58 protein-coding genes (1 of these 58 running past the window's edge) are annotated in these 54,744 nt (G+C 46.4%); 20 read left to right on the top strand and 38 right to left on the bottom strand.

What is annotated here, in order from left to right; all coding sequences use genetic code 11:
* Nucleotides 1-150: 150 nt before the first annotated feature.
* The 8 genes from FYJ53_RS10380 to FYJ53_RS10345 all read right to left on the bottom strand — a co-directional run bounded on the left by FYJ53_RS10380 (nt 151) and on the right by FYJ53_RS10345 (nt 3,902).
* On the bottom strand, nt 151-750 hold the full coding sequence (locus FYJ53_RS10380) for a DUF669 domain-containing protein (RefSeq protein WP_154557308.1): 600 nt from the start codon (nt 748-750) through the stop codon (nt 151-153).
* Entirely contained in the window at nt 751-1,392 is a 642-nt protein-coding gene (locus FYJ53_RS10375; protein ID WP_154557307.1) for an AAA family ATPase, read from the bottom strand.
* A gap of 8 nt (nt 1,393-1,400) precedes the next feature.
* Nucleotides 1,401-1,913 carry a siphovirus Gp157 family protein gene (locus tag FYJ53_RS10370; RefSeq protein ID WP_154557306.1) on the bottom strand — a complete coding sequence of 171 codons (513 nt, stop codon included), beginning with the start codon at nt 1,911-1,913 and terminating at the stop codon, nt 1,401-1,403.
* The gene (locus FYJ53_RS10365) at nt 1,910-2,053 is read right to left on the bottom strand and encodes a hypothetical protein (RefSeq protein ID WP_154557305.1); all 144 of its coding nucleotides are present in this window, start codon (nt 2,051-2,053) and stop codon (nt 1,910-1,912) included. The genes FYJ53_RS10370 and FYJ53_RS10365 overlap by 4 nt, the downstream gene beginning before the upstream one ends.
* The gene (locus FYJ53_RS10360) at nt 2,043-2,231 is read right to left on the bottom strand and encodes a hypothetical protein (RefSeq protein ID WP_154557304.1); all 189 of its coding nucleotides are present in this window, start codon (nt 2,229-2,231) and stop codon (nt 2,043-2,045) included. Before FYJ53_RS10360 ends, FYJ53_RS10365 begins: the two co-directional genes overlap by 11 nt.
* Entirely contained in the window at nt 2,215-2,430 is a 216-nt protein-coding gene (locus tag FYJ53_RS10355; RefSeq protein WP_154557303.1) for a hypothetical protein, read from the bottom strand. Before FYJ53_RS10355 ends, FYJ53_RS10360 begins: the two co-directional genes overlap by 17 nt.
* A 481-nt stretch (nt 2,431-2,911) precedes the next feature.
* Complete coding sequence (locus FYJ53_RS10350; RefSeq protein ID WP_154557302.1) at nt 2,912-3,685, bottom strand: BRO family protein; 774 nt, start codon at nt 3,683-3,685, stop codon at nt 2,912-2,914.
* Nucleotides 3,663-3,902, bottom strand: coding sequence for a hypothetical protein (locus tag FYJ53_RS10345; protein ID WP_154557130.1), 240 nt, complete (start codon nt 3,900-3,902; stop codon nt 3,663-3,665). The genes FYJ53_RS10350 and FYJ53_RS10345 overlap by 23 nt, the downstream gene beginning before the upstream one ends.
* Nucleotides 3,903-4,009: 107 nt before the next feature.
* Between FYJ53_RS10345 and FYJ53_RS21840 the strand changes: the two genes are divergently transcribed.
* The gene (locus tag FYJ53_RS21840; protein WP_154557301.1) at nt 4,010-4,243 is read left to right on the top strand and encodes a helix-turn-helix transcriptional regulator; all 234 of its coding nucleotides are present in this window, start codon (nt 4,010-4,012) and stop codon (nt 4,241-4,243) included.
* On the opposite strand, the gene FYJ53_RS10335 is transcribed toward FYJ53_RS21840, so the two are convergent.
* The 4 genes from FYJ53_RS10335 to FYJ53_RS10325 form a co-directional block, all read right to left on the bottom strand.
* Nucleotides 4,176-4,400, bottom strand: coding sequence for a helix-turn-helix transcriptional regulator (locus FYJ53_RS10335; protein WP_154557300.1), 225 nt, complete (start codon nt 4,398-4,400; stop codon nt 4,176-4,178). The two genes, FYJ53_RS21840 and FYJ53_RS10335, sit on opposite strands and share 68 nt — an antisense overlap.
* Nucleotides 4,401-4,657: 257 nt before the next feature.
* On the bottom strand, nt 4,658-4,783 hold the full coding sequence (locus tag FYJ53_RS21670; RefSeq protein WP_256369816.1) for a hypothetical protein: 126 nt from the start codon (nt 4,781-4,783) through the stop codon (nt 4,658-4,660).
* 85 nt (nt 4,784-4,868) lie between these two features.
* Nucleotides 4,869-5,087, bottom strand: coding sequence for a hypothetical protein (locus FYJ53_RS10330; RefSeq protein ID WP_073382699.1), 219 nt, complete (start codon nt 5,085-5,087; stop codon nt 4,869-4,871).
* A 158-nt stretch (nt 5,088-5,245) separates the two neighbouring features.
* Nucleotides 5,246-5,434: a helix-turn-helix transcriptional regulator gene (locus tag FYJ53_RS10325; protein WP_154557299.1), complete on the bottom strand. Its 189-nt coding sequence runs from the start codon at nt 5,432-5,434 to the stop codon at nt 5,246-5,248.
* 208 nt (nt 5,435-5,642) lie between these two features.
* Here FYJ53_RS10325 and FYJ53_RS10320 point away from each other — a divergent pair, with 208 nt between their 5' ends.
* The 5 genes from FYJ53_RS10320 (at nt 5,643) to FYJ53_RS10300 (ending at nt 9,278) form a co-directional block, all read left to right on the top strand.
* The gene (locus tag FYJ53_RS10320) at nt 5,643-6,017 is read left to right on the top strand and encodes a helix-turn-helix domain-containing protein (RefSeq protein ID WP_154557298.1); all 375 of its coding nucleotides are present in this window, start codon (nt 5,643-5,645) and stop codon (nt 6,015-6,017) included.
* Complete coding sequence (locus tag FYJ53_RS10315) at nt 6,010-6,720, top strand: ImmA/IrrE family metallo-endopeptidase (RefSeq protein WP_073382697.1); 711 nt, start codon at nt 6,010-6,012, stop codon at nt 6,718-6,720. Before FYJ53_RS10320 ends, FYJ53_RS10315 begins: the two co-directional genes overlap by 8 nt.
* A gap of 140 nt (nt 6,721-6,860) precedes the next feature.
* Nucleotides 6,861-7,484, top strand: a complete 624-nt coding sequence (locus FYJ53_RS21490) for an Ltp family lipoprotein (RefSeq protein ID WP_073382694.1) — start codon at nt 6,861-6,863, stop codon at nt 7,482-7,484.
* An 86-nt stretch (nt 7,485-7,570) separates the two neighbouring features.
* Entirely contained in the window at nt 7,571-8,002 is a 432-nt protein-coding gene (locus FYJ53_RS10305; protein WP_243143969.1) for a PH domain-containing protein, read from the top strand.
* Between the two features lie 229 nt (nt 8,003-8,231).
* On the top strand, nt 8,232-9,278 hold the full coding sequence (locus FYJ53_RS10300; protein ID WP_038350808.1) for a tyrosine-type recombinase/integrase: 1,047 nt from the start codon (nt 8,232-8,234) through the stop codon (nt 9,276-9,278).
* 152 nt (nt 9,279-9,430) lie between these two features.
* Here FYJ53_RS10300 and FYJ53_RS10295 read toward each other — a convergent pair whose 3' ends face one another.
* Nucleotides 9,431-10,030 (bottom strand): zinc dependent phospholipase C family protein, encoded by a 600-nt coding sequence (locus FYJ53_RS10295; RefSeq protein ID WP_148427623.1) that lies wholly within the window; start codon nt 10,028-10,030, stop codon nt 9,431-9,433.
* A 485-nt stretch (nt 10,031-10,515) separates the two neighbouring features.
* Entirely contained in the window at nt 10,516-11,172 is a 657-nt protein-coding gene (locus FYJ53_RS10290; RefSeq protein ID WP_148427625.1) for a hemolysin III family protein, read from the bottom strand.
* Between the two features lie 147 nt (nt 11,173-11,319).
* Here FYJ53_RS10290 and FYJ53_RS10285 point away from each other — a divergent pair, with 147 nt between their 5' ends.
* Nucleotides 11,320-11,892, top strand: a complete 573-nt coding sequence (locus FYJ53_RS10285) for a DUF1836 domain-containing protein (protein ID WP_090410799.1) — start codon at nt 11,320-11,322, stop codon at nt 11,890-11,892.
* Here FYJ53_RS10285 and FYJ53_RS10280 read toward each other — a convergent pair whose 3' ends face one another.
* The 3 genes from FYJ53_RS10280 to FYJ53_RS10270 all read right to left on the bottom strand — a co-directional run bounded on the left by FYJ53_RS10280 (nt 11,893) and on the right by FYJ53_RS10270 (nt 14,872).
* Entirely contained in the window at nt 11,893-13,026 is a 1,134-nt protein-coding gene (locus tag FYJ53_RS10280) for a murein hydrolase activator EnvC (RefSeq protein WP_013379076.1), read from the bottom strand.
* Nucleotides 13,027-13,075: 49 nt separating this feature from the next.
* Nucleotides 13,076-14,005 carry a permease-like cell division protein FtsX gene (gene ftsX, locus FYJ53_RS10275; protein WP_123876033.1) on the bottom strand — a complete coding sequence of 310 codons (930 nt, stop codon included), beginning with the start codon at nt 14,003-14,005 and terminating at the stop codon, nt 13,076-13,078.
* 186 nt (nt 14,006-14,191) lie between these two features.
* Nucleotides 14,192-14,872: a DUF1638 domain-containing protein gene (locus tag FYJ53_RS10270; protein WP_148427627.1), complete on the bottom strand. Its 681-nt coding sequence runs from the start codon at nt 14,870-14,872 to the stop codon at nt 14,192-14,194.
* 164 nt (nt 14,873-15,036) lie between these two features.
* Between FYJ53_RS10270 and FYJ53_RS10265 the strand changes: the two genes are divergently transcribed.
* A complete protein-coding gene (locus FYJ53_RS10265) occupies nt 15,037-15,600 on the top strand; it encodes a 5-formyltetrahydrofolate cyclo-ligase (protein ID WP_148427629.1) in 564 nt (187 codons plus the stop codon).
* A gap of 21 nt (nt 15,601-15,621) precedes the next feature.
* Entirely contained in the window at nt 15,622-16,938 is a 1,317-nt protein-coding gene (locus FYJ53_RS10260) for a folylpolyglutamate synthase/dihydrofolate synthase family protein (protein ID WP_148427631.1), read from the top strand.
* 46 nt (nt 16,939-16,984) lie between these two features.
* Here the strand turns inward: FYJ53_RS10260 and FYJ53_RS10255 are convergent, their stop codons facing one another.
* The 9 genes from FYJ53_RS10255 to cdaA all read right to left on the bottom strand — a co-directional run bounded on the left by FYJ53_RS10255 (nt 16,985) and on the right by cdaA (nt 28,206).
* Nucleotides 16,985-18,673: a hypothetical protein gene (locus FYJ53_RS10255; RefSeq protein ID WP_148427633.1), complete on the bottom strand. Its 1,689-nt coding sequence runs from the start codon at nt 18,671-18,673 to the stop codon at nt 16,985-16,987.
* Nucleotides 18,670-19,395, bottom strand: a complete 726-nt coding sequence (locus FYJ53_RS10250) for an ABC transporter ATP-binding protein (RefSeq protein WP_090410795.1) — start codon at nt 19,393-19,395, stop codon at nt 18,670-18,672. Before FYJ53_RS10250 ends, FYJ53_RS10255 begins: the two co-directional genes overlap by 4 nt.
* Nucleotides 19,396-19,528: 133 nt before the next feature.
* Nucleotides 19,529-20,902 carry a uracil-xanthine permease family protein gene (locus FYJ53_RS10245; RefSeq protein WP_013379069.1) on the bottom strand — a complete coding sequence of 458 codons (1,374 nt, stop codon included), beginning with the start codon at nt 20,900-20,902 and terminating at the stop codon, nt 19,529-19,531.
* Between the two features lie 143 nt (nt 20,903-21,045).
* Nucleotides 21,046-22,251 (bottom strand): dicarboxylate/amino acid:cation symporter, encoded by a 1,206-nt coding sequence (locus tag FYJ53_RS10240; protein WP_148427635.1) that lies wholly within the window; start codon nt 22,249-22,251, stop codon nt 21,046-21,048.
* A gap of 30 nt (nt 22,252-22,281) precedes the next feature.
* Nucleotides 22,282-23,523: a DUF1015 domain-containing protein gene (locus FYJ53_RS10235; RefSeq protein WP_013379067.1), complete on the bottom strand. Its 1,242-nt coding sequence runs from the start codon at nt 23,521-23,523 to the stop codon at nt 22,282-22,284.
* Nucleotides 23,524-23,541: 18 nt separating this feature from the next.
* On the bottom strand, nt 23,542-24,711 hold the full coding sequence (locus FYJ53_RS10230; RefSeq protein WP_013379066.1) for a phosphoglycerate dehydrogenase: 1,170 nt from the start codon (nt 24,709-24,711) through the stop codon (nt 23,542-23,544).
* Nucleotides 24,712-24,847: 136 nt separating this feature from the next.
* On the bottom strand, nt 24,848-25,936 hold the full coding sequence (gene serC, locus FYJ53_RS10225) for a 3-phosphoserine/phosphohydroxythreonine transaminase (RefSeq protein ID WP_148427637.1): 1,089 nt from the start codon (nt 25,934-25,936) through the stop codon (nt 24,848-24,850).
* Nucleotides 25,937-26,141: 205 nt separating this feature from the next.
* Entirely contained in the window at nt 26,142-27,365 is a 1,224-nt protein-coding gene (locus FYJ53_RS10220) for a YbbR-like domain-containing protein (RefSeq protein ID WP_243143968.1), read from the bottom strand.
* Nucleotides 27,325-28,206, bottom strand: a complete 882-nt coding sequence (cdaA, locus tag FYJ53_RS10215) for a diadenylate cyclase CdaA (RefSeq protein WP_013379062.1) — start codon at nt 28,204-28,206, stop codon at nt 27,325-27,327. The genes FYJ53_RS10220 and cdaA overlap by 41 nt, the downstream gene beginning before the upstream one ends.
* A 441-nt stretch (nt 28,207-28,647) precedes the next feature.
* Here cdaA and FYJ53_RS10210 point away from each other — a divergent pair, with 441 nt between their 5' ends.
* Nucleotides 28,648-29,076, top strand: coding sequence for a CBS domain-containing protein (locus tag FYJ53_RS10210; RefSeq protein ID WP_013379060.1), 429 nt, complete (start codon nt 28,648-28,650; stop codon nt 29,074-29,076).
* A 47-nt stretch (nt 29,077-29,123) separates the two neighbouring features.
* On the opposite strand, the gene FYJ53_RS10205 is transcribed toward FYJ53_RS10210, so the two are convergent.
* The 5 genes from FYJ53_RS10205 to aroB all read right to left on the bottom strand — a co-directional run bounded on the left by FYJ53_RS10205 (nt 29,124) and on the right by aroB (nt 36,461).
* On the bottom strand, nt 29,124-32,552 hold the full coding sequence (locus tag FYJ53_RS10205; RefSeq protein ID WP_148427639.1) for a pyruvate carboxylase: 3,429 nt from the start codon (nt 32,550-32,552) through the stop codon (nt 29,124-29,126).
* A 173-nt stretch (nt 32,553-32,725) separates the two neighbouring features.
* A complete protein-coding gene (locus FYJ53_RS10200) occupies nt 32,726-33,019 on the bottom strand; it encodes a chorismate mutase (RefSeq protein WP_013379057.1) in 294 nt (97 codons plus the stop codon).
* A gap of 10 nt (nt 33,020-33,029) precedes the next feature.
* Nucleotides 33,030-34,103: a chorismate synthase gene (aroC, locus tag FYJ53_RS10195; RefSeq protein WP_154557296.1), complete on the bottom strand. Its 1,074-nt coding sequence runs from the start codon at nt 34,101-34,103 to the stop codon at nt 33,030-33,032.
* On the bottom strand, nt 34,081-35,382 hold the full coding sequence (gene aroA, locus FYJ53_RS10190) for a 3-phosphoshikimate 1-carboxyvinyltransferase (protein WP_148427642.1): 1,302 nt from the start codon (nt 35,380-35,382) through the stop codon (nt 34,081-34,083). The genes aroC and aroA overlap by 23 nt, the downstream gene beginning before the upstream one ends.
* Before the next feature lie 11 nt (nt 35,383-35,393).
* A complete protein-coding gene (gene aroB, locus FYJ53_RS10185; protein WP_013379054.1) occupies nt 35,394-36,461 on the bottom strand; it encodes a 3-dehydroquinate synthase in 1,068 nt (355 codons plus the stop codon).
* A gap of 313 nt (nt 36,462-36,774) precedes the next feature.
* Between aroB and FYJ53_RS10180 the strand changes: the two genes are divergently transcribed.
* From FYJ53_RS10180 to FYJ53_RS10165, 4 genes are all read left to right on the top strand, one after another.
* On the top strand, nt 36,775-37,368 hold the full coding sequence (locus FYJ53_RS10180; RefSeq protein ID WP_013379053.1) for an HdeD family acid-resistance protein: 594 nt from the start codon (nt 36,775-36,777) through the stop codon (nt 37,366-37,368).
* A gap of 72 nt (nt 37,369-37,440) precedes the next feature.
* Nucleotides 37,441-38,040: a MarR family winged helix-turn-helix transcriptional regulator gene (locus FYJ53_RS10175; protein ID WP_154557295.1), complete on the top strand. Its 600-nt coding sequence runs from the start codon at nt 37,441-37,443 to the stop codon at nt 38,038-38,040.
* Between the two features lie 184 nt (nt 38,041-38,224).
* On the top strand, nt 38,225-38,758 hold the full coding sequence (locus FYJ53_RS10170; RefSeq protein ID WP_013379051.1) for a hypothetical protein: 534 nt from the start codon (nt 38,225-38,227) through the stop codon (nt 38,756-38,758).
* A gap of 101 nt (nt 38,759-38,859) precedes the next feature.
* Nucleotides 38,860-39,336, top strand: coding sequence for a hypothetical protein (locus tag FYJ53_RS10165; RefSeq protein ID WP_227929789.1), 477 nt, complete (start codon nt 38,860-38,862; stop codon nt 39,334-39,336).
* Nucleotides 39,337-39,376: 40 nt separating this feature from the next.
* Here the strand turns inward: FYJ53_RS10165 and FYJ53_RS10160 are convergent, their stop codons facing one another.
* Genes FYJ53_RS10160 through FYJ53_RS10150 form a run of 3 tightly spaced genes read right to left on the bottom strand, consistent with a single transcriptional unit; the run spans nt 39,377 to nt 43,458 of the window.
* The gene (locus FYJ53_RS10160) at nt 39,377-40,702 is read right to left on the bottom strand and encodes a uroporphyrinogen decarboxylase family protein (protein WP_154557294.1); all 1,326 of its coding nucleotides are present in this window, start codon (nt 40,700-40,702) and stop codon (nt 39,377-39,379) included.
* A gap of 19 nt (nt 40,703-40,721) precedes the next feature.
* A complete protein-coding gene (locus tag FYJ53_RS10155) occupies nt 40,722-42,098 on the bottom strand; it encodes an SLC13 family permease (protein WP_148427648.1) in 1,377 nt (458 codons plus the stop codon).
* Nucleotides 42,099-42,120: 22 nt separating this feature from the next.
* The gene (locus FYJ53_RS10150; RefSeq protein ID WP_148427650.1) at nt 42,121-43,458 is read right to left on the bottom strand and encodes a uroporphyrinogen decarboxylase; all 1,338 of its coding nucleotides are present in this window, start codon (nt 43,456-43,458) and stop codon (nt 42,121-42,123) included.
* 259 nt (nt 43,459-43,717) lie between these two features.
* On the opposite strand from FYJ53_RS10150, the gene FYJ53_RS10145 reads away from it, so the two are divergent.
* Complete coding sequence (locus FYJ53_RS10145; protein WP_013379045.1) at nt 43,718-45,154, top strand: hypothetical protein; 1,437 nt, start codon at nt 43,718-43,720, stop codon at nt 45,152-45,154.
* A gap of 102 nt (nt 45,155-45,256) precedes the next feature.
* Nucleotides 45,257-45,709, top strand: a complete 453-nt coding sequence (locus FYJ53_RS10140; protein ID WP_148427652.1) for a hypothetical protein — start codon at nt 45,257-45,259, stop codon at nt 45,707-45,709.
* A gap of 54 nt (nt 45,710-45,763) precedes the next feature.
* Here the strand turns inward: FYJ53_RS10140 and FYJ53_RS10135 are convergent, their stop codons facing one another.
* The 4 genes from FYJ53_RS10135 to FYJ53_RS10120 form a co-directional block, all read right to left on the bottom strand.
* Nucleotides 45,764-47,116 carry an HdeD family acid-resistance protein gene (locus FYJ53_RS10135; protein ID WP_148427654.1) on the bottom strand — a complete coding sequence of 451 codons (1,353 nt, stop codon included), beginning with the start codon at nt 47,114-47,116 and terminating at the stop codon, nt 45,764-45,766.
* Between the two features lie 111 nt (nt 47,117-47,227).
* A complete protein-coding gene (rbr, locus tag FYJ53_RS10130; protein WP_013379042.1) occupies nt 47,228-47,821 on the bottom strand; it encodes a rubrerythrin in 594 nt (197 codons plus the stop codon).
* Nucleotides 47,822-47,925: 104 nt separating this feature from the next.
* Nucleotides 47,926-49,695: a hypothetical protein gene (locus tag FYJ53_RS10125; protein ID WP_013379041.1), complete on the bottom strand. Its 1,770-nt coding sequence runs from the start codon at nt 49,693-49,695 to the stop codon at nt 47,926-47,928.
* Nucleotides 49,696-49,712: 17 nt separating this feature from the next.
* The gene (locus tag FYJ53_RS10120) at nt 49,713-50,375 is read right to left on the bottom strand and encodes an HAD family hydrolase (protein WP_090410780.1); all 663 of its coding nucleotides are present in this window, start codon (nt 50,373-50,375) and stop codon (nt 49,713-49,715) included.
* A gap of 257 nt (nt 50,376-50,632) precedes the next feature.
* Here FYJ53_RS10120 and FYJ53_RS10115 point away from each other — a divergent pair, with 257 nt between their 5' ends.
* The 4 genes from FYJ53_RS10115 to FYJ53_RS10100 form a co-directional block, all read left to right on the top strand.
* Nucleotides 50,633-51,535 carry a PLP-dependent cysteine synthase family protein gene (locus FYJ53_RS10115; protein ID WP_013379038.1) on the top strand — a complete coding sequence of 301 codons (903 nt, stop codon included), beginning with the start codon at nt 50,633-50,635 and terminating at the stop codon, nt 51,533-51,535.
* 72 nt (nt 51,536-51,607) lie between these two features.
* Nucleotides 51,608-52,162, top strand: a complete 555-nt coding sequence (locus FYJ53_RS10110) for a LemA family protein (RefSeq protein ID WP_013379037.1) — start codon at nt 51,608-51,610, stop codon at nt 52,160-52,162.
* A gap of 96 nt (nt 52,163-52,258) precedes the next feature.
* Nucleotides 52,259-54,163, top strand: coding sequence for a DUF2207 domain-containing protein (locus FYJ53_RS10105; protein WP_090410778.1), 1,905 nt, complete (start codon nt 52,259-52,261; stop codon nt 54,161-54,163).
* A gap of 183 nt (nt 54,164-54,346) precedes the next feature.
* Nucleotides 54,347-54,744: the 5' portion of a bifunctional UDP-sugar hydrolase/5'-nucleotidase gene (locus FYJ53_RS10100; RefSeq protein ID WP_148427656.1), read on the top strand. The gene runs 1,513 nt beyond the window's last position; only the first 398 of its 1,911 coding nucleotides appear in the window; its start codon is at nt 54,347-54,349; the stop codon falls past the right edge of the window.

Raw genomic sequence — 54,744 nt, 5'->3', positions numbered from 1 at the left:
ACATCTATTGAACAGCGCAACCATTTTGCGCCACAGCAACTCGGACAGTGCGGGCAAGTAATTTGTTTCGAGCCATCGGTCGAATGCATTTAACTCTGCAATGTAATTCAAGGGGCCACCTCCTTTCTGATTATCTTATTTTTCCCGTTTTTAGAAGGGCACTTCGTCATCATCGGCCATTAGTTTAAAGTCTTCATCAAAATCTAAAGGGATGCTGCTTGCTGCCGGTATGCTGTCTTCTTCTTTGAGCAGTCTTGGCTTTGGCACTTCGACGCCTTCGCGAATCTTGTCAGCGGAGCACATCCAGAAGGGTTTGGTGGCTTTTTTCTTTTCGTTTTTGTCATTCAGGTATTCCTCTTCCCCGAATACGACGCCTACCAGCTTGCCCGTCAGGGTGCGTTCGTTCTGCGGATCGTCCCAGTTGAAGCGAAAACCGGGATTGCTGTGTTCGATGGCGGTGATCATACCTTTTAGGCGTCCGACACCGTAGTCGCTGCTCACGCTTTGATACAGGCTGCCTCCCCATTTTGCGTTGGCGTTCATTTTGGTACTATTTTCGTACTTGCGTTTAAAGAACCCTGCCCGGTTTCCCTGGGCAATATCAAACTCGAAGACGAACATGGGGTTTCCGCCTCGGCTCATTCGCTCCTGTACGCGTAAAATCTTGCAAATGTAGCCGCCGGGCTGCAGGGTCTCGCCGCCGCCTTCAATGGCTGCGGTTTGTTCATAGTTCTGTGGTTTGGTTAACATTTAAAATTCCTCCAATACTTTAATTACTTCGACAATGTCGTTGTCAATTTCGAATGTTTCAAAGGCGCCCATCGGGCTGCGCGCTGTGCTGTTGCGCGCCTGTGTCTCGAAAAAATAGTGTCCATCAACACATTTTGCCAGCAATACGGTGTTAAACATCGATTCAACACTGATCTTTTCCAGCTTTCTCCCACTGGTCTTCATTCGTGTAAAAATCATTCCGCTATCGTCAGTTTCTGTCTGAGTATGTGCAACAAAAACAGCCGTTAAATCGTCCCTGAGTTGTTTTGCTTTAGAAATCAGCGCTTTTACAGAAAACGCTAAATCCTGCCATTTATCATATCCTTTTTCTTTCATACGCTTAAACTCTTCATCGATCATAATCCAGTTCAAAGTGTCGACGACAACCGTTTTAATTTCAGGCTTTTCTTTGTCGATGCTTTCGAGCGCATTATAGATCGCTCCGGCGTTGCTGGTGGCGAAGTAGTTTTCTTTTTCTTTGTTGTACTGCTTGCGCCAGCCCCGCCATGGCAGGCCTTTTTTATCGCAGTCAAAATAGACGGTGGTCTCGGGGTTCAGGTTTTGCATGGAAGTGGTTTTCCCCTGTCCGGGCTCTCCCATGATTAATATAACGGTACTCATTTTTTACCTCACTTAATCTGTAAATTCTGTTTTTCAACCAGATACGCACCGTTGATCTTCATCCCTTTTTTAAGCTCTGCCTTGATGGCATTTTTGTCTGGGGTGACAATAGTCTTAACGGTTGTCAGCTCAGGATGCATGGCTTTCAGCTCCAGTTCATCGTCAATAAAGACGCTTACGGACGGGATAAATGAGAGCTTGTTTCGGGGTGTTTCTAGCTTCTTTTCACCATTTTGCAGCAGCGTCTCTGCCAAACAGGATTCCAGCCATTCGGCGCGCTTCTCCGTGGTCTTTCGCCGTTTTTGAAGGGCTTGTTCTTCATTTTTTATAGCGCTTGCTCTGGCTTTCATGTTTTTGATCAGGCAAGCCACAGCGTCTACCTTGCTTTCGAATTCATCCTCAATGATGGCAAGCGCCTCGGCCATGGCATCAGCGGTGCATTCCTCATTTTCAATGGCTGCAATGACGCCTCTGTAGGTTTCGGATATTTCATAGACTTCGTTCATTTCATAGGGTTTCATTTATCTTCCTCCATCGCCTCCCGCACATACCGAAGCACGGTCTCAATATCTGCCGACAGGTGCGGGTTGCCTTTTAACATCTTGATTTTATAGGCGTCAAGGCGTTTAGCCGCCTCAAGCACTTCTACGTTACGTTTCATCGTCTGCCTCCGCATCCACCCGCTCCACGCAGTTTTCACAGCCGAAAACCGCTCCCGAATAGTCCCGGTAAAAATAATCGCACTCGCAACCACAGGCTGGGCAATGCGGCGGATATTCGATGTCCACATCGGGGTAGCCGGTCTGGAGCGCTCTGGTAATGTCAGGATGCTCGATCATTTTTTAACGCCTCCAGTTTAGCTTGGAGTTCATTGTTGCGGTCTTGGAGCATTCTATTTTCAATCTCCAATTCTGCATTTCTCCAGATCAACAATCGAAGTGACTCAGCTTGCGCTTCAATCTGGCCATTTGAGGCCACCACATGCGCCTTTACCATTTCTAAAGCTTTTAAGGGCGATACACTTTCAAACATTCTCATTATTCCCTTCCTTTCTGCCGCTTCATCGGCCAATGCGACTCATAAGTGCATTGCTTCTCATACGGAAAATCCATTTGCATTTTTCCTCCAAAGGGTATATACTTTTAATAACTAATTTTTTCCAAGTCCTTATTTGCTGTTCCGGCGTAAGGACTTTTTTTATTTTCATAAAAATTAAAACATTTATCCGCCGGAGTGACAGTGCCCTGCCCTCCGGCTTTTCAAAATCCATTAAAGCGATTCAGGCAGGCCACCCGCTGCCGTGCCGGGATTGTATGAGACAATAACAAAATTACGACTTAAATTGAAGTGAGCGGATTACCCGACGCTCCCCGGGACTGTTAATAAATAGCTTTACAAACCGATTTAATTTTTATTTCCGCGTTTTGAGCCTGCGGATAAGGCTTTTGACTTATAAAGGTGAATAATATGGCGTAGCACGGTTTTTGCTATGGTGGAATCCCGCTGTATGGCATCATTGTTACGCCTGCGCTTCCTGTTCCTGTTCTAAAATCCGTTTGAACACCGAAATTGCGCACTCATAGTATCTAAAGGTGTCCACTTCCTTTTTTCCGCCTTTTGCCACATCTCGGTACCACTCGCCGTATCGCTCGGTCTTTAAGTGGTGCTTTGTGGCAATGCGGCCGATCTTGTTGGCACTCACACCAAAGACTTCAGCGACCTCGGTGGCTGTGTACGTTTTACGGGTCACCTTTGGGAGCGGGATCAGTTCCCCGCCATTAACAATATCAGCGGCTTTGGCGACCAAAACCGGCGTGTAAGTTTTGGATAAGGTGTCTACCTGTGAGAGCTTGTAAAGCAGTTCTGCGCGCTTACAATCGGCGGTTTTTAATCGGGCTTCAGCATTCATCGCCCGGGACTTCGCATTGAGGATTTTGACCTCGTCCGCTTGCTGTGTTTCTTTTGTAGAGTAGGTGCCTGTTCTGCGAAGGGTGGGCAAGATTTCGGAAGTTACCCAGCGCTTAAATTGTTTTGCGGACGGGAGCTTGCTCGATAAGACCAGGCTATATAGACCAGATTCGTTAATAATGTACATTGCGCGACTTTGACCTGAGTCGGTGAAACGCCGGGTCAGCTTATCTTCATTGTCAACGTGTCTTTTCATCGCATCCGAGGTATCTGCATAGCCTAACGCTTCTGCAACATCCTTTCCTACAAACCAAGGTTCGTTATCAATAACAGCGGTTCGAACCTTTCCAAACGTTTCATTCTCAAAAATTCTTAATGCTTTCATTTTGTTCTCCTTCTAAATTTTTCTCAATCGGGTAATACACACTCACGTTCGCCGCTTCCCGATAATGCTTACATCGGTTCCCCGGCCGGGTGGTACACTGGCGCATTCCGCAGAATCCGCAGTCGATCGGGTCAAATCCCCCGTTCCATGTGTGCGTATAATACTGGGTGTATTTATTACAATTAATACAACGACTTCCGGTAATTTCGATTTTCATGAGTTCCTCCTGTCAATTACAGTGCCATATTATGGCACTTATTTTGATTGTTATTATAGTGTATTATTATGGCACTGTCAATGATAATTTTTTAGGAGGTCTTTTTGATGTTTCCAAAACGCTTAAATGCTGTTCGAAAAAAGCGTGGCATTACCGCACAGTACATGGCCGATTCTCTCCAAACCGGGATTCGAAACTATCGTAAATATGAAAGCGGTGATGCTAAACCCACAATTGAGGGATTAGTTAAAATATCCGACATTTTAGACGTATCTATTGATTACTTACTTTGTCGCGATAACTGGTTGAAAGCTCACGGAGTTTTCTTTGATGAATTTTAAACAAATCTTCTAGCCTGTCCCACAAAGCGATGCTTCCAACGATTTCTCCGCTTTCTATTTTTTTATAATGCCTCTCGCCTACGGACAAATACTCCGCCACCTGCTTCTGCGTCATGCCCGCATCCTTGCGGGCTTTTTTCAGTGTTTCCCGGCTCATTGACTTTTACTCCTCTCCGTGCTATACTTTACACATATTAGTTTCTCTTAGCCCCACACATATCACTCCTCTCTGTTCTTGTGGGGCCTTTTTATTTGCAAAAGAAATAGTAACCAGCCACTGTCCTTAGCGGTGGCTTTATATTTCGATTCGTTTCCTCCACAAACAAAAGCATTTACCAAAAATATCTATTTGTATCCACGCCTCCGCAAAGCGTTTTTCATTTTCTTTATATTTTGTAATATAGTGGTTTATTTTCATTTCCTGCTCACCTCCTTAAAAATCTCAATCACCACCGGAACCAACACCAACCCGATCACGGTCAGCCATCCGGTCGTTTCCGCGAGTCTCCCCGCCCAGTAAATATAGATCAATCCTTCCATAGCCACCCCTTCCGGACTGCCAGGCAGATGCCGATGTAGACGGCGATGCCGAGGAGGACGAAGGGCAGGCCGGCTGTTGATAGGTTCATGAAGCGGCCTCCTGATTAAAAGTTCCATGATGCCCGATATACTCTTCCAACAGCTTTGGTGAAATATGGTACGTGTATTTTCCTCCTGGGTTCTGCACAAAAGAGCCAATATTCAAGGTTCCTTGCCGCATTGCTCGCCTCACATAGTCTTCAGTAGCACATAAGCGTTCAGCCGCCTCCTTCACCGAAAGGCGTTTTTCCGGATCATATCTCATTCTGTTTTCCTTTCCCCCACCGGTACGATTAACAGGGCCGCGTTATGGTAAAAGTCTGTTAGCGTGTGTTTAACCAAGGCAAGCTTGATACGTTCTATATTTTGAGGAGGATTTAACGAGGGTTGCGACCCTGTTAATGCTACCGGCGGGTTTTTGATTTAATCTTCTAAAAAATACTCAATCGGAACGCCAAAGTAATCAGCGAGAGTTTTTAGTTTGTCGATCTTTGGAGTATACGCTCCACTCTTCCAACTCGATAAAGTTGCGGTTGAAACACCTGTATCCTTCGATACTTTATAATCCGTAATATTATATTTGTCTCTTAGCGACGCATACCTTTCGTACAAGACTATGCCCCCTTTCCAAATTTATATTGACAATAGCTTAGATTTCTTATATAATTAAGTTACCAACTAAGTTAATAAGAAATCAAAGCTATCTCTTGTATGGATAACTTAGTTATCTAAGCTATATCTATACTATAGCATAGCTTTCTAAGTGTGTCAATGATAAATAACTTATTTTTCTAAGTTATTTTAAAAAAGCGAGGAAACTATGTACGAAATTTTTGAAAAATTGTTGCGTGAGCGCGGTGTTACTGCTTACAAAGTAGCCAAAGATACTGGCATTGGAACAGCTACGCTCTCGAATTGGAAAAATGGGAAATACACACCAAAACAAGATAAAATGCAAAAACTTGCTGACTATTTTGGTGTCTCAATCGATTATCTTATGACCGGAAAAGAATCCAACGACGAGAATACCTCTACCGAAAAAGACTACGCCAAAAATGAAACCGAAAGAAAATTGCTGGTTCTTTGCAGAAAAGCAAACGACGTTTCAGAGGAAGAACGCGAAGATATCATTAATCTCTTTGAGAATACAATTGATTTATACTTAAAAGCCAAAGGAATCAAAGGTGATGAATAACGGTTATGCGAAAAAGCCGGACTTTGACAAGTGTATCGAGGCCGCCACAGACCTGCTCTACCGACAGGATGACCTTTTCACATTTCATCTTGACATAAGAAAATTAAAGTATGACCGAACCATATATTTTGATTCTGTTCAAGGTTATTGTGTACGGGTTGGTGTTCCGATCCGGCGGGTAATGTTTGGGAAAAACAGACTTCTTAAAGAAGGATGTACCGTTAAAGGCGATGATTTTTATCTTGTACTCTATAATGAAGACCGTCGTTCCTTTGAGCGGCAGCAATGGACCATGGCGCACGAAATTGGCCACATTTATTTAGAGCACGAAAAAGACGAAGATAAAGAAGAAGCAGAGGCGCATTGCTTCACCGGACAGTTGTTTATGCCCGACTACAGCCTATACCGGATCGTCAAGGATTTTAATGGCGCCTGTGCTGATATAGCCGAGATATTCCGAGTCTCCAATGCGGCCGCCCAAAGAAGATGGAACACCTTTTTCAGAAAAAGAACCGTCCATGCCGGAAAAAAAGATCAGGCCATCTGGGAAATGCAGAGAGAAAAAGTAGAACTGTATTTTTACTGTAAACAAAACGGGCTTGCCTTTAATCGCGAATTTTTTAAATATGGAAAGAAACGGGACCTTCTAAAAACAGCAGATGTGATCAGCTCATTTTCAGAACTTTCAAATCTTTTTGTTTAACAAAAAACTCTTCCATTCTGCCGACATTGAGATAGTGATATGATACTAGGACAAAACTTTAGTAAAATGCTAGAAAACATTTTCATCTATCCTCTATTAGTGTATAATGATAATATCTATATTTTTAGGAGGAAAAAGAAATGAATGAAGAAATGAACAACGGCGGTAGTGTTGAAAAAACACCTTTTTACAAGAAGAATTGGTTTGTAATTTTACTGATCATCTTTATACCACCCGCTGGGCTCATTATGATGTGGGTTAATAAGCAATTTGGAAAAACAGCAAGAATTGTATTAACAATAGTTCTTGCTATTTATTCGATCATTTGGTTGACCACATTGTTCACTCCCAAGCCAACACAAACAACACAGCCAGAACCAACCACACAAAGTCAAGCGCAGCCAAGTGCTAACGTGTCCGCAACCGCAGCACCGACACCTGAACCAACACCTGATGTTCCAACAGAGTATAAATCGGCTCTAAAAAAAGCTAAATCTTACAGTGACACCATGTACATGTCAAAACAGGGTCTTTATGATCAACTCACATCGGAGTACGGAGAAAAATTTTCAGCTGAAGCTGCACAATATGCGGTTGACAATTTAGATGCGGACTATAATTACAATGCCCTGCAAAAAGCTAAATCATACCAAGAAACCATGGCCATGTCCCCAGAAGCAATCAGGGATCAATTAACGTCTGAATACGGTGAAAAGTTCACCCAAGAAGAAGCGGATTACGCAATTGCTAATCTTCCGCAATAAGTAAAATCGTCCCTGTGTTTTGATGAACAGGGACGATCACTCAATTTCTACAAAAGCTACTAAAAAAGAATAATCAGGAGGAAATGATGGCTTTAAAAGATTTAATGGACAAAACCAGCAATCTGATGGAAAAAACATCAAAATCAGCAGGCGGCGGAATCGCTCAAGGTTTAATGGGAAACGCCCAGGAAATGAACAAGGAAAAGGTACAGTCTGAATACGGTATGTATTTAATGTCTGGTGAAACGGTAAAAATCGGGTATCAACTACTGAGAGACGTTTTTGTTGTTACTGATCGCCGGATCATTGATTTTGACAAGCAAGGCGCTACAGGTAAAAAAATGAGCATCAAGTCGATTTATCTTGATTCAATCGTAGGCGTTGAAGCTGAGACCGCTGGCGCTGGTATTGATGATAGTGAAATCACTATTCGCTATATTACGACCCCGTACCATAAAGCGCACTCATTAAGCATGGACTCTCGCAAATTCGAATTTCCAAAAAAAAATATGATATAACCAATCTGTATAATCATTTACAGCAGATTGCTTATGATAATTACGTTCGTATAAACCAGTAAATAAAAATAACGCCCCCTACCCTGCAAGGTAAGAGGCGATAACATAGATTCCCGGGATAGGACCGGTACAATCTACCCTAAGCAAGTTAATTGTACCACATTATCCCGGTATTTTCCAATATACCGGGCATTTTTATGCCCAAAAAAAGAAAAAGGAGTGATATTTTATGCGATTACCAAACGGCTATGGGGGCGTTTCAAAGCTTCCTGGCAACCGGCGAAATCCTTGGCGGGCAAGGGTTACGATCGGCTGCGAGTTACTTCCAACCGGAAAAACAAAGCAACTTTACAAATCAATTGGGTACTATCCCACCAGAAAGGCAGCACTAGAAGCCCTCGCTGATTACAACAAAAATCCGTATGATCTTGCACAAGATCAATTAACATTTAAAGAAGTATATGAAAAGTGGTCTGAGGAACATTTTGAGGCCATTGTCCCGAGCGCGGTTCGTACCTGGAAAAGCGCGTATCGTTATTGCGAACCGCTTTATAACATGAAAATGAAAGCGATCCGCGTAAATCATCTCGAGCAAACAATTAAAAATGCAAAGGTAGGCGATTCCACAAAGGGACGCATAAAGTCCCTCTTTAATCTCATGTACAAATATGCTATGAAACATGAAATAATCGATAAGAATTACGCTGAGCTTTGTGATAGCATCAAGGCGCCAAAACCTAAAATTAAAAGGACCGTTTTCACGGATAAAGAGCTTCAAGTCTTATGGGATAATCTCGAATTTCCATTCGTTAAAATGATACTTATAGGAATCTATTCAGGGTGGCGCCCTCAAGAGTTGGCATCTTTAAAAACTGAAGATATCAATCTGGAGGAACGCACAATGTTCGGAGGGCTCAAAACAGATGCTGGAAAAAACCGTTGCGTCCCCATTCATTCGAAGATATTTCCTCTTATTTCATCGATATATGATAAAAGGAATAAATACCTTTTTAATGATGAAAACGGACAGCAAGGGACGTACATGACATATGAAAAATATCGTGGTCGCTTTAAAAAGATTAATGCCAAATTTGGCTTTGATCACAAACCACATGACACAAGACACTCTTTTGTAACTTTCGCCAAAGAGGCAAATATGGATGAATATATTCTCAAATTAATCGTAGGGCATGCGATCGAAGATGTTACCGAGAAAGTCTATACACACCGTACAATGGAACAGCTAAAAAGCGAAATTGAAAAGATCAATAAGTAACAATAAACTTAAATAAAAAAAGGTCTATAATACTCACTTAAGACACAAAATATCACTTGAACCCGCATAAAACTGTCATTCCTGCTTCCATCGAGGAAGCCATGAATTAATCCCAATAAACAAAAAACCTGCGATTCATCTCGCAGGTTTTTTTAATGGACTAAAAAGCCCGGTTCCACATTAAAGGCGGCGTAGTAGCGCGTGGTCATGATGGTGCCAACGGTCTGGAGGCAGGCGGACAGGGCGCCTTCTGCCTGGGCTCTGCAGGAGGGGCTTCCGGCCAGATAGGCGTCGTTCATTTCCTCAATCTTCCGGAAGATGTCACCGGTTCCGGAAACGGAAAAGCTTCTGGGCTGCCGCATGGTCTCGCCCAGTGCCTTCTCGTTGTGCGCGCAGTAGCGGTACAGGCTTTTCTCAAACAGAATATGTTCCTTCAGGTTTCCTTCATAGCGCTCGGTGTGGGCCTCGCAGAAAAAATCGGCGCAATAGTGACAGATGCTGCCAAGGCGTTCTGCCAGAAAAAACCCGGCATCGAAGTCCATAATATCGCCAGCCTTTATGGCTGCGTCGATGGCAGCTCTCAGATGCTCAGAGGCATATTTCCTTTCATGGGGATGAAGGACAAAGCTAAAAGTGAGGTCCGGCGCGATATTTCCCAGCAGAAAGCCGGCACGGTTCAATGTAATTCCATAGTTTTCGTCAAGGTATTTCCAGATAATTTCTCCAAATATCAGGTGTGTCGGTTTGTTCATTAAGTGTTCAGCTCCCCTGTATTAAACTTGATTTACCTTTATAATACACCATAAAAGTTAAGAAAATACAATCCAAATTATGAAGATTTTCCTAAGATTTTACATGGCATTTATTATTTTAACACAAACCCGATAAGTTATTTACCCTTAACAAGTAAATTTATTCCAGAAAACCTTTTCTAAAATATGAAAACCACAATGCCTTCAAACAAGACATTGCGGTTTCATCAACAGCAGCAAAAATCATTTCCATAAACCAGTCCATAACAACGCATAACGACTAACATCTGAGGGTAATACTTCAAAACCGGCATACTCTTTAGCCTCTGGTAGGCATTTTTGAATAAATATTTATTTTTATTCAACTATATTTATATAAAATATTCTTTACCGCTAAAGAATTCCTTTATCTCTGCGAAGTTAGTGGTTATGCGTTGTTATGGAAATTTCTGGCGTCCAAAATTCTATATGAACAATGCCACAATTCAGGACGGCATCAAAATATAGCGGAAAACAGCGTAATAGTGGCACAGGCTCCCAAGCATGACAAAGACATGGAACACCTCATGAAAACCGAACTCTGGCCATATATTGGGCTTTTTAAGGCCATACATAACCCCACCCACCGTATACATAATGCCGCCGAGCAGTAAAAACACAAAGCCGCCGGTGGGCAGCGCGTCGTAGAGGGGCTTGAGGGCAAAAAGGGCAAACCAGCCCATGAAAATATAGAGGCCTGTGTTCAGCCACCGGGGCATATTAATCCAGAAAACCATCATCAGCACGCCAATCACCGCAACCGCCCAGATTGCACTCATCAGCGCCACCCGGGTCACACCTGTCAGGCACAGGAGGCAGAAGGGTGTATAAGAGCCGGCGATCAGCAGGAAAATCATGGAATGGTCGGTTTTTTTCATGCGCATGATTTTTTCAGGTGAACCGTGGACGGCATGGTAGGTGAAGCTGGTCGTATACAGGGCGATCAGGCCAAGTCCAAAGACCAGCACCGAGGTCAGTGTCAGAGCATTGACTTCTTTTTCCACAGTGATAAGGACCAGCATGGCGATGGTGCCGATTACGGATAAGACGGCTCCGATCAAGTGGGTCAGCGCACTCATCGGGTCTCTGAATTTTTCAATCATTTTGTGTCACTCCTTATGTAGTTTTTAAAACTATGTATTGCGTTCTTTAAAATATATCACAATCTGTATACAATGTCAAATGCGTTTTTGATATTGTCTTTTTTGTGGCGTTAGCGTAAAATAAATAGAAATAACAAGGAGGTCTCCATGACAGAAGAACAAATTTTAGACTTGATTGACAGCCTGCAGCTTGACAGCCACATCACCATACAGGACATCCCGGATCTGGACCTTTACATGGACCAGCTCATCACACTTTTTGAAAAGCATCTGGCGCCCACAAAGCGCAGGCCTGAGGACAAGCTGCTGACTAAGACCATGATTAACAACTATACTAAAAACAAGCTTTTAATCCCGGCCCAGAAGAAAAAGTACACAGTGGACCATGTGCTCCTCATGCTTCTGATCTACCAGCTGAAGCAGGTAACCTCCATGGAGGATATCAAAACACTTTTTGGCTTTCTCAGGGATGGAGAGTCGGTGGATCACGAAAAGCTTCAGTTTGTATACCAAAAATTCCTAGACAGCCAGGCCGGACAGCTCGGCGCACTGAAGGACGACGCGCGCCGCGTCGTCAAAAATGCCAAAGAAAAAACCGCCGAGTCCAATATGGAATCGACGGATTCAATGCTGATGTGTCTGCTGCTGTTTCAGCAGAGCCTTAATTACAAACGCCTCGCTGAAAAGCTTCTGGATGAAATGGCCCCGGATGCGGAATAACTATTCTACGTAGTTCCAGTTTTGTCCCGGATAATAAGCCAATGGATCGACAAAATTATCATTAACCATCCAGCCAAAGTGAAGATGGGGGCCGGTGGAATTACCAGTGCTGCCCACATAGCCGATGATGTCGCCTTTGGAGACAGTCGCACCCACTGAGGTAGCGATTGAAGACATATGGCCGTACAGCGTGGCCAGCTTATTACCACTGCCATCTGTCCCCATGTTGATGACCACGCAGTTGCCATAACCGCCGTTATCCCCGGCGATGGAAACCGTACCGTCGCCAGCTGCCAGAATAGGGGTGCCGTAGCTCACAGCTACGTCAACGCCCTGATGGTTGGACCATTCGCCCGTAATCGGGTGGATACGTCCGGCAAAGGGACTGCTGATATTAAAGGCCTGAGAGTTATCCGGTGAGATGGGCCAGTAATACTCACCTGTCTGGATAAAATCACTCGCCTTTTCTCCGCCCATCTGCTTGGCAATGCTGTCCGCCGCTGCCTGTTCAGCCGCGATACCGGCCTTGTATTCCTCAATCAGTGCCTGGTTTTTTGCCAGCAGCTGATTCTGCTGTTCTTTCGCTTCATTTTGAACCGCTTTAGCCTGTTCTGCCGCTGCTTTATCCGCTTCCAGTCCAGCATTTTTTTCTTCCAGCTCTTTTTTCGTGTTTTCAAGGGCGGTTACCGCGTCCTTATCGGCCTGCATGACATTTTTCATCATATCGGCCCGGGCAATAAAATCCGTGAAATTATTAGAGGAGAACAGCACCTGGAGGTAACCGTCATTCCCGTACATGTACATGACACGGAGACGCTCTTCCAGTTCCTTTTCCTGTTTGTCCTGCTGTTCCTGCAGCACGGCGATCTGCGCCTTACGGTCTGCCATACGGGCATCCAGATCCGCGATCTGGCTGTTGATGGCGTCGATGGCCGCATTTGACTCGTTGACCTGTTTTTCAATTTCAGCCATACTGGTTTTAGTCGCCTCCATCTGAGACGACATATCTTTAATTCTCTGCGCACTCTCTTTCAGCTTTGCCATCAAATCGTCATTCCCCTCCGCAAAAACAGGGGTGCAGATCATCAGAAAACATAATAATCCTGCCAGAAAACCACACATTTTTTTCTTCATAGACCTTACTTATCTCTCCTTCTTTGTACTAACAATTACACATTTATCTCTAAGCATTTAAAAATTTCCTGATTGAGAACAAACTGCCAAAGGCGCCGATAATAATACCGTACACCAGACAGAACACAAAAATCGGCCCCATAATCAGCGCCGGAGATACCAGGTCGCTGTTCATAGGCATATTGACCGCGTTGGTGACATAGGCAATGGCATAGTAGTAACCTGTGCGTATAATCAGCATAGCCACCAGCGCCCCGAGACATCCGAGAAAGGTCCCTTCCAGTATAAAGGGCAGCCGGATATACCAGTCCGTTGCGCCAACATACTTCATGACCCCTATTTCCCTTCTTCTAGCAAAGCAGGTCAGCTTGATGGTGTTATAAATAATGAAGACCGAAATGACGGAAAGCACTGCCAGTATGACAATACACAGCGTATTGCTGAACTTACTGAAGCTTACCAGCGCATTGACGTATTCCTCACCATATTTGACATAATCGACCCCCTGGGACGCCAGCCCTTCGGCAAAGCTTTTGACGCTCCCCAGGTCCTCCGGATTCTGCACCTGGACAATAAACGATGCGGCCATCGGGTTATTGCTGCTGTCGTATCCTTTTAAAAGGCCTGAATAATCATCAAGGCTTGAAGAGAATTTTTCCAGGGCTTCGTCCTTGCTCTCAAAGGAGATGCCTGTCACCTGGCTGTTACCGCGAAGCGCTGTCTCAACCGAGGTTTTCTGATCCTCTGTGTATTCTGTTTTCATAAAAACACGCAGCTCCATGGCTGATTCCACATTTTCTGTAATGTGCTGGAGATTCACGGTGAAGATCACAAAAATCCCCAGAATGATCAGAGCCGCGACAACAGAAAGAATGGAGGCAATACTCATCAGATTATTCCGCTCAATGCTTTGAGCCGTATCCCTGAAAATACTTTTCAGCATCGAAAAAAAATGATGCTCCTTTTTTCTTTTTCCCATTAACATTCTCCCTCTCATCTGCACCCGCCTGGATGCAAATTATTACACAGCCCTCATAAAAATTTACAAATTATTTATTTCTGCTGTCTTATTATAGGTCATTTTACTTATAAAAAACTTTAAAAAACGTCGAAATCTGAAAGCATTGTAACAGATATATTTAAATTGTAACAAAAAAAACAAGTTTTAGCAAGGTAAACGTAAGCTCGCGCCGTCAAAATCATGATAGGTAGTCTCACGCCCCGGTGGGATCACACAGAAGTGTTCCTCATCCCAGTTACCCGTCAGCAGTTTTTCGATGGGGCTGATGTCCCCCTGCTTAACAACCGGTTCCAGCTTAATGGTCTCAGCGATCTTATCCACCCTTGGCTTCGCCTGGTTAAGATCATAGGCGCCGGTGTCAATGAGCATCAGATATTTGTAGTGCCGGTAGATCATGTCCATGATTTTCCGGGCCCGCTTTTCGCCAAAGCGTTTGTAATTGTAGTCGATCTCCCACTCCAGGCTCTGCTTGCCGTCCAGCCAGCCCCTTGTCAGAAAATAGGTGGTGGTCCGCACCCGCTCCAGATTTTCAAGGTTCGACAAAAACATGTCAATACAGTCCCCATATTTGGGAATGATCATGGTTGCGCTGCTGCTTTTTAACCCCACCAGGCCATTGCCGCAGTTGCCGTAAGCAAACAACAGCTCCTCGGCCTCCGGCTCTGCCTTGTCAATCTCTGCCTGAAGAGCGTCCCTCAGGTTTTCAGGGTAAGCGTGCAGTGTGTTATCCATCCAGACGGTTTCAATGTCGACGCCGCATTTTTCCTTAATGAGCTCGACTTCATCCTTAATCGTCTCACAGGCCAATAATTTTCTTCTTTTCATTTTGCAATCCCCTCATTACTTTTTCAAGTCCCGTTTTTCATTTTCCTCATTCATAGATAAGTATAGCGCATTTAACCCCGCGATGCAAAAATTTTTCTCTATCAACCGTGTAAAAGAGATGATATAATGGGAGAAAATGCAGGTATAATCACAAAGGAGAAATTATGGATAAAAAAGCTTTTCGTCAGGAAACCTTAAAGAAACGTTCTGACATTTACTCAAAGGAAATCGACGCACAGATCATTGACAATTTCATTCACTCCGACGCATACAAAGACGCGGACTGGATGATGCTCTACGTGAGCTTCGACACCGAAATCCACACCCACGCCCTGATTGAGAGGGCACTGGCCGAGGGCAAGCATGTGGTCGTGCCGATCTGCAACACCGCGGACCATACCATCATCCTGTCTGAGATTCTAAACTTCCCGGGTGATCTGGAGGAAGGGCATTATGGCATCCTGGAGGTTAAGGACGACTGCCGCCGCGTGGTCGCGCCCGAAAAGCTGGATCTGGTGCTGGTACCCGGTATGGCTTTTACCGAAGCGGGCAACCGCATGGGCTTTGGCGGAGGCTATTACGACCGTTTTCTTGAAACCATCCGGCCCGACTGCAAAACCGTCGCGCTGATCCGTGAAGATTTTATTTATGATGAAATCCCCATGGAACCCCATGACAAGAGTGTGGACATCATCATTACCGAAGACCGGGTCAAGGCCTGCCGGTAACCAAGGAGAAAAAACAGAAAAATGAATGTACAGGAAACCATTGACTTTATCGAATCCAACGGGAAGTTTGGTATCCGGCTGGGCCTTGAAAGCATCGGCCTGCTGCTCAGTGAACTGGGCAACCCGCAGGACAAGCTGAAATGTATCCACGTGGCTGGTACCAACGGCAAAGGCTCGGTGAGCACCATGCTCTCCACCATTCTCAAAACCGCCGGGTACACCACAGGTCTCTACACCTCCCCGGCCCTCGAAACCTTTAACGAGCGGGTTCAGCTGAACAATGTCCCCATTCCGGATGACGACCTGATGCAGGTAACCAAAAAAGTTCAGGCCGCCTGCGACACGCTGGTGGCAAAGGGTGAGCCGCACCCCACTGGCTTCGAGATCGAAACCGCCCTGGCCTTTGAATATTTTTATGAAAAAGGAGCCGATCTCTGCGTGGTTGAGGTTGGCATGGGTGGCCGGCTGGACGCCACCAACATCATTCCCTCTCCCGAGGCCGTTGTCATTATGAGCATCAGCCTGGACCACACCGATTACCTTGGCGACACCATCGGAAAAATTGCCGGTGAGAAAGCCGCGATTATTAAGGAAGGGACGAGCGTCGTCATCTACCCTCAGGAAAAGGAAGCTGAGGACGTCATCGTAAGCTATGCTCAATCCATGAAAGCGCCCTTCACAATCGTCAACCCTGACAATATCTGCCGGGTTTCCGAAAGCCTTGACGGGCAGGTCCTGAAATATAAAAAGCCCGGCGTTATTGCCGGACTGGATACGTTCAGGCTGAAGCTTCTGGGTGAGCACCAGATTTTAAACTGTCTGACCGTGCTCAACACCCTGGAAATCCTGTTGAAAAAGGGTTATGCCATTCCCACATCGGCCATTACCGCCGGTCTTTCAGACGTCACCTTTCACGGACGATTTGAGATCCTTCACCGCGACCCCATTATTCTGATTGACGGCGCCCACAACCCGAACGGCATCGAGTATTTTGTCAAAAACATCAAGACCTATTTCCCGGGAAATAAGATTAACCTTTATTTTGGCATGCTGGCCGACAAGGACATCGACCTGGCCCTTAAATACCTCATGCCTGTGACCGGCGACGTTCATGCCCTGACACCCGAAAACGACCGCGCCCTTCCAGCCGATAAGATGGCTGAGCTGATTCACCGTGAGTACGGCAAAAATGTCAATTTCTACGACACCATCGAAGCCGCAGTGGACAGCATCGACCTGAGCGCAGAAGACCGGATCAACGTGTTTGTCGGCTCCCTTTATATGATCGGAGTCGCCCGCACTGCCATTGTAAAAAGATTAAAAACCAAAGAAGCATAAGCAAAAAGCGCCTGACAGCCGTCAGGCGCTTTTTTAATGCCGGTTGTTATTCCACATCCATCATCTGCATCCGTTCTTCCAGATGCTTTTTAACCACCATCAGCAGCAAAACGCTGATGACAATGGAGACAACAGCGAAAAAGCTGTACCCGAAGACCGGCGCGATGAAAAATCCTGTGGCAGCGGAAATCCCCACTACCAGAAGCATGTAGATCCAGCCCACCATCATGGCAATCATGACATTCATGTTGTTCTTGACCGCTTTCTGCGGATTGTCCCAGTTGAGCAGCGGGCGCATCATATCCACAATCAGGCCAAAGGCCAGCAGCGGGAAGGAGCCGATGGTACCAAGCACCAGCGAAACAACCACTGTCCCAAGGGTCAGCGGCGTAATGAACGCCAGCAGAATGAGCGTAAAAACAATGCCCAGCAACTGAATACACAAAGCGCTCAGGCCACGCCCGATCATCTGGTCCAGCGGACGTACTGGCACGATGCAGGTCAGCCAGATGTTTTTGCCTTCCCGGGAGAAGGTGGTAGCTGTGGTACAGGCTGTACTTCCGAAAAACATGAATACAACGATCAGAATCAGGTTCATGGCATCGGGTGCCGCCTTATAAAAATCTGACACAAGGGTCATAATGTCCATTCCGCCGGATTTTCCGAAGAATATAGACATCAAAAATACTAAGGGCACTACCACCACAATCGATACATTGTTAAAAAAGTAAATCGGCGTCCTCAGCAGGAGGCGCATATCCATTTTAAACACTGCCAGCGCCGGAGCGGACCGGTGCGACAGGGCCTTTTGCAGCTTCGTAACGGACAGGGCCTTTTTACCCCTGCCGCTTTCCTTGCCAGAGATCAGCCCTTTTACATAGACCCTTTCTCCCACAAAAACCATCAGGACAAAGGCCGCCGCGGTGAGAATAAACAGCCCCAGCAGGCTGAGCATCCCTGTCAAAGTAATGCTGTTGAGACTCTGGGCCACCAGCAGGCTGACCGGATACATCCGGGTAATCATCTTAAACAGATAGCCGTTGTCGGCAAGCATGCTGTTGACCATTGTCATGGGGTCATCGCTGCCGCCGGCCATGCTCGACAGGTACATCTGCAGGCCCAGGAAAAACGCCAGCACCGCAAACAGGGCGACAATCTGGAAAACATCCTTCTTTCCCTTAAAGCTGTTGCTGCGCATCAGCAGCATAATCAGCAGCGTTTCAAGCGCCAGAGGCAGCACTGGCAATATGACAATGACGATCAGCGCCATCATGTAATAGAGGATTCCCATTCCCTGCCCCATGCCGTAAATAACAGCCGGAGGCAGCATAAGCGCCGCGGACAGCAGTACCTCCATAAAAATAATGCTGCCAAATTTACCGATGATAATATTCCTCGGCTTAATGGGCAGAGGCAAAAGCATTTCGACGCTGCCCGAAAAGTAAAACTCTGCCATAATATAGGCGAGGCCAAAGAAAATGATCACCACTGAAATCACAGTATAGGCCATAGGCAGAAGCACAGACACCTGACCGATGGCTGCCATGCCTGCGTACATCATAGCCATATATGCCACGTACAGGCCATAGAGCGGCAGCATCGCCACCAGCACCAGGACAGGCAGCCCAACCTGCTTTAAAAAGGCCTTTTTATTGTTTTTACGGTTATACTGGATCAGAGACAATCCCAGGTTGGTATTGATAAAAAGCTTGGTCAAGCTGATAATTTCTTTCATTTTTCCGTCAACTCCAGGAAGATATTTTCTAAGGATTCCTTACTGCCCACCTTTGCCCGGATTTCATCCATGGTGCCGATCTCGATAATCTGTCCTTTGTTGATAATGGCGATCCGGTCGCAGAGCTTTTCGGCGACATCCAGCACATGGGTGGAAAAAAACACTGATTTTCCACGGTCGCACATTTCCCGCATAATTTTCTTCAGCTCAAAGGAGGCTTTAGGGTCCAGGCCCACCATGGGCTCATCGAGCACAAAAAGATTCGGGTCGTGGATTAAAGCGCCGATCAGGGCAATTTTCTGCTTCATCCCATGAGAATAAGAGCTGATGGGATCCCCCACTGCCTTGTCAAGCTCAAAGATTTTCAGATACTTTTCCGCACGCGCTGCCCGGTCCGCCTCCGGCACCTCATAAACGTCGGCCATAAAGTTCAGGTACTCGATCCCCTTGATCTTTTCAAAAAGCTCAGGATTATCCGGCACATAGCTGAACTGCTGCTTGGCGCCCATGATATCCTGGCTGTTGTCCACACCGCCAATAAATATCTGCCCGCTGTCTGGCTTAAGCAGAGTAACAATCATTTTAATGGTCGTGGTCTTGCCCGCGCCGTTTGGTCCCACAAATCCGAAAATCTCACCTGGCCGCACCTCAAAGTGAATATCGTCAACGGCCTTTACTTTTTTGTCGCCGTAGGTTTTTGAAACATTTTTTATCTTTAACATTCAGGTCACTCCCTTTGATTTGTTACCCCTATTATAACCGCTACCCTTTTGGTTAGCTTTTATAAAGTTTAAAGAAATGATAAAGATTAAAAAAACCTCTGCCTGATCTCAGACAGAGGGGTTCTCAGTTTTTCTATTCCGCAACCGCTTCAGGATTTTCTTCGCTTTTTTCCGCTGCTGGCGCTTTGACCTCCATATCCTTTGGCAGCACCAGATTCAGGATAATGGCTACCACAAAGACAATGGCCACACAATTATTCGCAAAAACCTGCTGAACCATCTGAGGGAAGATCGTGAAAATCTCTGGGACCTCGGTAAAACCGATCCCCACGCTCAGTGAAAGGGCCACAATGATGGTGTTGCGCTGGTTGAAGCCACAGCGGGTGATCATCTGGATACCGCTGACAACAATGGTGCCAAACATCATGATGGTGCAGCCTCCCAGCACCGCTTCAGGCAGCGTTGCGAAAAGCTTTCCGACCACTGGCACAAGCCCAGCCAGAATCATGACACAGGCGCCGGTCATAATGGTAAAACGGTTGACCACCCTTGTCATGGCAATAAGGCCGACATTCTGGCTGAAAGAAGTAATGGGCATACAGCCAAACAGAGAGGAGATAGAACTCATATAACCATCGCAGGCCAGCGAGCCTGAGATTTCCCGGTCCGTCACATCTCTGCCCAGGCCTGTCACAGTCATGGCAGAAGTATCCCCAATGGTCTCAGTGGCTGAGACCAGAAAGATCAGGGTCACAGCGATGATGGCGCCCAGATTAAACTCTGGAACAAAGGGCATGAACTGCGGCAGGGCGATCACCCCCACACTGTTCATATCTGAAAAATCCACAGCTCCCATAAAAATCGCGAGAATATACCCGACCACCAGACCAAACAACACAGAGAGCTGCTTCCAGTAGGATTTCGCAAAAATATTGAACAGCAGGCAACACACCAGTGTCACGCTTCCCAGAATCAGATTCTGGGCTGAGCCAAAGGTTTCACTGCCGCTGCCGCCCCCAAAGGAGGTTGCGCCCACAATCAACAGTGAAAATCCGATAGAGGTGACCACACAGGCCGCCACAATGGGCGAGATAATCCTCCGCCAGTATTTGGCGAAAAGTCCCAGCGTCCCCTCGATGAGCCCGCCGACAAGCACCGCGCCCATGGCGGCCGCGTAACCGTAGGTGGCAGAGACATAGCTCAAAATCGTGACAAAGGTAAAGCTGATCCCCATGACAATGGGCAGGCGGGCTCCCAGCTTCCACAGGGGATAAAGCTGTACCAGCGTCCCAATCCCGGCGATAAACATGGCGTTCTGCACCAGCATGGCCTTCTGATCCTCACTGAGCCCAGCGACATTGGCCACGATAAGGATCGGGGCAATATTAGCCACAAACATGGCCAGCACATGCTGCACACCAAAAGGAATGGCCTTTGAGACCGGTACACGGCCGTCAAGCTTGAAAATATTGCTGACGCTGGCCGTTATGTTTTCTTTTTCCTTCATTTCATTTCTCCTTGTAATTTCTCGGTAACTTAGTAAGTATATCCGATATGGCTGTCTGTTTCAAGAAAATATTAACGCGGCTTTTCCAAATATTTAAAAAACCCCGCGGGATCGCAAACAGCGAACCCACGGGGTTTTGCTTATCAGGCTTCTGTCTGCCTTTCACTTTGCTTCTGGTCCACGGCGTCCACCACAAAGGCAATGGCCTGGTCACCCATAATATTCGTTGCCGTCCCAAAGCTGTCCTGGGAAAAGTGCAGCGAAATAATGAGAGACTGCATGCTTTCAGTAAAGCCAAGCATGGAGCCGATAATACCAAGAGCTGCCATAACACCGCCGCCCGGAACTCCCGGGGCTGCGACCATCGTGACGCCCAGCATCAGGATAAACGGCAGGTAAAGGCCGAAATCCGGCGACATCCCGCTTGCCAGCATAATGCCCATGGTTCCAAGCACCAGACAGACCGTATCGCCGGCCAGATGAATGGTCGCACACAGAGGGATGCAGAAATCTGCCACGTCCTTCGTGATCTTATTCTTATAGGCACATTCCAGATTAACCGGAATGGTTGCCGCTGACGACTGAGTCCCCAGCGCGGTAAAATAAGCCGGAATAATATTTTTGATCTTCTTGAACTGATTTTCTCTTGTTAAAAGCGATGCGACGCCAAACTGAACAAGGAGATAAACCCACTGAAAAACAAGGATCATGACAAAGAGCATGATGAACATCTTAATGGTTGAAAAAAGCTCTCCCGACGCGGCAATACCGGCAAACTGCGTAGCGATATAAACCGGGATCAGCGGGATAATGATCTTTTTCAGCGTGAGTGTAATAATCTGCTGTAGATCCTTCAGACAGCCCAGCAGACGCTCTCCCTTAATATTTGCAAGGCCGATCCCCAGCACAAAGGCCAGGATCAAAGCCGTCATAACGCCAAATACTGGATCGACGCTGATGGTAAACAGCGGTGAAAACTCTGTTCCACTGGTATTCATACTGCTGATGGGGCTGATCCACTGCGGGAGTACAGCGTATCCAAAAAAATACGCCAGAAGGCCCGCAAGCACCGTAGAGCAATAAGCCAAAAGCAGCGTAACAAGAAAAAGTTTATTGGCCTTCTGGCCAAGATCTGCCAAACCGACTGCCACAAAGGAGACGATTAAAAGCGGGATCAAAAATTGTAAAAAAGTGCTGAACAGCGAGGTGAACGTCGCTGAGATTTCGATGACCAGGCGAAAGGCCGGGGCATCGCTTACGTTAAAAAGATTGCCGAGGGACCCGACCAGTATCCCGATCAGAATCCCCAGCAAGAGCTTCGGCAATATGCCTAAATTGATTTTCCCCATAATGGCCTTGAACCTCCTCAAGCGCTTCGCTTAATCCAGGTTATGGATAAAAAGCCCGCTTCGGAGTTTGGGTTCAAACCAGGTGGATTTCGGCGGCATGAGCAGATCAGCGTCTGCGATGGCCATCAGCTCGGAAATCGCGGTGGGATACATTGAAAAAGCCACCTTCATGTCCTCGCCGACACGGCGTTCAAGCTCACCAAGGCCCCGGATACCGCCGACAAAGTCAATGCGCTTATCGGTGCGGATATCCTCAATGCCTAAAATAGGTATCAGAATATTATTCTGCAGGATCGCCACATCCAGGCTGCCCACCGGATCGTCGGCAGCATAGGTGCCTTCCTTGGCGGTCAGCAGATACCATTTGCCCTCCAGGAACATCCCAAAGGTGCCCTTTGCAGGCGGATGGACAGGCTCTGTACCTTTTTCTTCCACGTCAAACTGTTTTTCCAGCGCTTCGATGAACGCATCTGCAGTCAAGCCGTTCAGATCCTTTACCACACGGTTATAGTCCATGATGGCAAGCTGTTCATCCGGGAACAGTACAGACAGGAAGTAATTGAATTCTTCATCTCCGGTATAATCCGGGCGCTCCTCGCGGCGCATGAGACCTACCTTAACGGCAGACGCGCAGCGGTGATGTCCGTCGGCAATATAGAAATTACCGACTTTTTTGAAATCCTCGACCAGACGGCCGATGGTTTCTTCATTGTCGATGACCCAGACACGGTGGATAACACCATCGTCGGCTGTAAAGTCAACTACCGGTTTGTTTTTCATGGTTTCGGCAATAATGCCGTTGATATCCTCCTGTCCGCGGTAGGTCAGGAAGATAGGGCCCGTGTTGGCGTTGCAGGCATCCACATGCTTAATACGGTCCTGCTCTTTATCCTCACGGGTAAGCTCGTGTTTTTTAATGGTGTTGTCCAGATATTCGTCAATGGCCGTACAGGCAACCAGGCCTACCTGGCTTCTGCCGTCCATAACAAGCTCATAAAGATAAAGACTCGGCGTTTCATCCTGAGCGATGACCCTGCGGTCATACAGTTTCTGAAGGTTCTTGGCTGCCTGCTCATACACAAAGGGATCGTACATATTCATGCGGTGATCCAGGGTGCTTTCCGGACGGTCAACTCTCAGAAAAGAGTCATACTTGCCGTAAACGGCAGCAGCCGCTTCCTCACGATTATAGACATCGTAAGGAAGCGCTGCCACATCAGCGGCTTTTTCCGGAACAGGACGAACGGCTTTAAAGGGTCTGATTGTTGCCATATCGCGTTCTCCTTATCCTTATTTTAAAACACGGACGCGGGTGACGCCTTCAATGGTCTTTAACGCTTCTTTCACGTTATCGCCCACTTCGCTGTCGACGTCGATCATGGTATACGCCCATTCACCTCGGTTTTTGTTGGTCATGTCAGAGATATTGATGTTGTGTCCCGCGAGCACAGCAGTGATCTGACCGATCATGTTCGGAATGTTTCGGTGATTGACGGTGATGCGGTGTACGCTGTTGCATACACCCATGCTGCAGTTTGGATAGTTTACAGAGTTTACAATGTTACCATTTTCAAGGTATTCGCGCAGTTCTTCTACAGCCATAACCGCGCAGTTTTCTTCGCTCTCCGGTGTGGAGGCGCCGAGATGGGGAATGTTGATCACATTCGGCATCTTTAAGGTTTCTTCATTAGGGAAATCCAGAACATATGCGGCAACGGTTCCGTCTTCAAGAGCCGTCTTGATGGCTGCATCGTCGACTAGACCGCCGCGGGCAAAGTTCATGAGACGCAGGCCCTTTTTCGTTTCCTTTAAAATGTCTGCATCCACAAAGTTTTTGGTTTCTTCCATGAAGGGTATATGTAAGGAGATATAGTCGCAATTTTTAAAGATTGCTTCCTTGCTTGTGGACCGTTTTACTTTTCTGCTTAATCCCCAAGCATGTTCAATGGATAAATAGGGGTCGAAGCCGTAGACCTTCATACCAAAATCTACTGCCATGTTCGCTACCAGTACCCCGATAGCCCCAAGGCCGACAACGCCCATTTTTTTACCGTACAATTCCGGCCCGACAAAGGCCTTCTTTCCCTTTTCTACAGCTGCTCCAACATCGCCGGTTTCAGAAAGCAGTGTTTTCGTCCATTCGACGCCGTCCACTACCTTACGGGAGGACATCAGCATCCCCAGCGCCACGAGCTCTTTAACAGCGTTGGCGTTGGCTCCCGGAGAGTTACAGACCACAATCCCCAGTTCAGAGCATTTATCGATTGGAATATTGTTTACGCCCGCGCCTGCGCGGCCAATAAACTTAACGCTCTCGGGAATATCCATATCGTGCATTTTTGCACTTCTCACGAGAATGGCATCCGGTGCTTCTACAGCATCTGCAACAGTGTAGTTTTCATCTAATAACTTAAGACCTCTTTTAGAGATATTATTGAGGGTTTGTACTTCAAAATTCATTTGTAATTACCTTTCAATTCAGCTGCAGCAAATCCTGGCCTACTTCGACACTACCCAGGCTTTACTACACGCAGTATTTGGTGCGCCTGCAATACGGGCGCCGGTGCTTAACGTGCTGTCAATGAATGTTTTTTATTTATTTGTTTTCTGTTTCAAACTTCTTCATGAAGTCGATGAGTGCATCTACGCCTGCCATTGGCATTGCGTTGTAAATGCTGGCGCGCATACCGCCGACAGTGCGGTGGCCCTTCAGGTTTTCAAGGCCTGCTGCTTTGGCTTCCTTAACAAATTTCGCATCCAGCTCTTCGTTTCCGGTTACAAAAGGCACGTTCATTAAAGAGCGATCTTCTGGAACAACGGTTCCCTTGAACATGGCGCTGTTATCCAGGAAATCATACAATTTCGCAGATTTTTCTTTGTTAAAGGCTTCCATGGCTGCAACACCACCCTGTGCTTTTACCCAGTCGTAAACAAGTTTGCAGATATAAATGCCGTAGCACGGCGGGGTATTGTAGCAGGAGTCTGCATCCACATGTGTCTGATAATTCAGCATGGTCGGTGTCATGTCCATGGCATGTCCAACGAGGTCTTTACGGATAATGACCGCAACCACGCCGGCCGGTCCCATGTTTTTCTGAGCGCCAGCGAAGATCAGTCCGAACTTGGACACATCATATACTTCAGACAAAATATTGGAAGACATGTCTGCGATCAGCGGCACATCGCCTGTTTCCGGCAGATTGTCTGGTCTGAAGCGTGTTCCGTAAATGGTGTTATTGACACAGATATAGAAGTAATCCGCATCTTTTCTGAAGGTTGCAGCATCCAGCCTGGGGATGTAAGAAAATGTCTTATCCGCAGAGGATGCAACGGCCTGAGCGTCACCATAACGTCCGGCTTCCTGGAAAGCTTTTTTAGCCCAGTTACCAGTGATCACAAAGTCAGCCTTACCGGTGTTTGTCATCAGGTTTAACGGGATCATGGCGAACTGTGTAGAACCGCCGCCCTGTAAGAACAGGATGTCGTAATTGTCCGGCACGCCCATCAATTCCTTATACAACGCCTTAGCGTCAGCCAAAATTTCAGCAAATGCAGCAGAACGGTGGCTCATTTCCATGACAGACATTCCGGTTCCACCATAGTTGAGCATTTCTGCTGCGGCTTTTTCAAGCACTTCTACCGGCAAAGCAGATGGACCGGCAGAAAAATTGTAAACTCTTTCCACTATAAATTCCTCCTAAAAAATTGGTATGATTTCTGCATCATTTTAGGTGCATTGTATAATTATAAATTAACCGCTCTCCTTTTTCAAGATAAAGTAAGCAATATTCCTGTTAAATCAGCATTAAAACCTTTGCAGTTTTTTCCGGATTAATCCTCTGTTAAACACAAAAGCCCGGCGCAGTTCTGCGCTGGGCTTTTTACTTTCTTTATTCAATGGTCACCGTTGTCCTGGCGGGTGTGATACTCTTAATCTGGTCAGATGGAAGGGATATCTGGATCGCGACCTCCTGGTCACCCTTTCCGAGACCATTCAGGTCAACGAAAGCCTTGATGTTATCCGCTGTCAGCTTGTTAAGCTCGGTGGCTGTACCGCTCAGCTTCACAACTACCGAAGAATCCTTTACCTTGGCGGCGGTGAGCCCCTGACCCACATTTCGGGTCTCGATACTGCTGATCGTAAAGCTCTTTTCAATAATCGGTTCAATATTGACAGTGACAGTGGCTTTATTCCCATTATCCAGGAAAGAAGCCCCATCCGGCAGCTTCAGGGTAACCTCCTTTGTCACCGCTTTATTGGCCCCTGAAACATCCACCGGATCAATCTGAATGTTCTGAATAGTGTCCAGAACCTCCTGCTTGGCGCCGACCATTTTCTGGGTCGGGTCAACGGTCACGCTGGTCACCTTGTAGCCAGACTGGGGGTCACCCGTCGTTGCCGGCGGGGTGATGTTAACCGTTTTGGTCTTACCCACCTCAATATTAACGCGGACAACATCCGGCTCGCACTCAACGCCGCTGACAATATTTCCATCTTTATCGTAGGGTGTCACTTCCAGCATTCTGGAGGTATCCTCGGTCAGGCCATTTACATTGGCTGTGACAGCAATTTTATCAATGGCCGCAATGCGGTCTTCCGCGCCAGTTACCTGAACCTTTTCTGTGCTGGTGGCTGAGATCACAGCATTATCATTGCCAGGCTTACCCTGCGTAATGACCTCTACATTCTTTTCGGACTCGATAACATTGTCCACTACCAGATGCAGTGTGCTTGGATTAACCTCTTTCAGAATAACGGAGTTGGACAGCCCCTTGATGACAATCTCAGGGTTATACTCGCCCTTTTTATCGATATCTTTCATATCCACTTCTGCGGTGATCTCATTGGTATTGATCTCCTGGAGACTCCGGTCTGTCCCCTGCACACGCAGGTTAACATAATAATTACGGTTATCCTCAAGCACCAAATGCTTTTCCTGCAGGGTTTCCATATTTGTAAAGGTGACTGGAATGGCGTTGATATCCTGGGGGACAATATCATTGCTGTTCCCATTGATGAACAGCCAGAGGATAATGGCCAGGACCGCTGAACTCAGCAACCTTATGGTTTTTTCATTGATTGATATCTGTTTCTTTTTCCTCTTCGTTGCCATCTTTTTTTCCTCGGAATTTAAAGAATCCTTTTTCACTGTCATTTTCGTCATCCTTTGCCATAAAACGGTCTGTTAAGAGCTGCTCAACCATCGCCGGCGTCATGTTCCGGGTCAGTGTGCCCTTTTCCGTATATGAAATGGTACCCGTTTCCTCTGAAACGATGATGGTAATGGCGTCAGATTTTTCCGAGATTCCCAGGCCTGCCCGGTGTCTGGTTCCCAGCTCACTGCCCAGATAACGGTTGTCGGATAAAGGCAGCAGGCAGCCCGCCGCCCGGATCTGGTTTGTCCAGAGCTTCACCACCATTGCGCCGTCATGGAGCGGCCTGTTTGGTGTGAAAATATTTTCAATCAGCTCCTGACTGATGTCTGAGTCCAGCTCAATACCCGTATCCACAATGTTGTTTAGCCCAGTGTTCATCTCGCAGACAATCAGCGCGCCGATATGCTCCTTTGAAAGGTTCCCCACAGCCCGGCTGATCTCCCCGATATCGTTCAGCATCCTCGCCCTGTCACGGTTGCTTTTCCTGAAAACCTGTTTAAAGGCTCTGTTATTTCCCAGCTGCTCAAGGGCAGAGCGCAGTTCGGGCTGGAACACCACCACAAAAATGATGAACGCGAAGGTAAACATGCTGTTGATTAAGTAGTTCAACGTTGTAAAACCCAACCAGTTGCTGAGTGGCGATAGAATCAGTAAAATAATGATCCCTTTTGCCACCTGCTCTGCTTGGGTACCGCGTATCCACATCAAAACCTTGTATATTAAAAAAGTAATAATGATAACTTCGATGACGCTGCTGACTGTTATTCTTGATTGTATATATAAACGTAGTTCTTCCATACCGTTGTTATCCCCATATGTAGTATGCATTTATTATACACTATTTTTTCTTAAGTTATAACCAGATTTGAACAAGTTTTTTTCATTTTACAATTTTGATACACTTCTTTACAAAAATAACGTTTACAAATCCAGAAAAGGTGGTATAATAATATCATAATCAATTACTAAGAAGATTACTTTAAGTGTTTCTACAGCATTGTAGCAAACGTCAAATAAAAGAATTAGAAGCCACAATCTCGCAGCCGAGGTATACTGGTAAGTTCATCATATTTTATTTGAAAAAGAATCTATCCGAGTGAATTGATAAAATTTACAGGAAAGGGGTGAGACCACCAAAAATGCAAACTGAACCAAAGAATTAAAACCGGTTCCATCGTACAAAGGTACAGAAATATGGAGCCGGTTTTAATTTTTTGATTGATGCAAAGGAGCACTTCTATGAAAAATCATCTTTTTTACCTGATCCCCAAAAGTGACGTCATTTTCTTATATAACCATCAATCCTTCGAGGAGGCCTATGACCTGTTCCTGAAAAGCGGCTACACAGCCATGCCGGTTATTAATAAACGCGGGCAGTATGTTGGCACGATTTCAGAGGGCGACCTCCTGCGCACGCTGGCCCTGAGCATGGAGCATCCCGAGATCGCCTTAAAGGACTTTGCCGTCAAGGATATTGATTTTAAAACAAAGGCCGAGGCTGGCCGTGTCGACGATTCCTTCGAGACCATCCTGGAGATGGCCACCCACCAGAACTTCGTCCCACTGGTCGATGACCAGAATGTATTCATCGGCATCCTGCGCAGACAGGAGCTGATTAAAGAGCTGCTGAATTACCTCAAAGAAATCGACGCGCCCATCGAGGGGTAAGTAAAAACCCGCATTGTCATTTTTACGGCAACGCGGGTTTTTTATTCTTATTCCATTGTGAGAATCAGTTCGCCGGACTGGACGCTCTGTCCTTCGGACACATAAATTTCTTTAATTTTTCCTGCGGCGTGGGCCACAATTTCTGTTTCCATCTTCATGGCTTCAACGATGATCAGCGGCTGGTTTTCAGCCACTTCGTCACCCTCATTCACCAATACCTTCAAGACAGTACCGGGGATGCCAGACCCAATTTCTTTTGGATTGTTTTTGTCTGCCTTGAGCATGGTGCTTTTCTCTTTGGAGAACAGGCTTCGCTTATCTTCGATATAAATTTCACGGCGGAAACCATCGACCTCAAAGAGGACAGGACGGTAGCCTTCTTCGTTGGGCTGCCCCATCTTAACCATACGGATAATAAAGCGTTTCCCCTTATCCACCTCAACCTCAGCGGTTTCACCTTCCTTGAGTCCATAGAAGAAAGCGTGCGTATCCATACGCATGAAATCGCCGTAATCCTGATAAAATTTCACATAATTTTTAAAGACCTTGGGGTACAGCGCCGCACTCGTGACCTCGCGTTCTGCCAGCTCAATGCCAAACTCATCGCGGTATTCTGCACGGATCGCCTCAAAATCTTCCGGCGGGAGCAGGGTGCCCGGACGGACGGTGATGGGTTCAATGCCTTTCAAAACAATTTCCTGAAGCTTCGGATCAAAACCGCCCTCAGGCTGGCCAATCATCCCCCTGAAATAATCCACAACTGAATTTGGGTAAGCGAGATCCTTTCCCTTGTCGTAGATATTATCCTTGTCCAGACCATTTTGTACCATAAAGATCGCCATATCCCCAACCACCTTGGAGGATGGGGTAACCTTGACAATATCACCTAAAAGGACGTTGGCTTCCATATATTTCTGCTTAACTTCCTTGAACTTATGGCCGAGGCCAAAGCTTTCGACCTGGCTTTTCAGGTTAGAATACTGACCGCCTGGAATTTCCAGCTTGTAAATTTCCGCGCTTCCGGATTTCAAGCCAGATTCAAACTTGCCGTAAACCTGACGGGTTGTCTCCCAGTAATCGGAAATCAACTGGAGATCATCCTCGCTCATGCCCGTATCACGGGGCGTGTTGGCCAGAGCTGCAACCACAGAGTTTAAGGACGGCTGGCTCGTCAGGCCGCTCATGCTGCTGAAAGCCGCATCGGCAATATCCACACCTGCCATGGTGGCCATAAGAATGGCCGCGACGCCATTGCCCGCAGTATCGTGTGTGTGCAGGCGAACCGGAATCTTCACTTCTTCTTTCAGGGTCTTGATCAGCTTGAATGCCGCTGCCGGTTTTAACAGGGCAGACATATCTTTAATGGCCAGGATGTGTGCGCCGGCTGCCTCAATTTCGTGAGCCATCCGCACATAGTAGTCCAGATCGTATTTTGTTTTCTTAGGATCCAGAATATCGCCGGTGTAGCACATGGCGACTTCGCAGACCTTGCCGGTTTTCAGAACTTCCTCGATGGAAACCTTCATACCCTCCATCCAGTTAAGGGAGTCAAAAATACGGAAAACGTCAATCCCGCCCTCGGCGGATTCTTTAATAAACTTACGCAGTACATTATCCGGATAATTTTTATACCCAACCGCGTTGGCCCCGCGCAGCAGCATCTGGAACAAGATGTTCGGAATACGCTTGCGCAGCTCATCCAGTCTTCTCCAAGGAGATTCTTTCAGGAAATTATAAGCGACGTCAAAGGTCGCGCCCCCCCACATTTCCAGTGCAAAAATATCCTGTCCGAGGTAGGCGGTTTCCTTGGCGATCTTGATCATATCACGGCTGCGAACCCGGGTGGCAAACAGAGACTGGTGCGCGTCGCGCAGGGTAGTATCGCCCAGAAGCAGCTTATCCTGACCCTGAATCCATTTAACTAGGCCGTCCGGGCCCTGTTCATCCAAAATCTGCTTGGTACCGCGAAGCTCGACGCCTCTCGGAATTTCCGGAATTTCTGGTTCGTCAAAATCCGGTTTGCTGCCAAAGGTTTCGTTGACGGCCATTTCGCCAAAGTAACGGATCACGTCGTAGGCCTGGCTCTTTTCCGCCTGAATATTGAACAGTTCAGGATGATCGTCAATGAATTTGGTATCACAGTTGCCGCTCTTAAACATATCGTGTTCCAGCACGTTGATCAGAAAATCCTTGTTTGTCTGAACACCCTCAATCTGCATTTCCTTGAGGGCACGCAGCGCCTTGCGGCGGGTATCCTCAAAGGTTCTGGAATAAGAGGTGGATTTCATTAAAAGACTGTCGTAGTAAGGGGTGATCTCGCCGCCAGTAAAGCCGTTGCCGGTATCGAGACGGATACCCGCGCCGCTGGCGGTACGGTAAACGTCCAGACGGCCCGTATCCGGCATAAAATGGTTTTTAGGGTCCTCGGTGGTGACACGGCACTGGATCGCGTAGCCGCGGCTCCTGACGCCTTCCTGGCTCTTGATGTTGATCTCATCCGAATCCAACGGATAGCCCTCAGCGATCATGATCTGGGACTGAACCAGGTCGATACCTGTGACCAGCTCGGTAACCGTGTGCTCTACCTGGATCCTCGGGTTCATTTCAATAAAGTAATGGTCGCCTTTTTTATCCACCAAAAACTCAATGGTACCGGCGTTGCGGTAATTGACCGCCTTTGCCAGCTTCAAAGCATCGGCGCAGATAGCCTGACGCTGTTCCTCGCTGATGCTGAGTGACGGCGTGAACTCGATAATTTTCTGATGGCGTCTCTGGATTGAGCAGTCACGTTCAAAAAGATGGACGACATTGCCGTAAGCGTCGCCCAGAATCTGGACTTCAATATGCTTTGGCTCTTCCAAATATTTTTCAACAAAGATGGTGCCGTCGCCAAAGGCCTTGGTAGCCTCACTCATGGCCGAGTGGTATTCCTTTAACAGGTCCTTTTCGTCGCGGACAATACGCATACCGCGACCCCCGCCTCCGGCTGCGGCCTTAAGCATAATCGGATAACCTGCCACCTTTGCAAATTCCGCCGCCTCTCTGTCTGAGGTAATGGGCTTTTCGACACCCGGAATGGTGGGCACATTAACGGATTTAGCCACAATTTTGGACTGGATTTTATCACCCATCTGTTCCATCATGGTGTGGGTCGGCCCGATAAAAGCAATTCCTTCTTCTTCACAGCGTCTGGCAAACTCTGGATTTTCGGACAGGAAACCATAGCCGGGATGGATGGCATCCACTTCCTTTTTCTTGGCCAGGGAGATAATCTTGTCCATATTCAGGTAGGCTTCGACCGGACCGGTAGTACCGGTAATCAGGTAAGCCTCATCCGCCTTGGAACGGAACAGAGACATCTTGTCCTCCTGGGCATAGATGGCAACTGTCTGAATACCAAGCTCCTGGCAGGCACGAATAATACGAATGGCGATTTCGCCGCGGTTAGCAATCAATACCTTGTTAAATTTTTTCATTTGCAACTCTCACTTCACTATAAAATTACAGCCTGCCGCGCTTGGTTAAGCGTGACAGACCAGTGCATAAATATTTATTGTTACTCTATTATATATAAACCTTCAGCCAATGAAAAGAAAAATTTTTGTTATTTAAGATAAAAACAAGTGTTTTTATTTGAAAAACACCATTTTTAAACCATCTTCGTATCCTGTTCATCAATATATGCCTGCTGAACCCTCTTGCTCTGGTCCATAACGGCATGGATAAACTCCGTATAATATTTTTTGTAATCCGCGTTTTCTAATTTTTCTGTGTGCTTTTTTACGACCTCTGCCTCCCGTTTGGGATCGAATATTTCTCCATGATTTGTGAATTTATATTCAGCTACCTGGTAAACAAGATCGAGCCGTTCCTCAAAAAGAGCGCGCATTTCCGCGTCTACTTCATCAATACGCACCCGGATTTCTTCAATTGATTTCGCCATATTTACTCCTCTATACTAAAAAATCCAGCATACAAAGCGCTGTGACCGCCTCCACTACCGGACAGGCCCTCAGGACAATGCAGGGGTCATGCCTGCCCTGTATCTCAATTTTAGCGTCCTTTTTAGCGGCCATGTCAATGGTCTTCTGGGGTTTTGCGATGGAAGCCGTAGGCTTAAAGGCTGCCCGATACACGATGGGCATGCCGTTTGTAATTCCGCCGTTAATTCCGCCGTTGTTGTTTGTTGTTGTCTTAACTCTTTCACCATCCATATAAAAAGGATCATTGGCCGCAGAGCCACGAAGACTGGTGATATCAAAGCCCAGTCCAAATTCAACACCTTTTACCGCAGGCACCGAAAACAGCAGTGCGGACAACCGGCTTTCAACGGAATCAAACAGCGGGTCACCCACTCCGGCCGGCATACCTGTTATGTAGCCCTCGATCACACCGCCCACAGAGTCCTGATCCTTAATGGCCTCAAGGATTTCATCCTTCATCGTCTCCTCCAGTGTCTTTGTATACAGTGGAAACAGCGGGTTTTCATAACAGAGCGACGCGTATTCCTCAGGCTTCAGATCTCTTTTATCCTGAACGCTGCCGATGGATAAAATCCGGCTGCCGATTTTAACCCCGGGAGCGATCTGAGAAAGCGCCTCCCTGGCGACAGCACCGGCAAAAACGATGGGCGCCGTAAGACGTCCTGAAAAATGGCCGCCTCCCCTGTAATCCTGAAAACCGCCGTAGCGCATCCAACCGCTGTAATCGGCGTGCCCCGGGCGCATGAGATCCTTTGTCCGGGCATAGTCCTTTGAACGGGTATTGCCGTTTCGGATAATCCCGGTAAGCGGAGTGCCTGTGGTTTTTCCTTCAAAAAAGCCACTGACAATTTCCACCTCATCCGCCTCCTTACGCGGGGTAGCCAGGCGGCTGCTTGCGGCGGCTCGGCGTTTCATTTCCGCTGCAACTTTCTCCAGGTCCACTTTCACGCCAGAAGGAAGACCATCAATGGTTGCTCCAATGGCAGTTCCGTGGGATTCCCCAAATACTGAAACTTTGATCTTATTCCCCCAGATCGAACTCATGGATAACACCTCCCATTTTCTTAAAATCTTCCCAGAAATCCGGATAAGATTTTCGTACACTCTCGGCGCCTGTTATCGTGAGCTTATCCTCACAGGCGAAGCTGGCAATGGCGGCCGCCATTGCAATACGGTGGTCGTTGTGACTGTCTACCACACCCCCTGTAAAATGTTCAACGCCTTCAATAGTCATCCCCTCAGGATGTTCCGTAAGTTTTGCCCCCAGAGTGGTCAGCACTTCATTCATGGCAGCCAGCCGGTCCGACTCCTTAAAACGCAGGCGGGCCGCGCCGACGATCTCTGTCGTCCCCTGGCTCAGGGCTGCCAGCACAGTGAGCACCGGTACCAGATCCGGACATTGTGAAACATTCACCACAGCACCGTGAGTGCTCCCCGGTTTGGTCACATAGCCTTTTTCAGTCTGGGCTACATTCCCCCCCATAGCCTGAATGATCTCAATAATGGCCTTATCGCCCTGGGATGAAGCGGACTGCAAATCCTCACAATCCGTTTTTTTGCCCAAAATACCGCCTACCAGCCAGAAAGCGCCCTGGGAAAAATCACCCTCTACCCGGTAATCCCGGGCCATATACCGCTGGTTGCCAGCAATGCGGAACAAGTGGTAATCCTCATTGACCACGGCAATACCGAACTTTTCCATAACATCTAGTGTAATGTCAATATAAGGCCTGGATTCCAGCGGCGTAGTGATTTCGATGACCGAGTCTCCGTCAAGCAGCGGCAGCGCAAACAGCAGGCCTGTAATAAACTGCGAAGAAATGCTGCCGTTCAGGCGGTAAGTGCCCGGCTTTAAAGTGCCCGTAAAGCATAGAGGCAGTTCCTGGCCTTCGGTCTCTTTCTGATAGGTAATGTCCTGTTCATCAAAAATATCGTAATAAGGCTGCATAGGCCGCTCCACCAGTCGTCCGCGGCCAATAACCCTGGAATTTCTGGCTTTTAATGCCAGCAGCGGAATGATAAAACGCAGAGTGGAGCCAGACTCAATACAGTCAATGATCTTGCCCTCTGTATCCGGATGGCTCACACCGGTGATCGTCAGGGTAAAGCGCTTCTCCTCATTCTCTTCATATTTGATCTCTGCTCCCAGGATTTCCATAGCCTTACAGGTCGCGGTGATATCATCGGACAAAAGAATGTTGGTGATCACGCTGGTCCCCTGTGACAGAGCCGCGCACATAACCGCCCGGTGGCTGACGCTTTTGGACGGAGGAATACAGATCGTACCGCCCAGCTTTTTAGGTGTAATTTCGACTTTTTTCATGCTGTCCCTTTCTACTGAAATAACTGAATGGCCTGATCCTTATGGATTTTTACGATCTCTGCCTTGCCAATTTTAGTGATGATGCACATATTTAAAACGTCATTCTCAAATTTTTTATCCGAATACAGAATCTCCTTAACACGGTTCATATCCATTTCCGGCATTTCGTAGGGAAGACCGTAGGTTTCCAGAATCAGCTGAAGGTTTCCAAGGGTCTCTGGCGTGGTAATCCCCTCCCGCACGCTCATTTTAGTGATCTGGTACATGCCGATGGCTACCGCCTCACCGTGTGAATATTCCTTGAACTCAAAGTAGGATTCAATGACATGGCCGATGGTATGGCCGAAATTGAGAACACGGCGCAAACCTTTTTCCTTTTCATCACTTTCGACCACATTGCGCTTGATTTGGACACACTTGGCAATAATTTCTTCCATATCCTCCAGCAGGTCCTCCTGGTACTCAAAACCCATAAGTCGGACAAAAAGCTTCGCAGAGCTGATGCAGCCGTATTTGATCACCTCGCCCATACCGTCCGTCAGGTAATGGTCCTCAAGCGTATCCAGAAACTGCGGATCAATGATTACTGCTTTGGGCTGATGGAACGCGCCCACCAGGTTCTTGCCAAAGCCCAGGTCTACCCCTACCTTTCCGCCCACACTGCTGTCCACCTGGGCCAGCAGGGAGGTTGGAATCTGGACGAAATCAATGCCGCGCATAAAGGTAGCCGCGCAGAAGCCTGCCAGGTCTCCGACCACGCCGCCGCCCAGGGCTACGATGGCATCGGAACGCGTTATGCCCATATCCATGAGCTGATAGTAAATGTCCTCCACCTGAGCCAGACTTTTAGATTCCTCTCCTGCCGGAATCACAATGGTATATACAGACACACCCAGGCTTTTGATCTGCTTTTTCACATTGCTCAGATACAGCTTGGCGACATTTTTATCGCTGATAATGACAATGCTGCGGTAGCCGCCAAAAATTTCATCCATCTCAAACAAATGCTCCTTCAGGCCATTGCCGATCATAATTTTGTACTGATGCTTGTTTTCAGTCGTACAGGTTAATTCCTTCATGATTTCGCTCCTTTATCTATAAAATACTGTATGCAATTTCGCTGATTTGAATAATTATTATATCATACTTTTACTAAAGTGCGTGGAGAACCTTACCGTAAAGCATTTCAAACTTCTGTTTATTGCCTGAAATTTTTATTACAATTATCAAGAAAGCTTCAAATTAAGAAAACTTCGTTGCATTTTACGGCATAATCCGGTATGATAAACATATAAGCAACCAGGTTGACTATAATGTTATTTACCATTTACCGCGGGTATATAAAATAAAACAATGATAACAAGTAATTTGCCATAGAAAGGAGTCTTTACTATGTATGAAGAACCTAAAGGACCAATCGAAACTCTGGAAGAGGATCTGGAAAAAACCATCAAACACTGGTGGATGTTTTTAATTCTCGGTATTCTTGCCATCGGCGTGGGCATCTGGCTGTTTTTCACTCCCATGCAGGGGTATGCAGCACTGACGGTATTCTTTGCCTTAACCTTTTTAATCTCAGGTCTTGCCTCTATTTTTGTCACCATCTTTAACCGTAAGGCCATTCCGGCCTGGGGCTGGAATCTGGTATCCGGTATTCTCATGCTGGTGCTTGGCATTATTCTGGTGGCAAACCTGAATCTTTCCGCTGATGTGCTGGCATTTTACGTTGCCTTTGCGGTAATGTTCGGCGGCTTTAATACCATCGGCTATGCCTTTACCACAAAATCCCTGGGCGACAGCGGCTGGGGCTGGAACCTGGCATTGGGTATTCTGGTTGTTATCCTGTCCATCGTCCTCCTGCTGCACCCAGTATTCACAGCACTGACCATCACCATCTGGACTGGTATTGCCTTTGTGAGCCTGGGCGTTTCATTCTGCATGCTCGCATACCGGTTATCCAAAACCAACAGCCTGCTGAAAAAATAAACGGTTATAAAACCCCGGAACGAATGTCCCATTGGTTCCGGTCTTTATCATCGTTTAAGTAAGAGAGGTGTTATGATGAAAAAGGAAAAAAAGAGTAAGAAACCGGCTAAAAAGAAGAATTCAAAGAAAAAGAACGGCAAGAAAAAAGAAATTCTGAAAACAGGGAATTCGCATAAGGTTAAGCCTGCTGCTGATTCCAAGTCCAGGAAAGATCTGAAGCAGGCTCTGGCTGAAATCACAGCCCAGCACCAGCTCATCCAAGATCTTCCTCGTTTCTACGGTGGGGAGATCCCCCTTTATATTTCCGAAACCAGCGCGCTCCGTGTCATCGGCGGCACGCCCGGCCTTAATCTGACCGCCATCGCCACAGCGCTGGGCGTCTCTAAAAGCGCAGTCTCCAAAAGCACCGGCAAACTTATGGAAAAAGGGCTGATTACCAAAGAACGCGCCCTTCGCGAGGTCATCTTTAATCTGAGTGGTGAAGGGCAAATACTTTACGACCGGATGAATCATGATGAAAAGCTGCTTTTTAAAGGCCTTAATACCTATCTGAAAACTTTGAGCCCGGATGACGAAAAGGCTGTATCTGACTTCTTAGACCACATCCACCTGGAGCTTGAAAAAGCAGTCAACAAGCTCAGGGAACCTCTTGAGGATATCGACGAAAAATAAAACCATGTTTTGTTGGGATCGGTGCAGATTTGCGCCGGTCTTTTTTTGTTTTTAAGAATTCACATCATTTTTTCTTAATTTTATTTCATTTGTGGCACTTTTGTGGTTCCCCATCATTTATACTGTAATCAAAAGAAAGAATCAGCCGCTGCTGGTTCGAAAACACAGAAAAAGGAGAAAGAATATGCGTATTAAAAAATTATTGGTTACCATGAGTTTAGGACTCGTGCTGCTGACTTCCGCCGGAGTGCCGGCATTAGCGAAAGATCTTGATGAGAACACTCAGGAGGGCTCCTCTGAAATCTTCGGAAGCATCGCGTCAAGGTATACCGTAGAAATACCTGCCGAGATTGAGATGGGGACAATGCAGAGAAACAGGGATTCCCAGGCTCCCTTTTCTATTACTGCCAGAAATGTTGCCCTGCCAAGTGATGTAAAGCTGCAGGTCCGCGTTAATGGCGACGGTATAAATGACGAATTTATACTTAAAAGCTCAGACAGCAAAATTTCTTACAGGCTTTTTAAAAGTGCTGAACCAAATGATATAGAAATTGCAACACATGATATTTTTGCCGAATTCTCAGGTACTATTGGTCAGGATGGCGACACCCAAAGCGGATTGGTTCAGGTAACACCTCAAGATACAGTAAACTCTGGAATCTATGCTGGAAATCTGAACTTTACCTGTGCCATCAACTTTCCCACAGTAACACCTTAACAGCGCCCATCCTGTCACTCTAATCAGCATTAAAAATAAAAGTCTGGAAATTTCACGGCTCACTGCAGCATACATTTTTAAACTCAAAAGGAATCCTCACAATGGAAAACAAGAAAACAAACATGACCCATATCTGGCCCCTCCTGCTCATGCTGGTCATACTCCTCGCAGGAGGTGTCATCTTTTACCTTTTAAGCCAAAAGGCACAGCCTGTAGAACTGGAACAGACCGTAGTCGCCCTGACACCTACATCCCAAAAGCCCGCCCCCTCTAACATCGCCATCCCAGGCTATCCTGAACTCACCCTCATCAGCGACACAGGCGTCATTCCCGCAGTTTTTGAAAATCCTGAGGGTAATCCCTGCTATTTCAAGCTGGATCTAATACTCTCCGATACCGGACAAACCATATGGTCCTCAGAAAACTTCAAACCCGGCACCGGTATACAAAGTCCTACAGCTGCTTTTATTCCCGAATCTGGCGTTTACAATGCCGAGCTCCGTTATACGACCACCAGTCTCGACGACCTAAGACCCCTGAACACTGCTGTTACAAAGGCGCGGTTAACTGTTCAGTAATAAAAGGCCTGTGATTCATTTTGATCACAGGCCTTTTAAATCATAACAGTTTAGTCATAAATGCCCATATATTATCTTGATATTTCGTCAAAATCGGAGCTATCACATTTTCCAGTCCTTCCGGTACCGAGCAACCGATATTCCGGTATTTTGTCTCAGCCAAGGCAAGCACTCTCCTTGTTTCACTATGCGTCTCTGCAGGTCTTGATCTTTCTCCGGCATTCGCATAATTTGAGTTTTGAGCAACATACTCTAATACTGCTTTATAATTGTCCAAATTAACATCCGACATAACAAAAGGATTCTTGTCAAAGTTAAAGATGTAATTCCCCCCTGGAGCCATAATATCAATGAGTTCCTTTGCTTTATCAACACATTCCTGTTTTGTTGCCGTTTTGAGATAAGTAACCGGATACAGGCCTGAGAGTATATGTTTTTTTCCGAGTTTATCCTTAATTGTCTGCGGATCGCCGTATTCAAAGCAAAAACGTGTTCCCTCAGGCAATTCCCAGAGATAATCCAGATAACGTGTCCAGTCTGCTTCGCAAAAGATATAGCAGGGCTGTCCAGCATCATGAAGCGCCTCAACAAGTCTGTGAAAGGATGGCCAGTAAAACTTATCAAATTCTTTGTTCCTCAGATATGTCGCCATGTGAAGCGGCATAAAGGTTTTACCGTATTTATGTGGATTGGCCGGAAGACCTTTTTCAAATAGAAACGGCAGTACTGCATCACAGGCTTCAGCGATCTTTTCGGGACAGCGTTTAATATCTTTTGTGATTCCTGTAAAGCCGCGTAAAAAATCAGCAAGATAATCAAAAGGTGCTGTAACACCCCCAAGCGAGCCAATCGGCGGTGTATAAAAAGTATATTTTTCTCTCAGTTTTTTTACAATTGCAGCATGTTTGTTCTGGTAATCATTATGAGCCAGCAATGCCCCGGCAAAGGAGAGAGCCCTGCTTACACTGTCCTTTTCCCAGTTTGTAAAAAGCTTTGGAAAAACAGTTTCAATAATAAAATCCCGCGGACTTTTTATAAAATCATCATAATCCTCTGGTTCCATGCCCATCACCTCGGGATGCTGCATAAAGCCACTGTCACCCATAACATATGTTTTAGCGCCCAAAAGCGTAAGATAAGCAGGGTAACGTGGCGTTCCCAACGGAGCAGACTCTAATGGCAGCTCACCGCAAAGCCTGTCTGTGGCTTCATAAACACCATCAAGCGTCCACTGCGTTTTTCCAAGATCCAGTCCTCCGTATTGAATACAAAATTCCAAAGGTAAAACCGCACCTATCGGAACACGTTTTGGAATAACACCATCATAAACATCCGTAAAATTTTTTTGGATTGCATCTGTTTTCATTTTTTACCTCTCTTATCTTTTAAACCAGGCCGATTAACAGCCAGTATGGTACAACGACCACCATCATAAACACCATCGACATTGCCATTTTAATGCCGCATATTTTCATGAAATCTTTTGTGGCGATTAAGCCAAAGGACACGTAGAAGAGTGGAAGCGCCCATTCATAGGGGAAAATGACTTCCGCACCTGCCGCCTGAATGGTATAAAACACCGCAAACGGGTTAATCCCAAGCGTCATACCAATTTGAGTAAAGGCAAGGGTAAAAGTGGCATATATGGCCATTGGTGTTAGTGCAAAATTAGAAATAACACAGATAATCCAGATAACTGCTATCATGACAAAAATGTTAGTACCAGACATCATCGGTAAAACCAAATCCGCGATGATCTTGCCAAATCCCATGGCGTTAGCAACCGCACCAATACTCAGACAGGTGGCTGTAAAGAAAATCATGGAAAAATCAATTTTTTGAATATCTTCTTTAGTGCCTACGTTAAATCCTGGAAGATACATAATACAGCCCGCCAGTAAAAATCCCCACGAAATGTCCAGATTATGTAAGCCTGAGGTCAGCATATAAACCAGTAAGCAGAGACTGATAACAACGCCCTTCTTTTCATCTCTAGTCATTTTCCCCATTGCTTTCAGCTCTTCAGATACAAACTCCATCTGGTAAACCGTATCCTTTGGCTTACAAAACCGTCCAATCGTAAACACAACAATCGGAATCCAGAGGACAAATGGAATATTGTGAATAAAATAATCCAGGAAGGAAATAGATGGATCGGTAATAGAAGCCGCCATATTCGGAATAACCGCGAAAGATGGATTGTAAATAAACTGTAATGGAATATAGGCTGAGAAAAAGCCTGCCATCATAATACCGGCTGATTCTTTTGATTTCCCCAGATTAAGAGCTTTACAAATACCAAACGTTAAACCTGCAAGGGGTAAAATCGCTTTACCTGGCGCCAATAAGTTTATTGCTAAACCGGAAAGCATAATACCAATCAGCAAACCGTAATAGGATTTACCGGTTTTTTCAATGATCCAGTAAGCAACACGCTTTAACAGCCCAATACGAATCAAAATATTCGCAAACAGAAATCCACCGATAAACATCCAGGGAATAGTACCAAACCACGGTGAAAAAACCACATTAGCCGGCGCTAAATTGGCCAGAATATAAAATACTGGAAGTATCATGGCCGGAATCAAATTTGGAAGTACTTCAAAAGCAAACATCAAAATTGTACAAAATGTTGCCGCACTAAAAAGCCTTATCTGCCATGTGAAAAAATCGTTAACTGGTATTAACAGGATAATAACAGGTATCAAAATAATGATAGCCCATTTGACCACTTTTGCATTTACCTGTAATTTACTTTTCATTATATTCTCCTTATTTTTGAGATTACAAGCTCCTTAAGAGCATATTCATCAGGACTGTATCATATTTTCTCAACTGCCGGCTCATCACCTCATCTATGTCGGTGGTATCCCTTTCGGAAAAATCATTTTCCAGATATTTGGTTTTTAACTCAGGAATTGCCGGGCAGGTTACAGTTCCATATCTTTTCCTGTCAATGGCGAGCTCTCCTGCATTTGTATACCATGTGTTTTCGGCTACATAGTCAATTACGGCAATATAGTTTTCAAGGTTAATACTGTTCAGGCTCAAAGGATTTTTATCGAAACTGAATATGTAGTTTCCCCCTGGAGCCAGAATATCAATATACTCCTTAGCTTTATCAATGCACTTCTGTTTTGTTGCGGTTTTCAGATATGTCAGGGGATATAAACCGCTGATAATATGTTTTTTCCCCAATGTATCTTTAATTTTCTGCGCATCCCCATATTCAAATATAAACCGCGTTCCTGGAGGCAGCTCATAAAGATAATCCAAATAACGCATCCAGTCATTCTCGCAGAACAACTGGCAAACCTGCCCATGACAGTACAAATATTCAATAAACTTCTTAAGAGATGGCCAATAAATATTCTCAAAATCTTTTGGACGGATATACCCTGCAAAATGCAATGGAATGAAGGTAGACCCCAGAACCGATACATTTTGCGGCAGCCCCCTGAAAATCTGAAATGGCAGCAGTGCGTCACATGCCATTCCGATTTTTTCAGGTATCCTCCTTAAATCTGATGAGATGCCTTTAAAACCTCTTAAAAAATCACCGAGTAAATCAAAAGGGGCCCGAACCACTGCTGAAGAACCTGCGGGCGGTGTGAAAAAGCCATACTTCTTTCCCAGTTTCTGAGTCAGCTGTCCAACCTGTACGGCTCTCTCATTAAAGGCAGTCGAAGCCTTCGCCAAAATAAATGAACGCTGAGCCGCATCACAGTTGAGCCCTTTAAACATGCGCGGCAAAACCTTTTCCATAAAAAAATCCATTGGATTTTCAATAAAGCGATCATATTCTTCTGAAAACAGCGTAACACAATCCGAATGCTGAATACTTCCAGAGGATGTCACCTGGTATCCCTGTGAATCCAATATTTTAAAAACAGCTGGATTCTTTTCCTCCCCGCCAACGGGCATGGCGTCCGTATGAATCTTTCTGCAGAGAATATCATAAGCATCCTCTGCCCCTTCGAATGTCCATTGTGCTTTTACCGTTGACAAGCCCGCGTAATCAATGCAGGCCTCAAAGGGCAGCTTGGCAGAAATTGGGACCCTTTCTGGAATGCACCCCTCATAAATACTTTTAAAAAGTTCTGTTTTGGAATTTACCATCATTTTTTACCACTCCTTTTGATTTTATGAATAAAACAATTAATTACGATATACCATGCGTTACAATCTTTTTATCCCGTGTTTTCTATGAAATTTCATTCTTTTTCTGAATTATACTTGGCCCAGAGGGCAAAAGCAATGGTTTACACACACTTGTCAATCGAGAAATTTGACAAAAAAATTGACAGCAGATATAATAAAAAGCAAATAATTAATCTGAAAGGCCACTTATAATTAACCTCCGAAGTGGTATGGTCTTTATATGAATAACTATCCGCCTTCGCATTTGTTTTTATTGATGGAATGCTTCCGTACGCGTATAAAAGATCTCGCGGAGGTCCTTCATGTTAACGATTCTCTTGTCAGTAAATGGCGCAATCACAAACGTCTTATTAACCCCAAATCAGCTTATGCAGACTTAATATGCCAGTACTATCTTAGTCTTGACCGGAAGAATAATTTCCATATTATAAAAACACTTTTATCGGACGATTATGAACAGATCGATAAAGCTGAAGAAAATGTCCTTCCACATCTCTTAAAAAACTGGCTTACAGAAGTTCCAGACCAGCTTGACGATTCAAAGATCACTCTGGACTCTAACAGCTATACCACCCAAATTTCTGTTTACCACTACGATAGCGGCCGTGAAAAAGCTGTCTTAAGAATGCTGGAAACCCTGAAAAATCTACCCCCAAATCAGGAGTTTCTGATTTTTGACTGCGAAGAAAACTCATGGCGGCAGGAGGATTCCAGCTTTTTAAAGAAAAGAAAAAAATTATTATACGAAGTCATCAATCGGCATCACCTTCAAATTATTCATACTTTTAATGCAAAGTATACAGCTTTAAAAAATCTTTTCTTGCGGGATATCAGCTTAAACTTAAACCATAAGGTTGACACCTGTTATATTCCCTTGCAGTTAGTCCCTAATTTTTTATCAGACATGCTCATTATAAAAGATAAGGCTGCATTAATTTGCCAGTTCAATGAGAGGTTTACCATACAGCGTTATGCCGAATATCATTCAGATATTCGAACGATCCGTTATTATCAACAATTCTATAATGATCTTAAATCGAAAAGCATCCCCATTTACACACAATACCACCTTGATCACTATGAAGACATCATTAACTTTTTAAAAAGCAAGGTCTGTATCGAGGGCTGTTTATACTATATTTCTCCCCTGCCATTTCCATTTAATACCGATGTTAAAAGTCTTTTGAGGTATACGTTTAATGCTCAGGATACCCTCCACCTCTGGGAAACTGCATTAAAGCAAGGGCCGGTCAGGCATATTTACTGTATAAAAGATATTGAAAATTTTGTAAAAATCATCCAAAAAAGCCCCGAACCAGAGGCTCAGGACTTACTCAAAATTTTTCTTAAACAAATTAGCGATCTTATGCATCTTGTTGGCAAATCTTCTGAATTTGAAATTGCTCTTCTTCAGGAATTACCCAAAACAGAAGGAGCCAGCCCCATATTTCTGATTAAAGATAACCGCTATGCCCTCGGCTATAAATATGAAGCACTTTCAGGTCGTTTCCACGCCCTTATCTCAGAGGATTCTACCGCTGTGTTTATATTGTTCCAATACTACGATGAATTCTGGACAAACATCCCCTCAATTCAAAAAAACAAGGATTGGATTATCAATAAATTAAAAGCTGTTTTCGAGCTTTCAAAGGAATAAAAATCCGCGGAAATACAATAACAAATTTATTTTATTTTTGTCACAATTTTGCCATAATCACATTCTATAATAAAGACAAGAAAAAAATAAGGAGTGTTCCAAATGAAAATGAACAAAAAAGTAATCGCTGGCTTTGTGGTTGGGGCGGTGCTGCTCACAGGCACTACAGCGCTGGCAGCCGGAAACGGCGGACGTTTTATGCAGGAGTATGGCACACAGCACACCGCAGCTGTATGTGATACAGATGGCGACGGACTTTGTGATGTAACAGGCAATCCAATAGGTTCTGGCAACTGCTCTGGCAATGGCAATTGTACTGCTGCTCCGGCAGCGGAGACGACCCAGGTTCCTGCTGAAAGCGCTGGAACGCCGGATACATCTGTACCATCCACAGCAGTCCATCATGCCTACGGTGACAGTGACGGCGATGGAATCTGTGATGTCACTGGCAATCCTGTCGGCACAGGCTGTCAGAATGGCAGCGGTAACGGCCCCCGTGACGGCAGCGGCCATCACGGCGGGAACGGACGCGGCGGCGGACGTTATTGCCAGTAAACCGGCCAACGTATTAAAAAAGCATGGCGCCCCATTGTACGGCGCCATGCTTTTTTATTTTCCAGTTTCAAGTTCTTTATTGTAAGTCAGCGTTTCCTTTGAATAAACGTGCCGCTCATAGACTTTAGTGCCGGGCTTTTCAAGCTCACGCATCAAAAACTGATAATAGGCCCCTGGGGTTACGATTCCAGGGATGGCCGGCTTGTCAAAATTGGTGTTCTCAAACAGAGAATCCGCTACCTTGACACAGTTGGTATCCACAGCAAAATAGGTTTTCAGGGTTCCCTTTTTGAATTTATAAAAGGTCGCATCGTTTCCCTTATAGATCTGGTCGGCGATGTCGCTATAGTCCTTTTCAGGCAGAAGTCCCTGCTCCATGAGCTGGGTATCACAGTACCATTCCTCCATATTTTCCCGCATGGTGTCAAAATTCTTTTTTATCTGGAGAAGCTCCTCCTTCTCAAAGGCCACCTTAAAGGCAATGAGCACCTTATCATCATGATAGACGGACTGCCTAAGATAGCGTTCCCGGTTGCATTTAAACAGCACCCCGTCACTGATCACCCCAAACAGACGGTAGCTGTGGCTGTCAAAATTACCGTAGGCCACGGCTTCATCCCCCAAGATCAGATCCACATGGCCAAAGGACTCCATAAATTTTTTGGACAGATGCACCAGTATTTCCACATTGAAGGGCGCAAGACCCGCTGCCTTTTCGGGGATGGACACGTTTTGTTTATGGAGATAGGCGTTGGCGTCTTCGGAGGCCACTTTCGCGTCATATTCCTTGAGCAGCTTGCGGGGCAGAAGGCCACCGATAACTGGCGGAATGGCAAAGCGCAGCTTTCTCTGCATCTTTTTAGCCGTGGCCGACATTTTCTGCTGGGTTGATTCTTCATTAAAGGTGTCGAAAATCATGGTAAAACCGTACCAAAGCACATATATGCCTGCCACCAGCCCAAAACCAATGGCGTTGAGACGGTTATTAACCAGCATGAGAACCCCTGCCACCAGTGTGATCACTCCGTTCACAAAATAGGCACCGTAGTTTGGCGCGCCGTCTTTAAAATAAGTAACCGCAGATACAAAACGAATGACAGAGTTCAGAATGATCCACCCGGCAAAAATGTCAGGAATCCAGCGTACCACCTTAAACCGAAGGATAAAAAAGGCAATGGCAAAGCCAAGGTTGACCACAGCTTCCAGCACCTCACCCTGTCCTTTTATCTTCTTCTTATAGAGTACTGCCACTAAATTCATGAACGCAATGATCAGAAGAACCGCAGCGATGAGCACCACCAGATCAGTGAGCGAGGTCTTTGGCCTCAGAATTAAAAATATCCCGATCCCTATTACAAACAGACCCGCCAGAAGGCCGATAAGCTTTTGAACAACCGTTTTTTCCATCACATTTCCCCTTTTTTCGTATTACCTCCATTTTACCGCCTTTTGAAAGTTCCCGCAACTAAAAAACCCGCAGCGCCGTATTTTACGGCACCACGGGTCTTGTTATTAATTTTAGTAGGTTTCAACAAACAGCTGGAAGTAAGAGCGGTCATGCTTGCAGGCAGGACATACCTGAGGCGCGTCGTTGCCTTCATAGATATAGCCGCAGTTGCCGCATTTCCATCTGACATCACCAAAGCGTTTGAATACTTTGCCCTGTTCAATGTTGGCAGCTAATTTCTTATAGCGGGTTTCATGCGCTTTTTCAGCCACACAGATCTGGGTAAAGGATTCTGCAATATCATCAAAGCCTTCTTTTTTAGCGGTTGCTGCGAAAGCTGGGTATAAGTCTGCCCATTCTTCCTTTTCGCCGGCTGCTGCGTTTAACAGATTGCTTTTAGTATCGCCTAATGCCACTGGATAGTCTGCGTTAACATTCAGCATCATGGCTTCGCCGCCTTCTAATTCGGCCGCCATATATTTATAGAAAACTTCAGCGTGTTCTTTTTCGTTTGCTGCAGTTTCCAGGAAAATTTCCTGAATCTGTACATACCCTTCTTTTTTAGCCTTTGAGGCAAAAAATGTATAGCGGTTACGCGCCTGGCTTTCACCTGCAAATGCCTTCATCAAATTTGACAGGGTTTCCGTACCTTTTAATCTTCCCATTGGTAAATTCCTCCTTGATTTTGATATTGTTCGTTTCTTTATTATAACGCGATCTCAAAAAAATTTCAAATTATTTCACCAGCTAATTTAGAATAATTTTATTTTTACTTAATATGCTTAATAAAATCTACCAGGGATTCGGCGGCGACAAAAGGACCATCCTGTTCAAAGCCCGGGATTCCCAGTTGTGTACGGATAACGCCAATCTTAATGCCTTTTTCCTTCATGCGTTTGAAGTAGTTTTCCGCGATCTTTTCGTGTTCGCTTTTTAATTGTACCGCACCGAAGGGGTTCGCGAAATAGGTGGTTGTGATGCCCACTTCGCCGGTGGTTCCCTTCGCCATACGCTTACCTTCTGAGAATACCGCCAGAGCGGTATCCAAGTCGTCAAACATTTCGATGGGCGCGTGTGCATCGTCAATTTTTTCATAATTATTAATGTAGAAAATATAATCGACTGGAGTGGAAGCCGAAATTTCTTCATAGGTCATCTGCGGTACGATCACCCGGGCGTTGACGATGTTAGGGTTCATGAAAATCGAGCGGTCCATGGTGCTGTAGGCGTAGCCTGGCTGAAGGTCATCCAGACGGACAAATGCCCCGATCTCCGTCCCCACAGCCATGAGCTCGTCTTCCTTGTTAAAATGCAGGGAGCCCATATCGTCAATAAGAATATCCACGTCGCAGCCCAGCTCTTTGGGCAGCTTGTGAATGGCCTCCAGTGTTTCGGACTTGCCGGCGCCGCTGTCCCCGACCAGCATGATGTTTACGGGTTTTTCACCGGCCAGACGGATTTTGGCGAAAGCGCCGTGAATGGGCAGCCAGAAGTTTTTAATCTGGATAATGTTGTGCAGGGTCAGAATCATTTTCTTCATGTATCCAAAGTAGTCAATTTCCGGATCGTTTGGCAGCATGCCGTAGTAGACGCCGTCCTCCTTAACCACAAAGCCGCGCATCTCGTCTTCTTCAAAAAGGCTCTTGTCCAGGCCGAAGAAAACCGCGCCGTCTGGCTTTTTGTGCAGGAATTCCTCTGGTGTGGCCAGCTCGAAAAGATTGAACAGGCCAGCGCCCAGCTCCAGAAAATCTTTATGGCAGTACGCGATGATCAGCAGACGTCCCGCCTTCACCGGGATGGCATACCAGGACTCAGAATCCATGTAAAAGCGTTCCAGAATCTTTTTGTCCTTCTTGATGGGGAACACGCCGTTTCTTTTGCTGGACTGGGTATAGAAAATGACCGGCGGCTCGAAAATAGCTTCCCATACATAGGGCACGCGGTACAGCGAATCGTTTTTACTCTTGATGTCATTTGGGAAGTCAAAGTGGTCGACCAGAAAAGACACCTGGGCGCCCGAGGGCAGCTGGCGGTAAATGCTCAGGCTCTTGCCGGTGACGTTGTACAGGATGTTGCGATATAAATCCAGCACCAGCTTTTTCAAAGAATCATTGTTGGAGGCCAGCGAGTGAGCCTTGGAGCGTTTTGCGCCGTCATCCGGATTATAGGTTTCGTTCTTGACCATAAAGCGCTGGATATTGCGCCAGTAGTTGTAAAAGCCTTCGAGAAAATCCAGCATGATGGCGGTGTACTCATCCACACCGTACTGAATATCAAAATAGCCGCTGCGCATGACGTCTTTTAAAGACTTCATATTGAGCAGGGTCACAAAATCCCGGAATTTTTCCAAATCAAAGGATTTGTTTTCATCACGAAAAGGGATGACCGCCTTCAATTTTCTTGAATGCCGGATTTCCAGCTCATTTACAAAAGTGGTAATCATTTTTCCAAAGGTTTTAGACTGTAAAACCCGGCTGACATTCGTAAACTTCAAATCGCCATTGATCACAATACTGCGATGTACATTCATATTTTCCATAAATAACTTCCTTTCTCCTATCCTTTTACGATCTCAACCAGCTCCATCATGTGGTCCACCACAGCGATGGCGCCAGCATTCAGCAGCTCTTCACGGGTGCCGTTGCCAAAGGCCACGCCTGCCGCGTCAATTCCGCAGGCCTGGGCGCCCTCAATATCATAATAGCGGTCCCCCACCATAAGCACACCGGCTTTTTTCTCAGGCGTATGATAACCGTAATCCTCTAAAAAGGCGTTGATGATCTCAATCTTATTGGTCCGCGTGCCGGCCGTATCGGGGCCGTATACATGATCCTCATCAATATTGACCCCAGATTTTCCCACGATCTTCCGTGCTGTAAGCTCGTCCTTGTTGGTGCAGATGCCGACAGCGCAGCCTAACCTCCGCAGCTCATCCACGGCTTCGGCGGCTCCGTCAAAAAACGGATCTCTATACATACGTCCATGGGTCACATACTCTTCTTGGTAGTAGTCATTGCCCCGCCAGCCGTCCTCCTCGCTGTAGCCATAATGCTGAATAAAAACCTGAGCGATGGGCGGGCCCACCAGCGGCTCAACATCTTCGATCTTCGGGTTAGGATGGCCCAGCTTTTCCAGCGCATATTCTAAGGAGCGCCAGACCCCCTCCTTAGAATTCAGCAATGTGCCGTCCAGGTCAAACAATACGCAATGATACTTCATGAACACCCTCCTTCAATTGTCCCATTGGGATGAAAATAATCCCATCAGGAACCCTCTTCTCAATATGACTGTCTTTCATTATAATACAAATGTCTCTCAAATAAAAGCTTTTCTTGGCTGCAAAAGGTTTTCAGCTTTGTTTTTTCTCAAATTACCCGTGCAGTCCATTGCTTTTTGTACTATAATGTTATGCAGGAATGAATCCATTTTCACCATTTATGCTATAAAAGGACAAGGATACAGAAAGGAAGCACAACATGCAGCAGATTTACGACAATATTTTAGAGACCATCGGACGCACCCCCATGGTGCGCCTCAACCATTTAAGCCCAAACCCAGGAGTGGAAATCGTCGCCAAGGTAGAGGGGTTCAACCCCACAGGCAGCATCAAGGACCGCATTGCCCTCAAGATGATTGAGCAGGCCGAGGAGGAAGGAACGCTGACAAAGGATAAAACCATCATCGAACCCACCTCTGGCAACACCGGTATCGGCCTGGCCATGATCGGGGCTGTCAAGGGCTATGATGTGGAAATCGTGATGAGCGAGGCCGTTTCCATCGAGCGGCGCAAGATGATTCAGGCTTTTGGAGCCAAGGTCACCCTGACCGCCCCGGACAAAGGTACTGACGGCGCGATCTGCCGGGTAAGGGAGCTGCTCGCGGAAAATCCAGACAAATATTTTAACCCGAACCAGTTCAGCAACGAATACAACAAGCTGGCACACTACACTACCACCGCCGAAGAAATTTGGGAACAGACCGACGGAAAGGTCACCCACATGGTTTCATCGCTTGGAACCTCAGGTACCATCATGGGCATCGGTATGGGCCTTAAAAGCCATAACCCGGATGTTCAGATCGTGGAGGCCCACCCCGTAAAGGGCCATTACATCCAAGGGCTTAAAAACATGGAAGAAGCCATTGTTCCCGCCATTTATGACCCGGATAAAATCGACACCCACATCATGGTTGAGTCTGAGATCGCCTTTGATTACGCCAGACAGATTGTGATGAAGGAAGGCATCTTTGTGGGCATGAGCAGCGGCGCGGCACTGTACGCGGCCTGCGAAGTCGCAAAGACGCTCGATTCAGGGCTGATTGTCGTCATCTTCCCGGACCGGGGAGAAAAATACTTAAGTACGGATTTATTTAAGCTGTAAGCCGTCTGATTTTCTTTTAGGCTCAGCCGAAATGTGGTATAATAATAAGAAACTAAACGCAGGAGGTTTACAATGATCGCAATCATTATAGTCATTGCCATTATCGTCATTCTTGCCCTTGTTGTAATGGGCAGCTACAATGGCCTTGTCAAAACAAAAAACCAGGCGGAGGAAGCATTTTCCACCATGGACGTGTATATGAAAAAACGGTACGACCTGATCCCCAATCTGGTGGAAACCGTCAAAGGTTACGCAAGCCATGAATCCCAGACACTGGAAAAGGTAACTGCGGCCCGCAACGCCGCCATGACCGCTTCATCCATTGATGAAAAGCTAAAAAACGAAAACGCACTGACTGGCACCTTGAAAAGTCTGTTCGCCGTTGCTGAATCCTATCCGGATCTCAAGGCCAACACCAACTTCATGGACCTGCAGCGTCAGCTTCAGACCATTGAAGAAGACATTGCCAATTCACGGAAATATTACAACGCTTCCGTGAAAAACCTGAACAACAAAATTGAAATGTTCCCGAGCAGCATCATTGCAGGCATGTTCCATTTTGAAAAGAAACCTTATTTTGAAGTGTCTTCTCAGGAAGAGCGCGAAAACGTGAAAGTACAATTTTAAATCTACGGACAATTAAGCTTGGAGAATTGAGAATTAAAAGAACAAAAGCTTTAATTCTCCATTCTCCTTTTTACATTCTTTTAAGGAGGTGCACCTATGAAAAAGAAACTACCTGTACTGGCGGCGCTTCTTCTGCTGCTGGCGCTTGTGTTCCCAGGAGCTAGTCTGGCCAGAGAATACTTTACCATAGACAGCTATGATGTGACCATGAACGTACAGGAAAACCACGCCTACGATGTCAACGAGAAAATCAACGTTACCTTCAGCCAGCCACGGCACGGGCTCTACCGCTATATTCCCTACAGCGGAAGCTATTACCGTGATATCGACGGCAAACCGACTGAGACATCTTACAACGCCCGAGTCTCTGACATCAAGGTTCCAGGCTACAACTTTGACATCGATTCCGAAAACGGCAGCAAAGTTATTAAAATCGGCGATGAAGATGAATATGTGGATGGCAGCCAGACCTATGATATTTCTTATACCTGGGACCCTGGGGATGACCATATTAGCCAGTTTGACGATGTTTACTTCAATATCATTCCTGCAAAATGGGATACCACCATTGACAGCGCAAGCTTTACTGTTAATATGCCCAAGGAATTCGACCCCTCAAACCTTGAGTTCATTGTGGGTGGCTATGGCAGCACTGATACTAACGCGGTAACCTACACCGTTGATGGCAATACCATTCACGGCACCCTTAATCGTCCACTGCAGGCCAATGAGGGCGTTACTCTCAATATCCGCCTGCCTCAGGGGTATTTTGTAGGTGCGCGTACTGGTAACGAATGGAATCCCATTGTCTATATTGTCTCCGGCTTGTGCCTGGCGCTCGCAGTTGTCCTATGGTTCCGTTTTGGCCGTGACCAGAAGCCACTGGAGCCCGTCATGTTCTACGCACCGGATAAGCTCACACCAGCCCAGGTTGGAACCATCATTGACGGCAAAACCGGCAATGAGGAAATCCTTTCCATGATCATGTATCTGGCGGATAAGGGCTATCTGACCATTGAGCAGACCAGCAAAAAGAACTTTAAATTTGAGAAGGTTCAGGAACTCCCGGCTGACGCTCTGAATTTTGAACGCACGGTTATGCGCGCCCTTTTTCCGAGCGGGCGTACTGTCTCCAGCATGAAGGATCTGGAGGATACCTTTTACGAGGATATGCAGGTGGCCAAAGCGGAGGTCGGCGGCTTTTTCGCGGAGCCCCAGAATAAGCTGTTCACTCCTGGCTCCAAGACAGCCCAGGCCTTTATTCACCTGGCCTGTTTCCTTCCTCTGTTCATTTTTGGCTGTGTTACCGGCTATCGGACCGAGGGCTACTTTGATGTGTTCATGGTGCTGATCATGGGCTGTCTGTTCGGGATTCTTCCCTTTGCGGGACTCAGCTTCCTGGCCCACACCATCGAAACCCGGCAGGGCATGACCACAGGCTCCTTTACCGGACGTGTGATCGCGGGTACCCTGATCTCCGCCGCCCTCCTGGTCATTGTGCTGGCCACAGGCACGGTCACCTTTGGCACGATTCTGATGCCGCTGGTGCCAGTGGCGGTATCTGTTATCACGGCGTTTCTGGGCGCCTTTGCCACCAAGCGGACACCACAGGGCAATAAATGGCTTGGCGAAACCCTTGGCTTTAAAAACTTTATCCAGACCGCAGAGCTGGACCGCATCAAAACCCTGGTGGATGAAAACCCCAACTATTTCTTTGATGTGCTCCCCTATGCCTATGTGCTGGGCGTCACGGACAAATGGGCCAAACGGTTTGAAAGCCTGGCCATCGAACCGCCGCATTGGTACAGAACCTATGATTCCTACAGTATGTTCAACACAATTTATTTCACCAACGCCCTCATGCACAGCATGAACGCTATCTCAACCAACATTACCGTTCCCCCGAACTCCGGTTCTGGCGGCTTCGGCGGCGGCGGTTTCACTGGCGGCGGCGGCTTCTCCGGCGGCGGCGGCGGTGGTGGCGGCGGCGGAAGCTGGTAAGAACCTTCTCCGCTCTCCAAAGGTTAAAAAACCCCCTGTGTCATTGCGTTTGCGCAGCGTCACGGGGGTTTTCTTAATTTGGGAAAATTTCCATCTTCCTGCTGCTCTTTTGATGTCAATAAAGGTGTATAATAAAGACACCAACACAAGGGGGAAGCAATCCATAATAAGGGGGATTTTACGATGAAAATCAAACGGATAGCCACAGTTTTTCTGCTTTTTACTTTCTGCCTGTTTTGGCTGGCAACCGCCGCGCTGGCGGCAGGAACAGAAAATGGAGAGGAGCAGGAGCTCCGGGTGCTCTTTACTCATGACCTCCACTCTTATATCCTGCCCTACGACGTGGCGGATGGAGCTGACGGCCGCACCACCATGGGCGGATACGCCCGGCTGGCAACCCTGATTAAGGAAAACCGGACCGATAACACTGTTGTGCTGGACGCGGGTGATTTTTCCATGGGCACTCTGTTCAACAGTATTTTTAAAACCCACGCGCCGGATTTATACCTGATGGGCGAGATGGGCTTTGACGCTACTACTATCGGGAACCATGAATTTGACTACGGTGCCGAGGGGCTGGC

Origin of the sequence: Eubacterium sp. BL-380-WT-2B (assembly GCF_009696115.1) — a bacterium.
GTDB lineage: Bacteria > Bacillota > Clostridia > Eubacteriales > Eubacteriaceae > Eubacterium > Eubacterium callanderi.
The sequence above is the reverse complement of the archived record's forward strand: the minus strand, read 5'-3'. Positions and strand labels throughout refer to the sequence as shown.

What these genes read in the sequence shown, in the direction of transcription:
- FYJ53_RS10380 (WP_154557308.1), bottom strand. Translation starts at nt 750, where the DNA reads ATGTTAACCAAACCACAGAACTATGAACAAACCGCAGCCATTGAAGGC.
- FYJ53_RS10375 (WP_154557307.1), bottom strand. Translation starts at nt 1,392, where the DNA reads ATGAGTACCGTTATATTAATCATGGGAGAGCCCGGACAGGGGAAAACC.
- FYJ53_RS10370 (WP_154557306.1), bottom strand. Translation starts at nt 1,913, where the DNA reads ATGAAACCCTATGAAATGAACGAAGTCTATGAAATATCCGAAACCTAC.
- FYJ53_RS10365 (WP_154557305.1), bottom strand. Translation starts at nt 2,053, where the DNA reads ATGAAACGTAACGTAGAAGTGCTTGAGGCGGCTAAACGCCTTGACGCC.
- FYJ53_RS10360 (WP_154557304.1), bottom strand. Translation starts at nt 2,231, where the DNA reads ATGATCGAGCATCCTGACATTACCAGAGCGCTCCAGACCGGCTACCCC.
- FYJ53_RS10355 (WP_154557303.1), bottom strand. Translation starts at nt 2,430, where the DNA reads ATGAGAATGTTTGAAAGTGTATCGCCCTTAAAAGCTTTAGAAATGGTA.
- FYJ53_RS10350 (WP_154557302.1), bottom strand. Translation starts at nt 3,685, where the DNA reads ATGAAAGCATTAAGAATTTTTGAGAATGAAACGTTTGGAAAGGTTCGA.
- FYJ53_RS10345 (WP_154557130.1), bottom strand. Translation starts at nt 3,902, where the DNA reads ATGAAAATCGAAATTACCGGAAGTCGTTGTATTAATTGTAATAAATAC.
- FYJ53_RS21840 (WP_154557301.1), top strand. Translation starts at nt 4,010, where the DNA reads ATGTTTCCAAAACGCTTAAATGCTGTTCGAAAAAAGCGTGGCATTACC.
- FYJ53_RS10335 (WP_154557300.1), bottom strand. Translation starts at nt 4,400, where the DNA reads ATGAGCCGGGAAACACTGAAAAAAGCCCGCAAGGATGCGGGCATGACG.
- FYJ53_RS21670 (WP_256369816.1), bottom strand. Translation starts at nt 4,783, where the DNA reads ATGGAAGGATTGATCTATATTTACTGGGCGGGGAGACTCGCGGAAACG.
- FYJ53_RS10330 (WP_073382699.1), bottom strand. Translation starts at nt 5,087, where the DNA reads ATGAGATATGATCCGGAAAAACGCCTTTCGGTGAAGGAGGCGGCTGAA.
- FYJ53_RS10320 (WP_154557298.1), top strand. Translation starts at nt 5,643, where the DNA reads ATGTACGAAATTTTTGAAAAATTGTTGCGTGAGCGCGGTGTTACTGCT.
- FYJ53_RS10315 (WP_073382697.1), top strand. Translation starts at nt 6,010, where the DNA reads ATGAATAACGGTTATGCGAAAAAGCCGGACTTTGACAAGTGTATCGAG.
- FYJ53_RS21490 (WP_073382694.1), top strand. Translation starts at nt 6,861, where the DNA reads ATGAATGAAGAAATGAACAACGGCGGTAGTGTTGAAAAAACACCTTTT.
- FYJ53_RS10305 (WP_243143969.1), top strand. Translation starts at nt 7,571, where the DNA reads ATGGCTTTAAAAGATTTAATGGACAAAACCAGCAATCTGATGGAAAAA.
- FYJ53_RS10300 (WP_038350808.1), top strand. Translation starts at nt 8,232, where the DNA reads ATGCGATTACCAAACGGCTATGGGGGCGTTTCAAAGCTTCCTGGCAAC.
- FYJ53_RS10295 (WP_148427623.1), bottom strand. Translation starts at nt 10,030, where the DNA reads ATGAACAAACCGACACACCTGATATTTGGAGAAATTATCTGGAAATAC.
- FYJ53_RS10290 (WP_148427625.1), bottom strand. Translation starts at nt 11,172, where the DNA reads ATGATTGAAAAATTCAGAGACCCGATGAGTGCGCTGACCCACTTGATC.
- FYJ53_RS10285 (WP_090410799.1), top strand. Translation starts at nt 11,320, where the DNA reads ATGACAGAAGAACAAATTTTAGACTTGATTGACAGCCTGCAGCTTGAC.
- FYJ53_RS10280 (WP_013379076.1), bottom strand. Translation starts at nt 13,026, where the DNA reads ATGAAGAAAAAAATGTGTGGTTTTCTGGCAGGATTATTATGTTTTCTG.
- ftsX (WP_123876033.1), bottom strand. Translation starts at nt 14,005, where the DNA reads ATGGGAAAAAGAAAAAAGGAGCATCATTTTTTTTCGATGCTGAAAAGT.
- FYJ53_RS10270 (WP_148427627.1), bottom strand. Translation starts at nt 14,872, where the DNA reads ATGAAAAGAAGAAAATTATTGGCCTGTGAGACGATTAAGGATGAAGTC.
- FYJ53_RS10265 (WP_148427629.1), top strand. Translation starts at nt 15,037, where the DNA reads ATGGATAAAAAAGCTTTTCGTCAGGAAACCTTAAAGAAACGTTCTGAC.
- FYJ53_RS10260 (WP_148427631.1), top strand. Translation starts at nt 15,622, where the DNA reads ATGAATGTACAGGAAACCATTGACTTTATCGAATCCAACGGGAAGTTT.
- FYJ53_RS10255 (WP_148427633.1), bottom strand. Translation starts at nt 18,673, where the DNA reads ATGAAAGAAATTATCAGCTTGACCAAGCTTTTTATCAATACCAACCTG.
- FYJ53_RS10250 (WP_090410795.1), bottom strand. Translation starts at nt 19,395, where the DNA reads ATGTTAAAGATAAAAAATGTTTCAAAAACCTACGGCGACAAAAAAGTA.
- FYJ53_RS10245 (WP_013379069.1), bottom strand. Translation starts at nt 20,902, where the DNA reads ATGAAGGAAAAAGAAAACATAACGGCCAGCGTCAGCAATATTTTCAAG.
- FYJ53_RS10240 (WP_148427635.1), bottom strand. Translation starts at nt 22,251, where the DNA reads ATGGGGAAAATCAATTTAGGCATATTGCCGAAGCTCTTGCTGGGGATT.
- FYJ53_RS10235 (WP_013379067.1), bottom strand. Translation starts at nt 23,523, where the DNA reads ATGGCAACAATCAGACCCTTTAAAGCCGTTCGTCCTGTTCCGGAAAAA.
- FYJ53_RS10230 (WP_013379066.1), bottom strand. Translation starts at nt 24,711, where the DNA reads ATGAATTTTGAAGTACAAACCCTCAATAATATCTCTAAAAGAGGTCTT.
- FYJ53_RS10220 (WP_243143968.1), bottom strand. Translation starts at nt 27,365, where the DNA reads ATGGCAACGAAGAGGAAAAAGAAACAGATATCAATCAATGAAAAAACC.
- cdaA (WP_013379062.1), bottom strand. Translation starts at nt 28,206, where the DNA reads ATGGAAGAACTACGTTTATATATACAATCAAGAATAACAGTCAGCAGC.
- FYJ53_RS10210 (WP_013379060.1), top strand. Translation starts at nt 28,648, where the DNA reads ATGAAAAATCATCTTTTTTACCTGATCCCCAAAAGTGACGTCATTTTC.
- FYJ53_RS10205 (WP_148427639.1), bottom strand. Translation starts at nt 32,552, where the DNA reads ATGAAAAAATTTAACAAGGTATTGATTGCTAACCGCGGCGAAATCGCC.
- FYJ53_RS10200 (WP_013379057.1), bottom strand. Translation starts at nt 33,019, where the DNA reads ATGGCGAAATCAATTGAAGAAATCCGGGTGCGTATTGATGAAGTAGAC.
- aroC (WP_154557296.1), bottom strand. Translation starts at nt 34,103, where the DNA reads ATGAGTTCGATCTGGGGGAATAAGATCAAAGTTTCAGTATTTGGGGAA.
- aroA (WP_148427642.1), bottom strand. Translation starts at nt 35,382, where the DNA reads ATGAAAAAAGTCGAAATTACACCTAAAAAGCTGGGCGGTACGATCTGT.
- aroB (WP_013379054.1), bottom strand. Translation starts at nt 36,461, where the DNA reads ATGAAGGAATTAACCTGTACGACTGAAAACAAGCATCAGTACAAAATT.
- FYJ53_RS10180 (WP_013379053.1), top strand. Translation starts at nt 36,775, where the DNA reads ATGTATGAAGAACCTAAAGGACCAATCGAAACTCTGGAAGAGGATCTG.
- FYJ53_RS10175 (WP_154557295.1), top strand. Translation starts at nt 37,441, where the DNA reads ATGATGAAAAAGGAAAAAAAGAGTAAGAAACCGGCTAAAAAGAAGAAT.
- FYJ53_RS10170 (WP_013379051.1), top strand. Translation starts at nt 38,225, where the DNA reads ATGCGTATTAAAAAATTATTGGTTACCATGAGTTTAGGACTCGTGCTG.
- FYJ53_RS10165 (WP_227929789.1), top strand. Translation starts at nt 38,860, where the DNA reads ATGGAAAACAAGAAAACAAACATGACCCATATCTGGCCCCTCCTGCTC.
- FYJ53_RS10160 (WP_154557294.1), bottom strand. Translation starts at nt 40,702, where the DNA reads ATGAAAACAGATGCAATCCAAAAAAATTTTACGGATGTTTATGATGGT.
- FYJ53_RS10155 (WP_148427648.1), bottom strand. Translation starts at nt 42,098, where the DNA reads ATGAAAAGTAAATTACAGGTAAATGCAAAAGTGGTCAAATGGGCTATC.
- FYJ53_RS10150 (WP_148427650.1), bottom strand. Translation starts at nt 43,458, where the DNA reads ATGATGGTAAATTCCAAAACAGAACTTTTTAAAAGTATTTATGAGGGG.
- FYJ53_RS10145 (WP_013379045.1), top strand. Translation starts at nt 43,718, where the DNA reads ATGAATAACTATCCGCCTTCGCATTTGTTTTTATTGATGGAATGCTTC.
- FYJ53_RS10140 (WP_148427652.1), top strand. Translation starts at nt 45,257, where the DNA reads ATGAAAATGAACAAAAAAGTAATCGCTGGCTTTGTGGTTGGGGCGGTG.
- FYJ53_RS10135 (WP_148427654.1), bottom strand. Translation starts at nt 47,116, where the DNA reads ATGGAAAAAACGGTTGTTCAAAAGCTTATCGGCCTTCTGGCGGGTCTG.
- rbr (WP_013379042.1), bottom strand. Translation starts at nt 47,821, where the DNA reads ATGGGAAGATTAAAAGGTACGGAAACCCTGTCAAATTTGATGAAGGCA.
- FYJ53_RS10125 (WP_013379041.1), bottom strand. Translation starts at nt 49,695, where the DNA reads ATGGAAAATATGAATGTACATCGCAGTATTGTGATCAATGGCGATTTG.
- FYJ53_RS10120 (WP_090410780.1), bottom strand. Translation starts at nt 50,375, where the DNA reads ATGAAGTATCATTGCGTATTGTTTGACCTGGACGGCACATTGCTGAAT.
- FYJ53_RS10115 (WP_013379038.1), top strand. Translation starts at nt 50,633, where the DNA reads ATGCAGCAGATTTACGACAATATTTTAGAGACCATCGGACGCACCCCC.
- FYJ53_RS10110 (WP_013379037.1), top strand. Translation starts at nt 51,608, where the DNA reads ATGATCGCAATCATTATAGTCATTGCCATTATCGTCATTCTTGCCCTT.
- FYJ53_RS10105 (WP_090410778.1), top strand. Translation starts at nt 52,259, where the DNA reads ATGAAAAAGAAACTACCTGTACTGGCGGCGCTTCTTCTGCTGCTGGCG.